This is a genomic window from Arthrobacter sp. TJ-58 (assembly GCF_058269295.1).
In genome coordinates this window covers 113,530-162,341 of sequence record NZ_JBZCNM010000005.1, presented here as the reverse complement: position 1 = coordinate 162,341, position 48,812 = coordinate 113,530, and the positions used below count along the sequence as shown (strand labels likewise).

43 protein-coding genes and 1 pseudogene (1 of these 44 running past the window's edge) are annotated in these 48,812 nt (G+C 64.7%); 24 read left to right on the top strand and 20 right to left on the bottom strand.

The genetic code is table 11. From position 1 onward, the window contains the following. Positions 1-362 precede the first annotated feature (362 nt). From AC4D2W_RS15230 to AC4D2W_RS15200, 7 genes are all read right to left on the bottom strand, one after another. On the bottom strand, positions 363-1,526 hold the full coding sequence (locus tag AC4D2W_RS15230; RefSeq protein ID WP_490927762.1) for an ABC transporter substrate-binding protein: 1,164 nt from the start codon (positions 1,524-1,526) through the stop codon (positions 363-365). A gap of 64 nt (positions 1,527-1,590) precedes the next feature. Then, the gene (locus tag AC4D2W_RS15225) at positions 1,591-2,418 is read right to left on the bottom strand and encodes an ABC transporter permease (protein ID WP_490927761.1); all 828 of its coding nucleotides are present in this window, start codon (positions 2,416-2,418) and stop codon (positions 1,591-1,593) included. Continuing rightward, on the bottom strand, positions 2,415-3,230 hold the full coding sequence (locus AC4D2W_RS15220; RefSeq protein WP_490927760.1) for an ABC transporter ATP-binding protein: 816 nt from the start codon (positions 3,228-3,230) through the stop codon (positions 2,415-2,417). The genes AC4D2W_RS15225 and AC4D2W_RS15220 overlap by 4 nt, the downstream gene beginning before the upstream one ends. Continuing rightward, entirely contained in the window at positions 3,227-4,108 is an 882-nt protein-coding gene (locus AC4D2W_RS15215) for an ABC transporter permease (RefSeq protein ID WP_490927759.1), read from the bottom strand. The genes AC4D2W_RS15220 and AC4D2W_RS15215 overlap by 4 nt, the downstream gene beginning before the upstream one ends. A 7-nt stretch (positions 4,109-4,115) precedes the next feature. Further along, positions 4,116-5,132, bottom strand: a complete 1,017-nt coding sequence (locus tag AC4D2W_RS15210) for a TIGR03842 family LLM class F420-dependent oxidoreductase (protein ID WP_490927758.1) — start codon at positions 5,130-5,132, stop codon at positions 4,116-4,118. A gap of 12 nt (positions 5,133-5,144) precedes the next feature. After that, positions 5,145-6,566, bottom strand: a complete 1,422-nt coding sequence (hydA, locus tag AC4D2W_RS15205) for a dihydropyrimidinase (protein ID WP_490927757.1) — start codon at positions 6,564-6,566, stop codon at positions 5,145-5,147. 62 nt (positions 6,567-6,628) lie between these two features. Beyond that, positions 6,629-7,477, bottom strand: coding sequence for a nitrilase-related carbon-nitrogen hydrolase (locus AC4D2W_RS15200; protein ID WP_490927756.1), 849 nt, complete (start codon positions 7,475-7,477; stop codon positions 6,629-6,631). A gap of 398 nt (positions 7,478-7,875) precedes the next feature. Here AC4D2W_RS15200 and AC4D2W_RS15195 point away from each other — a divergent pair, with 398 nt between their 5' ends. Genes AC4D2W_RS15195 through AC4D2W_RS15185 form a run of 3 tightly spaced genes read left to right on the top strand, consistent with a single transcriptional unit; the run spans position 7,876 to position 10,789 of the window. Beyond that, entirely contained in the window at positions 7,876-8,901 is a 1,026-nt protein-coding gene (locus AC4D2W_RS15195; RefSeq protein ID WP_490927755.1) for a putative F420-0 ABC transporter substrate-binding protein, read from the top strand. Positions 8,902-8,960: 59 nt separating this feature from the next. Further along, complete coding sequence (locus AC4D2W_RS15190) at positions 8,961-9,938, top strand: putative F420-0 ABC transporter permease subunit (RefSeq protein WP_490927754.1); 978 nt, start codon at positions 8,961-8,963, stop codon at positions 9,936-9,938. After that, a complete protein-coding gene (locus tag AC4D2W_RS15185) occupies positions 9,935-10,789 on the top strand; it encodes an ABC transporter ATP-binding protein (protein ID WP_490927753.1) in 855 nt (284 codons plus the stop codon). The genes AC4D2W_RS15190 and AC4D2W_RS15185 overlap by 4 nt, the downstream gene beginning before the upstream one ends. Here AC4D2W_RS15185 and cofE read toward each other — a convergent pair. Together cofE and AC4D2W_RS15175 are read right to left on the bottom strand one after the other, a co-directional pair. Then, positions 10,786-11,664 carry a coenzyme F420-0:L-glutamate ligase gene (cofE, locus tag AC4D2W_RS15180; RefSeq protein WP_490927752.1) on the bottom strand — a complete coding sequence of 293 codons (879 nt, stop codon included), beginning with the start codon at positions 11,662-11,664 and terminating at the stop codon, positions 10,786-10,788. The two genes, AC4D2W_RS15185 and cofE, sit on opposite strands and share 4 nt — an antisense overlap. Before the next feature lie 5 nt (positions 11,665-11,669). Continuing rightward, the gene (locus AC4D2W_RS15175) at positions 11,670-12,674 is read right to left on the bottom strand and encodes a TIGR03557 family F420-dependent LLM class oxidoreductase (RefSeq protein WP_490927751.1); all 1,005 of its coding nucleotides are present in this window, start codon (positions 12,672-12,674) and stop codon (positions 11,670-11,672) included. Between the two features lie 247 nt (positions 12,675-12,921). On the opposite strand from AC4D2W_RS15175, the gene AC4D2W_RS15170 reads away from it, so the two are divergent. After that, on the top strand, positions 12,922-14,757 hold the full coding sequence (locus AC4D2W_RS15170; RefSeq protein ID WP_490927750.1) for a glycoside hydrolase family 15 protein: 1,836 nt from the start codon (positions 12,922-12,924) through the stop codon (positions 14,755-14,757). A 26-nt stretch (positions 14,758-14,783) separates the two neighbouring features. Here the strand turns inward: AC4D2W_RS15170 and AC4D2W_RS15165 are convergent, their stop codons facing one another. Then, positions 14,784-15,689 carry a GmrSD restriction endonuclease domain-containing protein gene (locus AC4D2W_RS15165; protein ID WP_490927749.1) on the bottom strand — a complete coding sequence of 302 codons (906 nt, stop codon included), beginning with the start codon at positions 15,687-15,689 and terminating at the stop codon, positions 14,784-14,786. 210 nt (positions 15,690-15,899) lie between these two features. Between AC4D2W_RS15165 and AC4D2W_RS15160 the strand changes: the two genes are divergently transcribed. The 9 genes from AC4D2W_RS15160 (at position 15,900) to AC4D2W_RS15120 (ending at position 29,171) form a co-directional block, all read left to right on the top strand. Further along, a complete protein-coding gene (locus AC4D2W_RS15160) occupies positions 15,900-17,927 on the top strand; it encodes a S8 family serine peptidase (RefSeq protein ID WP_490927748.1) in 2,028 nt (675 codons plus the stop codon). Positions 17,928-18,069: 142 nt separating this feature from the next. Beyond that, complete coding sequence (gene ppk2 / locus AC4D2W_RS15155) at positions 18,070-19,110, top strand: polyphosphate kinase 2 (protein WP_490927747.1); 1,041 nt, start codon at positions 18,070-18,072, stop codon at positions 19,108-19,110. Positions 19,111-19,432: 322 nt separating this feature from the next. After that, a complete protein-coding gene (locus AC4D2W_RS15150) occupies positions 19,433-21,211 on the top strand; it encodes an HNH endonuclease signature motif containing protein (RefSeq protein ID WP_490927746.1) in 1,779 nt (592 codons plus the stop codon). 566 nt (positions 21,212-21,777) lie between these two features. Further along, complete coding sequence (locus AC4D2W_RS15145; RefSeq protein ID WP_490927745.1) at positions 21,778-22,251, top strand: hypothetical protein; 474 nt, start codon at positions 21,778-21,780, stop codon at positions 22,249-22,251. A 224-nt stretch (positions 22,252-22,475) separates the two neighbouring features. Next, entirely contained in the window at positions 22,476-25,844 is a 3,369-nt protein-coding gene (locus AC4D2W_RS15140; protein ID WP_490927744.1) for a DEAD/DEAH box helicase, read from the top strand. A 578-nt stretch (positions 25,845-26,422) separates the two neighbouring features. Beyond that, positions 26,423-26,875: a MarR family winged helix-turn-helix transcriptional regulator gene (locus tag AC4D2W_RS15135; RefSeq protein WP_490927743.1), complete on the top strand. Its 453-nt coding sequence runs from the start codon at positions 26,423-26,425 to the stop codon at positions 26,873-26,875. Between the two features lie 136 nt (positions 26,876-27,011). After that, positions 27,012-27,881, top strand: a complete 870-nt coding sequence (locus AC4D2W_RS15130; protein ID WP_490927742.1) for a hypothetical protein — start codon at positions 27,012-27,014, stop codon at positions 27,879-27,881. Beyond that, positions 27,878-28,621, top strand: coding sequence for a DUF4166 domain-containing protein (locus tag AC4D2W_RS15125; protein WP_490927741.1), 744 nt, complete (start codon positions 27,878-27,880; stop codon positions 28,619-28,621). Before AC4D2W_RS15130 ends, AC4D2W_RS15125 begins: the two co-directional genes overlap by 4 nt. Before the next feature lie 64 nt (positions 28,622-28,685). Beyond that, positions 28,686-29,171, top strand: a complete 486-nt coding sequence (locus AC4D2W_RS15120; RefSeq protein ID WP_490927740.1) for an FBP domain-containing protein — start codon at positions 28,686-28,688, stop codon at positions 29,169-29,171. On the opposite strand, the gene AC4D2W_RS15115 is transcribed toward AC4D2W_RS15120, so the two are convergent. Continuing rightward, positions 29,172-30,182, bottom strand: a complete 1,011-nt coding sequence (locus tag AC4D2W_RS15115; protein WP_490927739.1) for an NAD(P)-dependent oxidoreductase — start codon at positions 30,180-30,182, stop codon at positions 29,172-29,174. A gap of 102 nt (positions 30,183-30,284) precedes the next feature. Further along, on the bottom strand, positions 30,285-30,929 hold the full coding sequence (locus AC4D2W_RS15110) for a CE1759 family FMN reductase (protein WP_490927738.1): 645 nt from the start codon (positions 30,927-30,929) through the stop codon (positions 30,285-30,287). A gap of 390 nt (positions 30,930-31,319) precedes the next feature. On the opposite strand from AC4D2W_RS15110, the gene uriH reads away from it, so the two are divergent. From uriH to AC4D2W_RS15095, 3 genes are read left to right on the top strand one after another with little or no spacing between them, the layout of a single operon-like run. Next, positions 31,320-32,267 (top strand): uridine-preferring nucleoside hydrolase UriH, encoded by a 948-nt coding sequence (uriH, locus tag AC4D2W_RS15105; RefSeq protein WP_490927737.1) that lies wholly within the window; start codon positions 31,320-31,322, stop codon positions 32,265-32,267. Next, positions 32,264-33,694: a uridine transporter UriT gene (uriT, locus tag AC4D2W_RS15100; RefSeq protein WP_490927736.1), complete on the top strand. Its 1,431-nt coding sequence runs from the start codon at positions 32,264-32,266 to the stop codon at positions 33,692-33,694. The genes uriH and uriT overlap by 4 nt, the downstream gene beginning before the upstream one ends. A gap of 42 nt (positions 33,695-33,736) precedes the next feature. Then, on the top strand, positions 33,737-34,651 hold the full coding sequence (locus tag AC4D2W_RS15095) for a ribokinase (protein WP_490927735.1): 915 nt from the start codon (positions 33,737-33,739) through the stop codon (positions 34,649-34,651). Between the two features lie 101 nt (positions 34,652-34,752). Here the strand turns inward: AC4D2W_RS15095 and AC4D2W_RS15090 are convergent, their stop codons facing one another. Beyond that, positions 34,753-36,423 (bottom strand): FAD-binding dehydrogenase, encoded by a 1,671-nt coding sequence (locus tag AC4D2W_RS15090; protein WP_490927734.1) that lies wholly within the window; start codon positions 36,421-36,423, stop codon positions 34,753-34,755. 225 nt (positions 36,424-36,648) lie between these two features. On the opposite strand from AC4D2W_RS15090, the gene AC4D2W_RS15085 reads away from it, so the two are divergent. Next, the gene (locus AC4D2W_RS15085) at positions 36,649-36,798 is read left to right on the top strand and encodes a hypothetical protein (protein ID WP_490927733.1); all 150 of its coding nucleotides are present in this window, start codon (positions 36,649-36,651) and stop codon (positions 36,796-36,798) included. An 87-nt stretch (positions 36,799-36,885) separates the two neighbouring features. Here the strand turns inward: AC4D2W_RS15085 and AC4D2W_RS15080 are convergent, their stop codons facing one another. Together AC4D2W_RS15080 and AC4D2W_RS15075 are read right to left on the bottom strand one after the other, a co-directional pair. After that, positions 36,886-37,122: a YegP family protein gene (locus tag AC4D2W_RS15080; protein WP_490927732.1), complete on the bottom strand. Its 237-nt coding sequence runs from the start codon at positions 37,120-37,122 to the stop codon at positions 36,886-36,888. 103 nt (positions 37,123-37,225) lie between these two features. Then, on the bottom strand, positions 37,226-38,218 hold the full coding sequence (locus AC4D2W_RS15075; RefSeq protein WP_490927731.1) for an asparaginase: 993 nt from the start codon (positions 38,216-38,218) through the stop codon (positions 37,226-37,228). A gap of 199 nt (positions 38,219-38,417) precedes the next feature. Here AC4D2W_RS15075 and AC4D2W_RS15070 point away from each other — a divergent pair, with 199 nt between their 5' ends. From AC4D2W_RS15070 to AC4D2W_RS15040, 7 genes and pseudogenes are all read left to right on the top strand, one after another. Continuing rightward, a complete protein-coding gene (locus AC4D2W_RS15070; protein WP_490927730.1) occupies positions 38,418-38,642 on the top strand; it encodes a hypothetical protein in 225 nt (74 codons plus the stop codon). Between the two features lie 45 nt (positions 38,643-38,687). Beyond that, positions 38,688-39,128, top strand: a complete 441-nt coding sequence (locus AC4D2W_RS15065; protein ID WP_490927729.1) for a very short patch repair endonuclease — start codon at positions 38,688-38,690, stop codon at positions 39,126-39,128. 47 nt (positions 39,129-39,175) lie between these two features. Next, positions 39,176-39,868 (top strand): HAD family hydrolase, encoded by a 693-nt coding sequence (locus tag AC4D2W_RS15060; RefSeq protein WP_490927728.1) that lies wholly within the window; start codon positions 39,176-39,178, stop codon positions 39,866-39,868. A 361-nt stretch (positions 39,869-40,229) separates the two neighbouring features. Beyond that, positions 40,230-41,333, top strand: a complete 1,104-nt coding sequence (locus tag AC4D2W_RS15055; protein ID WP_490927727.1) for a Gfo/Idh/MocA family protein — start codon at positions 40,230-40,232, stop codon at positions 41,331-41,333. Continuing rightward, a complete protein-coding gene (locus AC4D2W_RS15050; protein ID WP_490927726.1) occupies positions 41,333-42,319 on the top strand; it encodes a DUF6807 domain-containing protein in 987 nt (328 codons plus the stop codon). The genes AC4D2W_RS15055 and AC4D2W_RS15050 overlap by 1 nt, the downstream gene beginning before the upstream one ends. Before the next feature lie 116 nt (positions 42,320-42,435). Further along, positions 42,436-43,134: pseudogene (locus tag AC4D2W_RS15045) on the top strand (cupin domain-containing protein); the annotation flags it as partial. 16 nt (positions 43,135-43,150) lie between these two features. Then, positions 43,151-43,420, top strand: a complete 270-nt coding sequence (locus tag AC4D2W_RS15040; RefSeq protein ID WP_490927725.1) for a hypothetical protein — start codon at positions 43,151-43,153, stop codon at positions 43,418-43,420. Here the strand turns inward: AC4D2W_RS15040 and AC4D2W_RS15035 are convergent. The 5 genes from AC4D2W_RS15035 to AC4D2W_RS15015 form a co-directional block, all read right to left on the bottom strand. After that, the gene (locus AC4D2W_RS15035; RefSeq protein ID WP_490927764.1) at positions 43,417-45,798 is read right to left on the bottom strand and encodes a Tex family protein; all 2,382 of its coding nucleotides are present in this window, start codon (positions 45,796-45,798) and stop codon (positions 43,417-43,419) included. The two genes, AC4D2W_RS15040 and AC4D2W_RS15035, sit on opposite strands and share 4 nt — an antisense overlap. A 161-nt stretch (positions 45,799-45,959) precedes the next feature. Beyond that, positions 45,960-46,217, bottom strand: a complete 258-nt coding sequence (locus AC4D2W_RS15030; RefSeq protein ID WP_490927724.1) for a helix-turn-helix domain-containing protein — start codon at positions 46,215-46,217, stop codon at positions 45,960-45,962. Continuing rightward, positions 46,217-46,714 (bottom strand): DUF2975 domain-containing protein, encoded by a 498-nt coding sequence (locus AC4D2W_RS15025; RefSeq protein WP_490927723.1) that lies wholly within the window; start codon positions 46,712-46,714, stop codon positions 46,217-46,219. Before AC4D2W_RS15025 ends, AC4D2W_RS15030 begins: the two co-directional genes overlap by 1 nt. Before the next feature lie 91 nt (positions 46,715-46,805). Next, a complete protein-coding gene (locus tag AC4D2W_RS15020; RefSeq protein WP_490927722.1) occupies positions 46,806-48,554 on the bottom strand; it encodes a 3-ketosteroid-delta-1-dehydrogenase in 1,749 nt (582 codons plus the stop codon). A gap of 144 nt (positions 48,555-48,698) precedes the next feature. Beyond that, a protein-coding gene (locus AC4D2W_RS15015; RefSeq protein ID WP_490927721.1) for a DUF503 domain-containing protein crosses the window boundary here: on the bottom strand, positions 48,699-48,812 show its final stretch. It continues 183 nt past the right edge of the window; the window shows 114 of its 297 coding nt (coding positions 184-297); the start codon falls outside the window, past its right edge; the stop codon is at positions 48,699-48,701.

Sequence of the window (48,812 nt, the reverse complement as noted above, 5' to 3'; positions counted from 1 at the left end):
ACAACAGATGCATCCGAAATACTCGGAAAAACAATTAATGTTTTTCTTTTCTCTTCGCTGCAGTGTTTCTTTATTCTATTTCATCCGGACCGTGTTTGGCAATTCGGGATAATTCCCGGTTACCGTTTCATCCGGCCGGACGAACCCGCGCAAAAGCCCCGGCTTTCCGTGTCGGTGCACTGGGCACAGGCAGGATCACCAGAATGTTTTTGGTGGGGTTTGGCCGCCATGCTCGGGATGTTTTGCAACTCCCGGCCGCGGCGACTTAGAAGACTCTACACGGGGTTGGGGACCGGCGCAAATCGACTTTCAAGGGCTGGAGGCGGCCGGCGGTTTAGGCTGCCGGCCGCCGTCGTCGGGGCTTAGTTTCCGCCCTCGGCCAGGGAAACTTCCACGGGCTGGTAATCCGCGCCCTTGGTGTCCACGCCCTCTTCCTCCAGCTCGGCGAGCGCCTTCTGAACGTACTCATTGGTGTACGCGGTCTCCGGCGGTTCGGTGGTCAGGATGGTCGCTCCGGTTTCATTCTGTGTACCCATGGCGATGTCCACCGTGTTCTTCCATGCTGCCTCGTCAATCATGCCTACGCCGTTGGTGGAGGGGAAGATGAGCTTGTTGGTCTCGTTCGTCATCCACAGCTGGTGGCTTTGACCCAGGGTGGATCCTGCCTCGGTCACGATGCGGGCCGCATCCTCGGGATTGTCCTTCGCATAGATCCAGCCCTTGATCGCTGCCTTGATGAACGCGGTGGTGGTCTCCTGGTACTCGGAATCATCGGCCAGCCGGTCCGCGTCCGCCCAGATCGCGTCCTGCAGCATCGCGGATCCCTCGTCATTCCAGTCAATAACGCTCAGGTCCTCGGGCTGGTACAGCTCCCCCGTGTCCGGATTGACGGTCTCCAGCACCTGGGCATATTCGTTGTAGGTCATGGCCTGCGCTGCATCGATGTCCCCGGACAGGAAGCCGTTCATGTCGAAGGCCTGCTGGATCAGCTCGATATCCCCCGGTTCTACCCCTGCATCCTTCATCCCGGCGAAAAGCTCCCATTCGTTGCCGTAGCCCCAGGAGCCCACTTTCTTTCCGGCGAGGTCTTCCGGCCCGTCAATCCCGGAATCTGCCATCGCCACCTGCAAAGTGGCGCTGCGTTCAAAGATCTGCGCCACGTCGGTGATGTTGGCGCCCTGCTCGATCGATCCCAGGACCTTGGGCACCCAGGAAATTGCATAGTCCACGTCCCCGGACGCGAGCACGTCCTGCGGCACGATGTCCGCTCCGCCTTCCACAATCTCCACGTCCAGGCCCTCGTCTTCAAAGAACCCCTGATCCAGTGCCGCGTAATAGCCGGCAAACTGCGCCTGCGCGAACCACTGCAGCTGCAGCTTGACCGGGGTCAGCCCCTCGGCTTCCCCGCCGTCGTCCGCCGCCCCGCTGCCCGAGGCGCAGCCGGCCAGGACCAGTACTGCAGCGGTTCCGGCCGCTGCGGCCGTGCGGATGCGTTTTCCATGTGCCGTTTCTCTTCCATGTGCCATTTCATTGCCTCCAGTGGGTGAGCGGGTGAGCGGAACGACGAACGGCAGCGTGCGCCGAATGGAGCTAGTGCCGGGAACTGTATTTCTCCAGCGCTGCGGTTGCGCCGAAGAACAGCAGGCCGACGACGACGGCGCCCAGCACGTAGGCCCAGGCCAGCGTGTAGTTGCTGCCGGCAGCGGCGGAGGTGATGGATTTGCCCAGCCCGCCCACCGGACCGCCGAAGTACTCGGCAATCAGCGCCGAAATCACTGCCAGCGAAGAGGCGATCCGCAGCCCGGTGAACATATAGGGCACTGCACTGGGCAGCGTCACTGCGCGGGTGACCTGCCAGCGGCCCACAGCATAGGAACGCATCAGGTCCCGGTGCACCGGAAGGACCTGCCGGAATCCGCGCAGTGAATTCACGTACACCGGCACAAACACGGCGATCCCCGCAACGATCTGCCGCGGCGCTTCCTCCCCGGCACCGAACATTGTGTACAGCACCGGAGCCACTGCCACGATCGGCACCACGGACAGAGCCGTCACCGTGGGGCCGGCCAGCCGGTCAAAGACCGGGAGGAAGGCGGCGACGACGGCGGCCAGCACACCGATGATTGCGCCGGCCACCAGGCCCGCCAGGGCGTTGGTTCCGGTGACGAGCGAGGCCGAGGCAATGTTGCCGAGGTTTGCGGCGAATTCAGCGGCGATGGCAAACGGGCCCGGCAGGACGAACGGCGGAACCGCGAACAGGCTCACCGCGCCCTGCCACAGCAGGACCGCCGCGGCACCCAGCAGCAGCGGCAGCGCGGCCTGCTTCCCGCCGTCGAACGCCCTGCCCAGCAGTGCCGGTGACGTGGCCCCCGCAGCGGCCGGCGCTGTTGGAAGCGTTGCGGGCTCCACCGCCGTCACCGTGTCTCCACTCCGCGCAGCTGGGCCACTTCGGTGCCGTGCAGGGATTCCCGCACCGCGGTGATGGCCGCATAGAAGGCGGTTTCTTCACGCAGGTTCTCACCGCGCTCCTCCGCGGCTCCCAGCCGGATCGGCAGCACGTCCTTGATCCGTCCCGGCCGGGCGGACATCACGAACACCCGGTCGGACAGGAACACCGCCTCCGGAATGGAGTGGGTGACAAAAACGACGGCGGCTCCCGTTTCCGCGCAGATCCGCACCAGCTCGTTCTGCATCCGTTCGCGCGTCATTTCATCCAGTGCACCGAACGGCTCATCCATCAGCAGCAGCCGCGGGCTTTCGGCCAGGGACCGGGCGATTGCCACGCGCTGCTGCATCCCGCCGGAGAGCTGGTCCGGAAAGGAATCGGCAAACTCGGCCAGACCCACCATGTCCAGCAGCTCGTCGACGCGGTGACGGCGGGCGGGCGCCGCGGCCCCGTGAAGCTGAAGCGGCAGTTCGATATTCGCCCGGACGCTCCGCCACGGCAGCAGCCCGGCCTGCTGGAAAGCGATCCCGTAAGCCTGTTCCTTCCGGGCCTGCCGGGCGGTGCGGCCAAACACGCTGACGGTTCCGCTGGTGGGCTCATCGAGATCCGCGATCAAACGCAGCAGCGTGGACTTGCCGCAGCCCGAGGGCCCGATCAGGGAGACGAATTCCCCCGGCGCCACGCTCAGACTCGCAGCTTCCAACGCTGTGACCGCCCCGCGGTTCGTGGAAAACACCCGGTGAACGTCCCGGACTTCCACCGCCGGTTCAACTGGTCCGCTCATGATGCTTGTTCTCCTCTGCGGTAGCGGTGCAGGAACAGTCCCAGGACTGTGGTGGCAGTGACGGCAGCCAGCCCCAGCAGGACTGCCCCAAAAATGGGGGCCCAGGGTTTGCCCGGATCTCCCCCGGCGGCGGCCGCATATTCCACGATCATCCGGCCGATCCCGCCCTTCAGCCCGATCGATACTTCCGCCACCACGGCGCCGATGACGGCGTTTGCTGCGGCAAGGCGCAGGGCGGGAAGCAGGAACGGGACACTGGCGGGAAGCCGGAGGAACAGGAAGCTGCGCCACCAGCCCACGGAATAGCTGTGCATCAAATCAAGGTGGCTGGCTGCCGGAGAGGAAAATCCGCGCAGGGCACCGATCGCCACCGGGAAGAAGGCCAGATAGGAGGCGATGACCGCCACCGACATCCAGTTCTCCCAGGTGAAGGAACCCACTTCCAGCTGGGATCCCCAGCGCCGCACCAGCGGAGCTATGGCAATCAGCGGCACGGTCTGGCTCAGGATGATCCACGGCAGCAGGGCCGATCCGGCGGAACGGAACCGCTGCATCACCATGGCCAGACCGGTGCCCACCACTACCCCGATCAGCCAGCCCAGCGCCGCGATTCCCAGGGTGAACGCCGCCGCCTGCAGCACGGCAGACCACAGGGGCGGCGCCCCCGCAGCTGAGGTGGCCGGTTCAGCCAGCCGCGCCAGCATGGTCCACAGGTGCGGCATGGCCAGGTCAGAGGTCCGCGGCAGCAGCGGCAGCCCGGCCAGGTTCACGCCGTTTTCGGGCCCGGCAAACTTGTACCCTTCCCACAGCAGCACCGGGGCCAGGATCCCGCCGGCGGCCCACCCGATCCGGGCCGCCGGCCCCGCCGCCGAGCTCATGCGCTGCTCATGCGGTTGCGCTCACGTGCTCGCGCAGCGCCGGGATGATGCTCTCGCCGTACACCCGCAGGGTTTCCTCCTTGTTGTCATGCTGGAGGTAGCCGGCAAACTGCGTGACCCCCAGCGCCTTGAGCTTTTCCAGCTTTTCCATGTGCTGCTCGGCGGTGCCCATGAGGCAGAACCGGTCCACAATCTCGTCCGGAACAAACGCGGTGTGGGTGTTTCCGGCCCGTCCGTGCTCGTTGTAGTCGTAGCCCTCCCGCCCGGCAATGTAATCGGTCAGCGCCTGTGGCACTGCGGCGTCGGCACCGTATTTGGACACAATGTCCGCCACATGGTTGCCCACCATTCCGCCAAACCAGCGGCACTGGTCCCGCATGTGCTCCCAGTCGTCCCCTATATACATGGGCGCCGCCACACAGAACTTGATGGCCATCGGATCCCGTCCGGCAGCGGCCGCCGCGGAGCGCACGGTGTTGATCATCCATTCGGCAATGTCCAGATCTGCCAGCTGCAGGATGAAACCGTCCCCTACTTCGCCCGTGAGCTTGAGCGCCAGCGGCCCGTAGGCGGCCACCCACATTTCCAGCTCCGAACCGGTGCTCCACGGAAACTGGATGGTCCGGCCGTTGTATTCCACCGAACGGGAATTCGCCAGCTCGCGGATCACATGGATAGCCTCGCGGAGCGTTTTCAGCGTGGTGGGCGATCCGCCGCTCACCCGCAGCGCGGAGTCGCCGCGGCCGATGCCGCACACCGTCCGGTTGCCGTACATGGAGTTCAGCGTGGCGTAGGTGGAAGCGGTCACCGTCCAGTCCCGGGTGGCCGGGTTGGTCACCATCGGGCCCACTTTGATGTTCTGGGTCTGCGCCAGGATCTGGCTGTAAATGACATACGGCTCCTGCCACAGGATGTGCGAGTCAAACGTCCAGACGTAATCGAATCCGTATTCCTCGGCCCTTTTCGCGAGCGCCACGGCTCGGGCGGCGGGCGGATTGCATTGCAGTACTGCGCCAAATTCCATGCTGTTCCGCTCCTAGATCAGGTACTGGCTGGGGGCCCGGCGGACGTACCGGCCGTGGCCCTTGGAACCGAGGTACTCGTTGTCATTGATGAGGATCCGTCCGCGGGACAGCACCGTGTCCACGTGCCCGTCAATCTCATAGCCCTCCCAGGCGGAGTAATCCATGTTCATGTGATGGGTTTTCTCCATTCCAATCGAGGTGTGGCCGTTGGGATCGTAGATGACGACGTCGGCATCGGCTCCGGGGGCGATCACGCCCTTGGCGCCGTACATGCCAAACATGCGCGCCGGCGTCGTACTCGTGATCTCCACCCAGCGTTCCAGCGAGATTTTCCCGTCCACCACGCCCTGGTACATGAGGTCCATGCGGTGCTCCACGGAGCCGATGCCATTGGGAATCTTCGAGAAGTCTCCCTGGCCCAGGTCCTTTTGCCCCTTCATGCAGAACGGACAGTGATCGGTGGCCACCATCTGGATGTCGTTGGTGCGCAATGACTGCCACATGTGGTCCTGATGGTGTTCGTGCTTGGAGCGCAGCGGGGTGGAACACACCCATTTGGCTCCCTCGAACCCGTCGGCGCCGAGCTGGTCCTCCATGTTCAGGTACAGGTACTGCGGACAGGTTTCCCCGAACACGTTCTGGCCGTTGTCCCGGGCGGCCGCCAGCTGCTCAACGGCCTGCTTCGCTGAAACGTGCACCACATACAGAGGAGCGTTGGTGAGGTTGGCCAGCATGATGGCCCGGTGCGTGGCCTCTTCCTCCATCTGCCAGGCCCGCGCCACCCCGTGGTAGTAGGGATCGGTTTTGCCCTGCGCCAGCAGTTCAGTGACCATGGCGTCAATGGCCGGTCCGTTCTCGGCGTGCATCATGGTCATCAGGCCGGTTTCGGCTCCCACCCGCATGGCCTTGTAGATCTGCGCGTCATCGCTGTAGAAGACACCCGGATAGGCCATGAACAGCTTGTAGCTGGACACACCCTCATCAATGAGCCCCTCCATGGCCTTGAGGGAATCATCATTGACGTCCCCCACAATCTGGTGGAATCCGTAGTCGACGGCGCACTCCCCCGCCGCCTTCTCATGCCAGGCCGCCAGGCCGTCCATCACCCGCTCGCCGTAGCGCTGGATCGCGAAGTCCACGATCGTCGTCGTGCCTCCCCAGGCTGCGGCGCGGGTGCCGGTTTCAAAGGTGTCGGAGGCTTCGGTGCCGCCGAACGGCATCTGCATGTGGGTGTGCGCATCAATGCCGCCGGGAATGACATATTTGCCGCTGGCATCCAGGACCGTGTCCACGGAGCCGGCAAGGTCATGGCCCAGCAGGGTGGATCCGGGGGCGAGTACCGCCGCGATCTTTTCCCCGTCGATGAGGACGTCCGCTTCGCTGCGGCCGGTGGAGGTGACAACTGTTCCTCCGGTGATCAGTGTTGTACTCAAAACAACTCCCTTATAGAACTAAAACTTCTTTCCTGCGAAGAACCGGCCGATGGAACCGGCCGTTACGGGTTGGTGATGGGCGTGTAGGCGTCCGGCCGGCGGTCTCGGTAGAACTGCCAGTTGTTGCGGGCGGTGCGGACCAGGTCCATGTCCAGGTCGCGGATCATCAGTTCCTCGTCGTGGCGGTTCCCCAGCTCTCCCACGTAGTTGCCCTGGGGGTCGGCAATGTAGGAGGTGCCGTAAAAGTCCACCGCTTCCTCGCCGAATTCATTGGTTTCGCTGCCTACCCGGTTGGGGACCACCACGTAATAGCCGTTGGCGGCAGCAGCGGTGGGCTGCTCGAGTTCCCAGAGCCGGTTGGAGAGCCCCGGCTTGGAGGCGTTCGGATTGAAGACAAGCTGGGCACCGTTCAGCCCCAGGACGCGCCAGCCCTCCGGGAAATGCCGGTCATAGCAGATGGTCACGCCTACGGTGCCGACGGCGGTCTCGAACACCGGCCAGCCCATGTTTCCCGGCCGGAAGTAGAACTTCTCCCAGAACTTTTCCACATGCGGAATGTGGTTCTTGCGGTATTTGCCCAGATAGGTTCCGTCAGCATCAATAACCGCTGCGGTGTTGTAGTAGACACCCGGCTGTTCTTCTTCATAGACGGGCAGGATGATCACCATGTTGTGCTCGGCGGCGAGCTTGGAGAACCGTTCCGTCAGGGGGCCCGGAACTTTCTGCGCATAGTCGTAGTACTTGCTGTCCTGCACGATTCCGAAGTACGGACCGTGAAAGAGTTCCTGGAAACAAATGATCTGGGCGCCCTCGGCAGCTGCCTTGCGGACGAACTCCTCGTGCTTGGCAACCATGGATTCTTCATCCCCGGTCCAGGTGGTCTGGGTCAGGGCGGTGCGGACGATTGTCATTGTGCCTCCTTGTAGCGGCAGGTGCGCCGCAGTTCCGATCGGCCGTTTCACGGGCCGTTCCCAGTCTTTGGGCTGAATATTTCCCCAACATTTCCGCGGCGTTAAAAATCGCCTTTTCCGCGGTGTGGATTCATCCTTCGCTCCTGATCGGGAACTGGCAAGGGTTTTGAGATGTTGTTTTGAAACCGTTGCGTACCGATTCGGTCTTATATCGCCCTGAAATGGCTCTGAATTGGCCCGTGATTCCCCGGGAATATCCGGAGAAAGAGAAGGAACGTAACGGAAACAAAGAGATGCTAGCGTTTAGTCGAAAGATCACCGGCCGGAAATGGCCGGTAGCACTGGTCTGGATTTGGACCATAGATCCCTCCGCTCTTCCGCCCCACTGACGAGGAACTATGAACCGATCCCTTTTGCCTGCCCTTTCCCTGCTTCTGGCCGCCGCACTGGCCGGCTGTTCCGCGGCCTCCGATTCCGCGGCCCCGGCCGATGCCGCCGGCAGTTCCGAATCCGGCACTCCCGGAGTGAGCAGCACCGCGGATGCCCCGGCGTCGTCGTACCCGATTTCCGTGTCCAACTGCGGCACCACCGTGACCCTCACCGCGCCGCCCGAACGCATTGTGACCATCAAATCCACCTCGCTGGAGACGGTCCTGGCCCTGGGCCTGGGCAGCAAAGTGGTGGGGACGGCTTTCCTGGACGGACCGGTTCCGGAATCCATGGCGGCAGCGGCCGAAGAGCTGCCGTCCCTGTCCGATGCCGCCCCGTCACAGGAAGTGGTGCTGGAGAGTGAACCGGATTTCATTTACGCAGGCTGGGAATCCAACCTGAGCGCCGACGCTGCCGGGGAGCGCGGTTTCCTGGCCTCACTGGGCATCAGCAGCTACGTGTCTCCCGCGGCCTGCCGCGCAGAAGGGGCCCCGGGCAAGCTGACCTTTGAATCTGTTTTTGACGGCATCACCGAAGCCGGCGCACTTCTGGGCGCACCGGATGCCGCCGCGGAGCTGATTGCTGATCAGCGTGAGGTGCTGGCCGGCGTCGAACCCGCCGGTGACGGGCGCACCGCCTTCTGGTTTTCCTCCGGCCGCGACACCCCCTACGCCGGTGCCGGCCTGGGCGCTCCGCAGATGATGATGGAGGAGCTGGGGCTGAAGAACATTGCCGCCGATGTGCAGGAATCCTGGGCATCGCTGAGCTGGGAGACCGTGGTGGCGGCCAACCCTGATGTGATTGTGCTCGTGGACGCGGACCGGAATACGGCCGAATCCAAAAAGGAGCTCCTGAAGTCCAATCCGGCGACGGCGGGCATGGACGCCGTCATCAACAACCGCTACCTGATCCTTCCCTTCGCGGCGGGAGAGGCCGGTGTCCGCAATGCTGAAGCAGTGGCGGACCTCGCCGACCAGCTCTCGACGCTTCCGTGACCACAGTCCGTCTCCGACCATCATCTCGTCGCCGGTTCCGCACAGGACCGGCGACGGCGGTGCTGGCCGCTGCCCTGGTCTTTTCCGTGGCCGCCGCGGCAACTGTTGGTCCGGCGGATATCAGCGTGGCGGACGCGTTCCGGTCCATCCTGTCCCATCTCGGCCTCGGCACCAGCCCGCTGTCCGCTTTGCAGGACGGGATTATCTGGGAGCTGCGGCTCCCGCGCGTCCTGACCGCCGGAGCGGTGGGGGCCGGATTGGCTGTCAGCGGAGCAGTGATGCAGGCACTGACCCGCAACGCGCTGGCTGATCCGTATCTGCTGGGTTTGTCCTCGGGCGCTTCCCTGGGCGCGGTCTGCGTGGTGCTGCTGGGGGCCCAGCTGCTGCTGCCGCTGGCGGCGTTCATCGGCGCGCTGGCTGCTCTGGCCGCCACCCTGCTGCTGGCCAGGCTGGCCGGCGGCCTCACGCCCTCCCGGACAGTCCTGGCCGGAGTCGCGGTCTCTTCCCTGGGCAGCGCCCTGACCAGCCTGGTGATCTTTTGGACGGCCACGGGGGATTCATACCGGAACATCCTGGGCTGGCTGCTCGGTTCCCTCAGCGGCACCACGTGGTCCAGTGCGGGAATCGCCGCCGGAGCCCTGGTGCTGGTGGGCCTTCCCTTGCTGGCCACGGCCCGCCTGCTGGACGGGTTCGCGTTCGGGGACGACGCCGCCTCCGCCCTGGGCATCAACGTTCCGGCCGTGCGCTGGAGCATGCTCGCCGCCACGGCGCTGCTGACCGGAGCCATGGTGTCCGTCAGCGGATCGATCGGCTTCATTGGACTTGTGTTCCCGCACGTGGTCCGGCTGATTGCCGGGCCGGGGCACCGTGCCCTGCTGCCGCTGTCGGCGCTGCTCGGCGCCGTCTTCCTGATCTGGGCGGACACCGCGGCCCGCGCCGCGTTTGAGCCCCGGGAACTTCCCGTCGGCGTGGTGACTGCCGTTATTGGTGCGCCGGTGTTTGCCTACGTGCTGGCCCGGCGGAAGGGCGGAGCATGAGCCCGGTGGCGGAGGGAAGGGCAGGGTCAAGGGCTGATCTGGTGCGCGAGGCGTCCCTGCAGGCTGCCGGCGTGGAAGTGCAGCTTGGCGGAAAGCTGGTGGTGGACGGCGTGGACTGCACGGTTCCGGCAGGTGCCCTGTCAGCGCTGGTGGGTCCCAACGGTGCCGGAAAGTCCACGCTGCTGCGAGCGCTCGCCGGGGTCATCCCGGTGCGCGCCGGAACCGTGCTGTGGGAGGGGCGGGACCTGCTGCACCGGCCGAGGCGCGAACGTGCCCGCATTGCTGCCCTGGCCGAGCAGGAGTCCGGCACAGACTCCCCGCTGACCGTGCGGGACGTGGTGGCGCTGGGAACCATGCCGCACCGGCCGCTGCTGGGATTCGGCACCAGCGAGGATGAGTCCGAGGTGCTGGCGGCGCTGGACACCGCGGGTGTTCCTGATCTGGCGGACCGGATGTTTTCCGAACTCTCCGGCGGGCAGCGGCAGCGGGTGCAGCTGGCCCGCGCGCTGGCGCAGCGCCCGCAGCTCCTGCTGCTGGATGAACCCACCAACCACCTCGATCCGTACGCCCAGCTGACCACCCTGCATCTGCTTCGGGAGCTGGCCGGCCGGGGCATCGCCGTCGTCGCCGCCCTTCACGACCTCACCCACGCCGCTGCGCACTGCGACCACGTCATTGTCCTCTCCGGGGGCACGGTGGTGGCCGCCGGCGATCCGCGCACCGTGCTCACCGCCGAACTGATCCGCGAGGTCTACGCAGTGCAGGCGCATGTGCTGGTGCATCCCGGAACGGGACGTCCGCTGATCGCCCTGTCCCTGCCGGTGGAAACGGTGGAAACGGTGGAAACCTAGTTTGCTCCTTCGGCCTCCTGCCGGAACCCGCCGGCTGCAGGATTAAGGGTTTCATCGCCGGCAGCCGGGTTCAGCCAGGCCGGAACCGGCAGCCCGGCGTCGCGGCAGGCTGCGGTGTAACCTTCCCGCCAGGCTTCGGCGCTGCCGAGACGGAACATGTCCGTGTCCGCGGCGCGAACCAGCGCCCGTGCGCCCTCATCGGCGCCCGCGGGCGGTTCGGAACGCACCAGTTCCGGCAGGCCCCGCAGCACCGCCACCGGGCACTGGCTGGTTTTGCCCTTCACGAGGTCCGCGGCTGCGGCGATTTCGTCCGCCACCGCGGTGATGGTCGCCTTCATCTGCTGGCCGAAGCTGTCGGCCGTTCCGCGCAGATCCATCAGGACATCCATGCCTGCGGCACCGATGGCGGCGTCGGTCTGTCCCTCCCGCCAGGCGCGGCCCAAGGTGTCGGTGATCAGGACGCCGACGTCGAATCCCAGTTCCCGGCGCAGCGCGGCACACAGCGCGCGGGCCGAGGCGTCCGGATCCGCCGGAAGCAGCAGGACCGTTCCGTCGGGGGTGTTGCTGTTGTCCACTCCGGCTGCGGCGGCCACGATGCCCAGTTTGTTCTCCACAATCCGGGTTACGCCGCCGGGATGAACCTTGCTGGCCACCACCCGGACGGTTTCATCGGTGATTGCCTGTTCACGGTCCCCGGCGGCGATCTGGCGTCCCTCGGCCTTGGAGACAATCTTTGACGTAACCGCCAGGATGTCCCCGGGCTGCAGTTCAGTGCCGGGAGCCGACCCGGCGGCGGCCAGGATGACCGCCGCCAGATCGGTGCCGGGCGTAATTTCGCCGATGCCGGGAAGGGTGAAAAGCGTGATGCCGCGCATGGAGGTCAGCGCTTCAGTGCGGGCAGGACGCTGCTGCCAAAGACATCAATCCATTCGCGCTGGTTCCGCCCCACGTTGTGCAGGTAGATGCGGTCGAAGCCCAGGTCCACGAACTTCTGGATGTAGGCGCGGTGGATGTCCGGATCGCTGGAAATGATCATCCGGCCCTCGAAGTCTTCGGGGCGGACCAGCTTGGCCATCTGCTCCAGCTCGAACGGTGAACGGATGTCTCCCTTGGGGAACTTCATGCCGCCGTTGGGCCATTCCACCATGGCATTGGTGAGGGCTTCTTCCTCGGTCTCTGCCCAGCTCATATGCAGCTGCAGGACTTTGGGCATAGTGTCCGGATCCTTGCCGGCCTCGCGGGCACCGGCGTCGAACCGTTCAAAGAGCATGCCGATCTTCTCCAGCGGAGCGCCCACCGTGATGAGTCCGTCCGCGTGGCGTCCGGCGCGCTTGGCCGTCACCGGGCCGGCGGTGGCCACCAGGATTTCCGGGGCGACTTCCGGCATGGTCCACAGGCGCGTGGATTCCATCTTGTAGAACTCACCCTTGTGGCGCACGTCCTTGCCGGCCAGTGAGTTCGTGAAGAGCTTGGTGATGATCTCGATCGCTTCGAACATGCGGTTGATGCGTTCGGGTGCTTCCGGCCAGTACTGCCCGGTGATGTGCTCGTTCAGCGCTTCTCCGGAGCCCAGGCCCAGCCAGTGCCGGCCCGGATACATGGCCGCCAGCGTGGCCGAAGCCTGCGCCACCATGGCCGGATGCCAGCGGAAAGTGGGAGCTGTGACGCCCGGGCCAATGTCGCCCCTGGTGCGTTCCCCCAAAGCGGACAGGACGTTCCAGACAAAAGCGGACTGGCCCTGGGCGGGAACCCACGGCTGGAAATGATCCGCGGCCATGACGCCGGAAAATCCCCTGCTTTCGGCGTATTCAGCAAGTGCCACCGCTTCCGTGGGGTGGAACTGCTCCAGCATTGCTGCATATCCGATGGTTAATGAAGAAGTCATATTCCGATCCTGACAGCGAGACATTTCGAAAAGGAAAACAATTGTTTCCAGTGCAATAAGGCAACGGATTCCGGATCTGCCGGAACGTTGAAGCCATCCTAACGGCCGTGTCCGGTTTGCAGCCGGCAGGACCGCAGCCGATTTTCAGCACCCCTTTTTCAGCACCCCTTTTTCAGCACCCCTTTTTCAGCAACCCTAGGATGGAAGGACCGGACCTGCTTTACAGGCATGCCAGAGGAAGGCCGCAATGACTGCCAAGAACTCTCCGCCGTCACACGCTGACGCTCCGACATCAAACACGGCTGGCCCTAAGACCCGCACCAACGGATATGCGGACCTGCGCTCCTACGCGGCGATCGGGGACGGACGCACGGTCGCGCTGGTGGCCCTGGACGGTTCGGTGGACTGGTACCCCACCCCCGATCTGGATTCGGTTCCCTCGTTCGCGGCGCTGCTGGATGCCGACGACGGCGGCCGGATTGAGCTGCGTCCGGAGGAGGACTTCACGGTGGAGCGGGCCTACGTGGACGGATCCAACGTCCTGGCAACCACCTTCAGTACCTCCTCCGGAACCGTCCGGGTGACCGATTCCCTCAATACCGGCGTTGCCGGGCGCCTGCCCTGGGGCGAGCTGGCCCGGCGGGTGGAGGGTGTGGCCGGCATGGTGCGGATGCGCTGGGCCGTGATACCCGGCAACTGTTTCGGTACCGCATCGCCCTGGGTGGAAGAGACGGCCCACGGACCGGTGCTTCATGCCCAGCAGACCACCATCGGCGTCCGCGGACTTCATCACGGCAGCGAGGAGGTCTCGGACCGCAGCATTGCCGGATCCTTCACCACCTCCCCCGGTTCCCGGCACCTGGTGGCTGTTGTCTCCACCTATGACGAGCCGCTGGCACTGCCGGATGCGCAGACCGTTGATGCCGGCGTCGACCGCACCATCGCCAACTGGCAGAGCTGGATGCGGGAGTTTACCTATGACGGGCCGTGGTCCGAAGCTGTACAGCGCAGTGCGCTGGCGCTGAAGCTGCTGATCCACAGTCCGTCCGGCGCTGTGGCCGCTGCCGCCACGACCTCGCTGCCGGAGAGCCTGAACGGCGGGAAGAACTGGGACTACCGCTACGCGTGGGTTCGGGACACGGCGTACACCCTCAATGCCCTGATCCGGTTCGGCCTGCGCGAGGAGGTCCATGCCGCCGTCGCCGGGATGCTGAAGAACATCCGCAGCCAGGGGAAGGACTTGCAGGTGTTCACGGCTCTGAACGGAGACCGGGCTGAAGGAGCCCAGGAGCTGGACCTGCCCGGCTGGCGCGGGATCGGGCCGGTGGTCCGCGGCAACAATGCGGCGTCCCAGCTGCAGATGGGCGTCTTTGGCGACCTGTTCAATATTGTTCAGCTCTATGTCGACGCCGGCCATGTCCTGGATACGGGCACCGGGCGGCTGCTGGCCGATCTGGCGGACCTCGCCTGCGACACGTGGCAAAAGCGCGACGCCGGGATGTGGGAACTGTACGACGAGCAGCACTACACCACATCCAAGCTGGGCTGCTGGCATGCCCTCAGCTGCGCCTCACACCTGGCGGATTTGGGACAGATACCCGGTCCCGGAAAGCGGTGGCGGGCGGAGAAAGAGCGGATTGCGGAGTGGGTCCGGAACAACTGCTGGTCCGAGGAACGCGGAAGCTACGTCTGGTATCCGGGATCAGACAAGTTGGATGCCTCCATCCTCCTGCACGCAATCAGCGGCTTCGACCGCGGGGAGCGGATGAGTTCCACCCTCGATGCGCTGCGGAAAGAACTGGGCCGCGGGCCCCTGCTCTACCGTTACAGCGGTGCCGAAAAGGAGGAGGGCACCTTCGTGGCGTGCGCGTTTTGGATGGTCTCCGCTCTGACCCATGTCGGCCGGCGGGAAGAAGCGGTGGACCTCATGGACCAGCTGGTTCCGCTGGCGAATGACGTCGGCCTCTTCACCGAGATGATCGCCGAGGCGGACCATGCGTTCCTGGGCAACTTCCCGCAGGGGCTCTCCCATCTTGCGCTGATCACCGCGGCGCTCACTCTCCAGGACAGCGAGGGCCGGTAGGGCCGGTTCGGCGGGGTGCCTTCCGGCTAGGAGGTGCAGCCCTCACCGTCTCCGTCGCCGTCGAACTTGGGGTCCCAGCCCGCGTCACCGGAACGGATGGGCGCCGCTCCGGCAGCCTTCACCGCCGCACAGTTCGCGTAGACCGGAGCGCTTTCGGGCACCGCCCTTTCAGGCGCCGCCGGGGCAGCATCCGCGGCTGCTGCGGCGCTCGCGCCCGCATCGGGAACCGGCTGGTCCGGGCAGGTGGAGAGCACACCGGCAATCGCTTCGTGCTCAGGCGGGGTGACCCACAGCTGGTAGCGGGACTTGACCGCAACCTGGCGGGCCACGTACTCGCAGCGGAAGGCTTTATTCGGCGGCAGCCAGCTGGCGGCGTCGGCATCCGACTTTGAACCGTTCGCCGGACCGTCCGCGGCCATGAGGTTCAGCGGATCGTTGGCGAGCTGGCGCCGTTCCTCAGCGGAGAGCTGCTGGGCTCCTTTTTGCCAGGCGTCGGACAGCGCCACAATGTGGTCAATCTGGACGGCAGTGCTGGTTTCATTGCCGCGCGTGAAGTTGATGGTCGTGCCGGTGTAGGGATCGGCGAAGGTGCCGGAGGCCACCACGCATTCCTTGGAGCCGTCCTTGAAGATGACGGCGGTGAGGTCCCGGGCCAGGATGTCGTTGCGGGTGTCGCATCCGTTGTGGTCCACGTCCGCCCAGGACGGGCCAAACTGGTCCCGGTCATAGCCGGTCTTGGGGGCACGTCCCTTGACCGGAAGGGTTTCCAGCTGCTCCAGCGCGGACCCTGCTGCCACCTCCTGGGCCGACGATTGCCCGGGTCCTGTTCCGGAATCAGGGCCGGACTCCGTCAGCGGAGTGCAGGAAACGGAACCGAACAACAATGCGGGCAGTGCGGCGAGGGACAGAACCTTGGTGCGTAGAGAATTCATCAATATTCATTATGAATGAAGAATTCCGGCACATTTTCCCCGGCTCCCCGCTGCGGGACTCCCGCGCAAACTGACACTTTGGTTTGGCACTGCAGGTACTTCGGGGAGTTCGTCATTCCACGGGATAGAGTCAGCATGCGCGGCAAAAGCCGCCGTCTATTTACCCGCTGAACGTTGCTCAGCCGGTCTCCGTTTGAACAGGAACACTTTTTGGCGAAGATTCTTGGTGCCCGTGTCCGGGTCCGCACCGCAGCCGGTGCAGCTGTCCTCTTTCTGACGGGCGGCATGCTGATGGCCTCGCCGGCCGCCGCGCTCAGCCAGACTGACCAGCCGCCGTCCGCCGACTTCGGGCAGCAGGCGGGAACCAACCGCTTCGTCGTGAAGTTTGCCGACCGCGCCGCACCCTCCGCTGCTGACCGGGCCGAGTCCTATGTGGAAGCCGGCGTTCCCCTGGGCGCTGCCGTGACCGAGCTGCGCCAGACCGCGGCCGGAGCAACCGTAGTGGCAGTGGACCGGACGCTCAGCGCAGAGGAAACCGCCGACGTCGTCCGCATCCTGGCCGCCAATCCGGACGTCGAGTTTGTGGAACCAGATGTCCTCCTGCAGCCGGCTGCAGCGGCTCCGAACGATCCCCTGTATCCGCAGCAGTGGAGCCTTACGGGCGCCGGCGGCGGAGCCAACGCGGCGGCGGCGTGGGCTGCCTCCACCGGCGCAGGCCAGGTGGTGGCCGTGGTGGATACCGGCATCACCTCGCACACTGACCTCCAGGGGCAGCTGCTGCCCGGGGCGGACGTCATCTCCGACCTGGAAGTGGCCGGGGACGGCGACGGGCGCGACGCCGACCCGCAGGACGAGGGTGACTGGTATCCCGACGGCGGATGCGGCCGGACGGTGGGCAGCCCGTCGACCTGGCACGGCACGCATGTCTCCGGAATTATTGCCGCCAGCACGAACAACGGCGCAGGCATCAGCGGCATGGCCCCCGGAGCCCGGATCCTCCCGGTGCGGGCACTGGGCACCTGCGGCGGTTACATGTCCGATATTTCCGACGGCATCATCTGGGCGGCCGGCGGCGAGCTGCCTGACCTGGCCGTGAACCCCACCCCTGCTCGGGTCATCAACCTGAGCCTGGGCGGGGTGAGCACCTGCTCCCAATCGATGCAGGACGCGATCAACTTCGCCGTAAGCCGGAACGCCGTCGTAGTGGCGGCAGCCGGCAATGACGGCATTTCCGCCGGCCGGAGCCAGCCGGCAAACTGCGGAAACGTCGTCGTAGTGGGGGCCACTGACCGGAACGGGTCCCGCGCGGATTACTCGAATTATGGCCCGCAGCTGGACCTCATGGCTCCGGGCGGAAGCACTTTTGAGCGCGAATCCGACGGCATCCTTTCCACGCTGAACAGCGGCGCTTCGGTCCCTGCTGCCGAAAGCTACGAGTTCTATCAGGGAACATCCATGGCTGCTCCGCATGTGGCCGGAGCAGCGGCCCTTCTGCTGGCCGCAAATCCTGGACTGACTCCCGCTCAGGTGGAAGCAGCGCTCAAGGAAACGGCCCGGACCCTGCCGGGAACCTGTAAACCCTACTGCGGTCCGAAGCTGCTGGACGCTGCTGCTGCGGTGTCCATGGTCGCTGCGCAGGCGCCGCCCTTCACTGATGTGCCGCACGGCATGTTGTTCTCCGCGGAAATGAATTGGATGGCGTCCGCGGGCATCTCCACCGGCTGGGTCGAGGCCAATGGAACGCGGACGTACCGACCTCTGCGGCCCGTCAACCGCGATGCGATGGCTGCGTTCATGTACCGGCTGGCAGGCAGCCCGGACTTCACGCCGCCGCAGGTGTCACCGTTCGCGGATGTCGCGCCGAACAACCTTTTCTACAAAGAAATCACCTGGCTGGCGGAAGAAAACATCTCCACCGGGTGGGCGGAGCGGAACGGTTCCCGAACCTATCGGCCCCTGCAACCGGTTAACCGTGACGCCATGGCCGCTTTTATGTACCGCTTTGCTGAAGTGCGGGGCAACCAGAGTCCGGCAGAAACTCCCCTTGCGAATGCTCCGTTTACGGACGTGGCTCAAAACAATCAGTTCTACAAGGAGATTTCCTGGCTGGCGTCTGCAGGTATCTCCACCGGCTGGCAGGCGGGGAACGGTACCAGCGCCTTCCATCCCCTCAGCCCGGTGAACCGCGATGCGATGGCGGCGTTCATGTACCGTTTCTCCGCGAAGTTCGGCGCGTAATCCGCCGTCGCACGTCAATATCGATGGGGAAGATTCTATTCTCCGGACTGCTGCCGCCCCGAGGCCCCGGGGCGGCAGCTCTTCCCTGCCTTCCTGCGGCGACGTAGATTCGTTAATCACCGTCCGCGTGCAGGAGATATTTATGGCTACGAACAAGACCACCGTCACCGCCACCGCCACCGTAGAAGACAAAAAGCTGCCCGAGAAGTCGGAAGAGCGGGAGGTTTCCAAGGCGTCCGAGTTCGATTCCTCCGATCAGGACAAGCAGGTGGCGCTGACGCCGGATTACGCCGGCGAACTCGATGAGCTGCGCGAGCTGAAAATCAAAAGCAAGAAAATCACTGAAAGTGTCGACGGCGAAGCCTGGCGGCACAATTACCCGTATGACAAGAAGCTCAGCCGGCGCAGTTACGAGAAACAAAAACGCGCCCTGCAGATAGAGCTTCTGAAGATGCAGCTCTGGGTGAAGGAAAGCGGCCAGAAAATGCTCCTCATCTTTGAGGGCCGTGACGCCGCCGGCAAGGGCGGGGCGATCAAGCGGTTCAATGAGCATCTGAATCCCCGTGGTGCCCGGATAGTGGCGCTTGAGAAGCCCACCGACACAGAGCGCACCCAGTGGTACTTCCAGCGCTATGTGGCAAGGCTTCCCAGCGGCGGAGAAATCGTCATGATGGACCGGTCCTGGTACAACCGGGCCGGTGTGGAACGTGTCATGGGATATTGCACTCCTGCCCAGTATCTGGAGTTCATGCGCGAAGTGCCCGAACTCGAGCGCATGCTGGTGAATTCAGGAGTGCTGCTCAACAAACTGTGGTTTTCCGTGGGACGGGCGGAGCAGGCCGCACGGTTTGCGGCCCGTGAAACAGACCCCGTGAAGCAGTGGAAGCTCTCCCCCACGGACCTTGCCAGTCTGGACAAATGGGATGACTACACCGAAGCCAAAGAGGCCATGTTCTTTTATACGGATACCGGTGATGCGCCATGGACTGTGGTGAAGTCCAATGACAAAAAGCGGGCCAGGCTGGAAGCCATGCGGTTTGTGCTGCACAGCGTGAACTATCCGAATAAGGACACTTCGGTTGCACATGCGCCCGATCCGCTGATTGTTGGGTCGGCAGCCAGCCACTTCGAAGAAGATGAAGAGCCCAGCGGCCGCTTCCCTGTGGTCAAGCCGAACGGATAAAGGCAGGCCTGTTCTGGCGGCAGGGGTGTCCCGAAGTCAGTGGCAGTTCTGGCAGAGTGGCAGTTCTGGCAGAGTGGCAGAGTGGCAGAGTGGCAGTCCATATGGCTGTCGGGAGTGCCGAAAAAGACGGGTATTCGGCCCGTACTGGCAGGGCTGATTTTGGGTCTTTCGGAGCTGTTTTCGGGTCGGGAATGTCAGTGGCGGATGAAAACCTGAGGACATGGATCAGCACGGATCTTCTTCAGGGAACGCTTCGGCCGGCGCGGGTGGAAGTGGCGGTGGTGCTTGTGCAGGTGATGTTTGCACAGGTGACAGGACGGCTATGGTGCGCAGCCTGTCCGTGTACGCGGCCGAGCCCGGCACCGGTGGAGCCCGTTCAGTTCCGGCACCGGATGCTCAAGAAGTCGCGGCGTTCACCGGCACGGACTATTCCGGCTACGGGGACGGGTTCACCGGGAGCCTGGCTCTGCAAGGTGTTGAAGTCTTTGACCAGGATGAAGCCGGTGCCGTCCTGGCCCGTTTGGACCACCTTGTCCGGTGGGCTCAGGCTCAGCAGGCCCGGGTCCTGAACCGGTTGGAGGGGATCTTCCGGAACGGCTTTCTGCCGGAAAGAGGCTTGCAGGAGTCGGGGGCAGAGGATGCAGGCATGCCGGAAGGCTGGGCACTGGATCCGGGTTTGGCTTTCAGTCTCGCGGCGGAGGAAGCAGCAGCAATCCTGCACCTGCCTACCGGGACCGCGAAGATGCTCATGGTGGACGCCGGAACCCTTTGTGATACCCATACGGCCACCCTGCAGCGCCTGGAAGCGGGAACCCTCGGTTACGGGCAGGTGCAGACCGTGCTGGAGCAGTCCCAGAACATTCCTGCCCCTGACCTGCCGGGGTTCGAAATGGATCTGCTGACGGCGGCCGGGCAGCATGACGGGGGTCTGACTCTGGCGCAGTTCCGGGTCAAAGCCCGCCGGCTGCGCGAAACCCGGTATCCGGAGACCATTGCGGTCCGGCACAAAAGCGCGTTCGGCACCCGCCGGGTGTGTTTACAGCCGGACACTGACGGAATGTCCTGGCTCTCAGCGTTTCTTCCGGCGCAGAAAGCGCAGGCGATCTATACGCAGCTCAGTGTTGCGGCTCGGGGCGAGCAGGCTGCCGGGGATCCCCGTCCGGTGGATCAGTTGCGTGCCGATATCCTTGCTGACCTGCTGACCAGCGGCGGCAAATCCGGAGACCCGTGCGGTAACGCTGAGGGTGACGGCGTGTGGGTCCGGGGCGAGAACGAGACCGCTGACAGTTCGAATAGTGCTGACAGTGTTGAAAGTACTGGCAGCGGAGTCGGTGATCGGCTCGGCCGGGGCTCCAACCACTCTGACAGTGAAGGCGTAGGCGGAGGCGGTGAAAGGGGGAGTGCAGGTGTCGGCGGAGGGGACCGTCCCATTAGGCGCGGTTCCGGTGCCCGGACCGAGATTCTGGTCCTGATCACCGCCGAAACCCTCCTCGGAGCCGATGAGGATCCTGCGGAACTGCACGGTTACGGGCCGATCAGCGCCGAAACAGCCCGCAGACTCGCACGCCAGGCGGCCCGGTGGACTCCGGTGGAACGCGATCCGCACACCGAAGAGATCCTGCGGGTCGGCCGCCGACGCAAAGTACCGGCCGGGCTCCAGCGTTGGCTGCGGGCACGGGACGGCACCTGCCGGTTCCCGGGCTGCCGGACCAATGCTCTGATTTCCGAGATCGACCACACCAGACCCTGGTCCCATGGCGGGACAACGGATCATGACAACCTCGAACACCTGTGCCGACGCCACCACATGTTCAAAACCCAAGGTTTCTGGAAAGCCAGACAGCACTCACCCGGCATTATCGAATGGACCTCACCGGGCGGCCGGACCTACCGCACCGAACCGCATCTTCACCTTGCCTCGGGTTCGGGCACGGATTCCGCTTCTCCACCCATCGGCATGCCAGGGGTTGTCACGGACAGTCCAGGTGCTGCCCCAGAGGCTGCCTCAGGTGCTGCCTCAGATCCGCCGTCGTCGCCGCTTTGGGGTTCGTCCGCGGACACTGGGCCTTACGACTACGGCGACACTCCCCCGCCCTTCTGAGGCGCAGTCTGTCCCGGAATTCCTCCCGGATCTAATGTTTTCGTGTGGCAGTTATTCATGCTGAGCAACAGTCTGCCCCCTCCAATATCCTTCCCAGGAGGAGGAGCCCTGGTTGGCGGTGGATCGCTGTTTCAGTTTTGGCCCTCGCTGCGGGCCCAGCCGTTTCCGCATGTACTCAAGACACCTCCCAAGAGTCCGGATCATCCGGGCAACCCGCCCCAACGGCAACTGCAATTCCAGCTCCACCCCCGTCTCCGTCCTCAACTCCACCCTCTCCCCCGGGGCTTACGGTGACCCTCGATGAACGCAGGCTTAACATAGGTGAGGGCATCATCAGCATGTTGGTGACCAACAACGGTCCGGGACCGGTGGACATTACTGCGGCAGAGCTCAGCACCCCTCTTTACGCAGACACCAGCAGGTGGATGCCAGGGCCTTCGGGACACAGCATTCTCAGAGCGGGCACGACAGTCGCCCTGCCAGCCCCGCTGACCGCAGCCCCCAACTGCGACGAAAGTCCGGAGCTGCAGACAACACCGCCAGCGGAGGCCACTGTTCTCTTGACCGTGAGCGGACAGCAACAGAACTATGCGGCACCCGATCCGTATGCTGCACTGGAGCGGCTTCAGCAACAGGACTGCTTGGAGCAGGCGGTCCTCGACGTAGCTGCGCTGGAGCTGTCCCCGGACGTCGCCGTCTCACCGGACGGAGGCACCGCCGTCGTACGCCTTTCGATTGTCCCGACCGGAAACAGCGGCAGCATTACCCTCAAAAGCTTCGGCGGGACCACTCTTTTGGCGGAGGATCCCCGGCAGCCGTGGCCGCGGAACATCTCGGTGAACGGCTCCGATGGTCCTACTGTCGTGGAGCTGTCGGTGCTGCCGGCGCGATGCGACGCACACGCCCTGGCTGAAGATAAGACGGGCACCAAACTGCCTATAGACATCGAAACACACGCCGGACAAGGGCAGGTACGGCTTGTCCCCGACCCCAAATTCACCGGTTCCGTCTATTCGTTCGTGCAGTCGGCCTGTTCCTAAACCGGTGGTGCGGCAAGTCGGCAGCCGCAAGCGAGTCCCGCCGGGACTAAGGAAAGACAAAGAAGAAGGACGCAGACCACGCCATTGTGATCTGCGTTATCCATGATGCTAGCGAGAATCGGTGCAGTTTGCAGGGACCGCCCCGGAGGCATCCGGCACCTTCACATTGGAGCTGCCAACCGGCCGGTCGTGGAAGTGTCCGGGGTGCGTGAGACGATAAAAACATGCCTTCCTCACCGCCTCTGATCGACGTCACGGACATCATCCGGGTAGTCGGCGGAGCAGCTTTCCAACGCGGCCAAACCTATGCCAAGGGCGGCGCGGTAGTGGAGCTGGAATGGGAGCCCCAGGGTGAAGTGCTCCGCGCCAAAGTCCGCGGACACTCCTCCGTTCCGTACCGGACCATGCTCCAGCTGGGGGAAAAACGGCAGGGCGATTACCGGTTGCTGGACAACCACTGCAGCTGCCCGGTTGGGTTCGACTGCAAGCATGTGGCTGCTGTCGCACTGCAGAGCAACACCGATCATCTCGTAGCCAGGCAGGAATTCATCCGTCCCGGCGCTTCCGGCAGAGCCGCAGTGCCGGCCTGGCAGGAGTCACTGCAGACCCTGATTGATGCGGACCTCCACGCGCTCACGGGTTCCGGTGCCGCCTCCGCCACACCCTTGGCACTGCAGTTTGAGATCCGCACATCCGACGCCGGAATCAGCGCCAGGTGGGGAGCCCCCGCTCCGCGCAGCGCCCACCGAAACACCTCCTTCCGTTTGGGTGTCCGGCCCGTCATCCGCAACACCAAGGGCAACTGGGTCAAGAACAATCTCGCCTGGAGCAACATCGCCTATCAAACCCACGGGTTGAAGCTGAATCCGGAACAGCACCGTTGGTTTTCCCAGTTTCCCGCTCTGCACCGATCCAACGGTGTGAGCTATTTCGGCCAAAATGACTCCTGGCTCTATCTGGACGATTTCTCCAACCCCCTGCTGTGGCAGCTGCTCGAAGAAGCCCGGCGCATCGGCGTGCAGTTTGTCGGCACCAAAAAGGACACCGTTATCCAGCTGGGCAAGCGGGCAGCGCTGTCCCTCGACGTCCGTGCCGCCGAGGTCCGTGCTGCTGAGCCCAGTGCTGCCGAATCCGGTGCCGCGGACACCGGGGCCGTTCCCCTCCAGCTCCTTCCGGTCCTGGAGATCGACGGCGAGGTGTACCCCACCGATGCCGCCGGCCTGATCGCGGGCCACGGAATCTATGTTCGCAGCCCGGAAAATGTCATCACGCTGGCACCCACCGCACGCCCGCTGACCGATCAGGACAAGGGCCTGCTCCTGAACAGCGCGCCGGTAATGATCCCCGAAGAAGACGCTCCGGTGTTCCTGGAGAAGTTCTACCCCAAACTGCGCCAGGTGCTGCCCGTGACGAGCAGCGACCAGTCGGTGGAATTCCCCGAAATCTCTCCTCCCCTGCTGGTGCTCAGTGCTTCCTTCCAGCCGGATGATTCATTGTTCCTGGACTGGGAATGGGAGTACCGGCACGGGGATGAGCTCACCCGGATCGCCCTGGGCACAAGGCCGGACCCTGCATCGGGTTACCGGGACGTGGCTGCAGAAGCGGACCTGTTGACCGCCGTCGGCAAGGTCCTGGGTTCAGTGCCGCGCAGCCGCTCCTACCAGGGCATCGACACTGCGGAATTCACCGAGTACCTGCTGCCCAAGATCGAAAAGGTCGACGGCGTGAGGGTGGACATCCTTGGCGAACGACCCGCCTACCGTGAACTCACGAGTGTGCCCGAACTCAAGATCACCACGGTGGAAACAGAGCGCCGGGACTGGTTTGACCTCGGCATCATGATCACGGTGGAGGGCCGGCTTGTGCCCTTCGCGGATGTGTTCAAGGCGCTGTCACAGGGCAAAACGAAGATTCTGCTTCCCGACCGCACCTATCTTTCGCTCGACCGGCCGGAGTTCGCCCAGCTCCATGCCCTCCTGGAAGAAGCCGAAGGCCTGCAGGAGTGGGAAACGGGTGAAATGACCATCAGCCGTTACCAGGCCGGCCTCTGGTCGGAGCTGGAGGAGCTGGCGGAGGAGACCGAACAGGCCTCAGCCTGGCGTGCTTCGGTCACCGGGCTGCTGGAACTGGACTCGGTGGCACAGGTGCCGCTGCCGGCCGGGTTGAAGGCTGACCTCCGTCCCTACCAGGCTGAAGGGTTCAACTGGCTCGCCTTCCTGTGGCAACACGGGCTCGGCGGCATCCTCGCGGATGACATGGGGCTGGGTAAAACGCTGCAGACGCTGGCTTTGCTGGCCCACGCGCGTGAGCAGGCGGCAAACGACGACGCCGGCTCCGGCGGCGATCCCGCACCGCGGCGGCCGTTCCTGGTGGTGGCGCCTACTTCCGTGGTGCCCAACTGGCTCTCCGAGGCTGCACGCTTCACTCCGGGTCTGCGCGCTGTCGCCATCCCCGACACCACCGCCAAGTCCAAGGTGGCGCTGGCCAAGCTGACTGAGGACGCGGACATAGTCGTCACGTCCTATGCGGTGTTCCGGCTGGACTTTGCTTCCTACCGGGCCCTCGAATGGGACGGGCTCATCTTGGACGAGGCGCAGTTCGTGAAGAACCGAACCACCCGGGCCCATCAGTGCGCGCGGGATCTCAACACTCCGTTCAAACTGGCCATTACCGGCACCCCGATGGAAAACAACCTGCTGGAGTTGTGGAGCCTCTTTGCCATTGTGGCGCCGGGACTCTTCCCCTCGGCCCGAAAGTTCATCGAGGAATACCAGCGTCCGATCGAACGCGGCGAGGACCATAAACTCCTGGCCCGGCTGCGGCGCCGTATCCGGCCGCTGCTGATGCGCCGCACCAAGGAAGCTGTAGCCAAGGATCTGCCGGAGAAGCAGGAGCAGGTGCTGGAGGTGGAACTGAGCCCCAAGCACCGCAAAATCTACGAGATGCATCTGCAGCGCGAACGTCAAAAGCTGATGGGCCTGATCAAGGATCTGGACCGGAACCGGATGATCGTCTTCCGGTCGCTGACCCTGCTGAGAATGCTGAGCCTTGATGCCTCCCTGGTTGATGACGAGTACGCCGGAGTGTCCTCGGCCAAGCTTGATGCCCTCTTCGAGCAGTTGGAGGATGTCACCACCGAAGGCCACCGTGCGCTGATCTTCAGTCAGTTCACCTCGTTCCTGAAAAAGGCCGCAGCACGTCTGGATGCCGCCGGAATCCCCTACGCCTATCTGGACGGTTCCACCCGCAACCGCGGGGAAGTCATCGCTTCCTTCAAGGACGGGAAAGCCCCCGTATTCCTGATCAGCCTCAAGGCCGGCGGTTTCGGGCTGAACCTCACGGAGGCGGACTATGTATTCCTGCTGGATCCGTGGTGGAACCCCGCAGCGGAGTCGCAGGCAGTGGACCGCACCCACCGCATCGGCCAGACCCGCAACGTAATGGTCTACCGCATGGTTGCGCGCGGAACCATTGAAGAAAAAGTGATGGCGCTCAAGGAGCAGAAAGCCAAGCTTTTCAGCTCTGTAATGGACGACGACGCCGTCTTCAGCTCCGCGCTCACCGCGGACGACATTCGGGCGTTGCTGGACTAGTGCTCGTCCGGGGGCCGGCTCGAATCAGGCCTGAATCTGACTCAGGGACCGAGGTCTGAATCTGGTCCGGGCCGCAGCTGCCGCAACTCACGGCAGCCAGCTATGAATTTTGGCACATGACCCCGCACACAACGGCTTCCTGTCCCGCGCCGTTCCGCGGAACCGCAGACCGCAACGGGCTGACATCTCCGTCAGCCTGCCGACAGGGAAAAGTATTCTGAAGGCACCAGCCGGTGTCGCACGCTGGCTGTCCTGTGTTGTCACCAGGAAAGGGATATGAACACTCAGGATTCAACCCTCGTCCGGCCCGGGGAAGCTAGCGCCAAGGATGAAGATGAACTTGTGCATGTTTTCTGCACTCCCTGCAAGCGCCGGGCGATGCACCACGCTAAGCGCCCCGTTCCCTTCTGCGGAAAGACCATGCCCAACCGTCCCCTCCGGGACGACGATGGACGCCTTCCCGTCTGCGTAGTCTGCCTTGATCTCGCCCGGTCGGCCCCCTGCCCCCGCTGCGGAATGCGCGCCCAACTCTGAAATCAGCCATTCCGCCAACACAGATTGATTTGTACAGTGGGGTGATGGCTACTGACGAACGCCCCATCGGATTCTGGCTCAAACTTGTGGACCAGCTGGTTGACGACCAGTTTGGAGCCAGCTTCGAAGAGCACGGTGTCACCAGGCGGCAATGGCAGATGATGAATCTCCTGACGGACAGCCCTGCCACTGAAAAGCAACTTTCGGATGCCTTGAAGCCCTTCTTTCCCGTGGTGGAGGGCAGCATCACGTCAGCGGAGCTGATTGAGGAATTGCGTGAAAGCGGCTGGGTGGATCTCACCGAAGGCCAGTACCAGCTCACGGATCTCGGCCGCCGAAGCTTGGAGAACCTGCGCGGCGCCGTCGAGCGCATCCGTGAACAGCTGACGGAAAACGTTTCCGAGGAAGAGTACAGCGCCCTGGTGGCCGTGCTGCAGCGCATGGCGACCAACCTCGGCTGGGACGGATCCACAGAACAGCCCCCGGTTTCAGCCTGACAGTGCTCCTGCCGGCACCACGGGCGAACTTCCACCGCCGAATCTCCACATCCAAACCGCCACATCCAAACCGCCACATCCAAACCTCCACCGCCTGATAGCAAGACCGGCCGGCGCCGTGCATTAGGCTTCCCGCATGGGGAAACAGGGACAGCAGATTTATGTGGAAATTCCGGTGCGGGCCAGTCTCGACAGGCTCTGGCAACTCAGCCAGGATCCTGATCTGCATCCCCGATGGGACCTGCGCTTCACCGCCATCCGTCCCGTTGCTCCTGCGGCTGCCCCAGGGACTGCCCCTGCGGCGGCAGAAGGAAGCGGTCAGGACGGGACGCAGCACTTTAGCTACGAATTCGCCCTCCCGTTCCACACCATCCGCGGCACGGGCACATCGCTGGGGACGCGGGTATCCGGAAGCGGACACACTACGTCCGTCTTGAAGTTCGCCACTTCGGATGTCCTTTCACCGATTAAATCCGGGGCCGGATACTGGCGCTATGTGCCCGACGACGGCGGTGTCAGGTTCATCACCGGCTACAACTATCAGCCGGGCTGGGGAGGGTTGGGGAAGCTCCTGGATGCCCGGGTCATCCGGCCCGCACTGGGCTGGGCCACCGCCGTCAGCTTTGATCGGCTGCGGTTGTGGGCCGAGAATGACACGAACCCGGCAACGGCCCGCAATGCCTGGCTGGCTGACGGGGTTGCCCGCGCCATCGGAATTGGCCTTGCTCTCCTGTTGTTCAGGGCCCCGGCCGGAACCGACACCGGAACCAACACCGGAGTCCAGCTCGGAGTCCAGCCCCTAAGGCAACCCGGAAGCCCAGGCGGAATCAGAAGCCGGCCTCGACGCCTCAGCACGACGCTGCCGGCGGCCACGCTTACCATTGCTGCACTAGCCTGTCCCGCAGCCAAGAGCGTGCCGCGGGCCGCACGCTGCAGCAGGTCAACAACCGACCGAACGGTCTCCGGGGCTCCCTCTGCCCTGGCGGATCTGCAGGAACCGGCATGAGCCCGGACATCAGCCCGCTGGGGGCCGACAGTCCTGTTCCTCCCGCCGGTGTGAGCCCGGGTTCCATCTTCCGGCAGGCGCTCGGCCCCGAATTCGACCGGTTGCATCCCATGCTGCAGCGCCGTTTTGGTGTGGACCCTGAAGCCGGCTATGCCTGCATTGGGCACGGTGTTTTTGCCGAGGTCCGGCGTGGCGCCTGGTGGACGGTTCCTTTCCTGAGAGTCGGCGCCTTCCGCAACATCCTCTTTCCAGATTCGGGAACCAACGTCCCCTTCACCATCGAGAACTACCCATATGTGGACGGCTTCGGCCGGCCGACGGTCACCTTCGCCCGCACCCTTGAAGTCCGTCCCGGAAAGCCCCGGCGCTTCGACGCCACGATGATCTTCAGCCCCGGGCGCGGCGGCGTCGTCGACTATTTGGGAACCCACCAGCATTTGGCGACCGATCTCCAGCTGGCGGTGCGCGAGGACGGCTCGCTGCACCTGCGCTCCACCGAACTCCGGTTCTCTGAAGGCAAACTCCGTTTCACGGTTCCCCGGTTGTTCAGCGGGAGTGCGGACCTGTACGAGTCCTGGAACGAGGACCGTCAGCGGTTCAGTATCCAGCTGCAGGTGCGCAACCCGATCTTCGGTTTCCTCTTTGGCTACCGCGGGGAGTTCAGCTGTGAGTTCCCTGCAGTGACGGCAGCTGATGTACCGGCCCGTCTCAAACCCCGCCGGGAGGAAATCCGGGAATAGCCGGGGCTTAAAATGGGAACCGCTTTGCCCACCTATCGATGAAAGCAGTCCTTGCATGCAACCAATGACGGAATCTGCCATCCGCCGGTCCTTCATTAATGCCAGCCGGTCCGAGACGGCGGCGCTGCGCCTTCCGCAGGACCTTGAATCGATCGACTGGGAAAATCTGGACCAGCTGGGCTGGCGTGATCACAAGATGCCTAAACGCGGTTATCTGCTGGCTCCTTTTGAAGGGTCCGTAGTCGGCGTCCTGCTGCGCGCCCCTGATACTGCTGCGCCGAGGAACCGCCGTGTCCTCTGTGCCCTGTGCGAGGACATTTATTCCGAGGACGAGGTCTTCCTCTTCGTAACCAAGCGCGCAGGGGCACCGGGCCGGAACGGCAACACCGTGGGCACCCTCATCCACTCGGACTTCACCTGCTCCCGCAATGTCCGGGCCGAGGTCAAGCCCACCGCCATACACCCCGATCCTGACGTAGTCGTGAAGACGCGAATTGAAGGGCTGCAAGCGCGCACCGAAAAGTTCATCCGTCAGGTGCTCAACCGGTAGTCAGTACCCTGCTTCAACGTCCACTGCGCCGTCCAGCGGTTGTCCGGCAGCGAGCCTGCGTACGTTGTCCCGCACGCGTCCGGCCAGAAGGGGAGCCACCATCGCGGGGGTTTCAGCGGTGTGCGGCGTCACCAGTGCACGCGGCTCCGTCCAGAGCGGATGCCCGTCCGGCAGGGGCTGCGGATCGGTCACATCCAGCGCTGCACCGGCCAGTTTGCCTGCAGCGAGCGCCTGCGCCAGGGCATCCGTGTCCACCAGGGGCCCGCGGGCGATGTTGATCAGGAAGGCGTCTGGCTTCATCAGCTGCAACCGCCGGGCATCCATCAGATGCGCAGTGCCGGGAGTCATGGCCGCGGCAAGAATAACGACGTCGGCGGCCGGCAGTGCCCTATCCAGCCCCGCATCGGTAATGGTGCGTTCGGCGCCCGGAACCGGCCGGTTATGGGCGCGGACCACCGTGACATGCTCCGTGAATAAACTCAGCAGCCGCAGGATTTCCTGTCCGACTCCGCCGGCACCCACCAGGACCACCCGCCGGTTGTGCAGCGACGTCCCCTGTGGCTGCCCCCAGGTGCGGGAGCGCGCATACGCCGGGATATTGCGCATCACGGCAAGAGTGAGGGCCAGTGCAAACTCCCCCACCGGCTGCCGGAAGGCACCCTTGCCGCTGGTCCACTCGATCTTCGAGTGGGTTCTCATGACCTGGTCGTACTGGTCCACGCCGGCAAGGGGAAGCTGCACCCAGCGGATGTTCGCGTGCGCGGCGACGGCGCGTTCAACGTCACCGGGACCAACAACTTCCGCCAGTACCAGCGCGTCGGTGCGGCTTGAAAGGGGTTCGACGACGCCGCCGCCCTCCGAGACGGCCCGCACGAGTTCCGAGGTGGGCGCAGGGAGAATCGCAACCGACGGCGCTGCCGGGCCCGGCTGAAACGGATTGGCCGAAGGCACCGGCTCGGTCCCGTTCTGCGGCGAAGGCGAGGATGACTCAGGGTCAGCATGCTGGGCCATGTTCGGCTCCTGGGCTGGTGAGGTTCCCGGAGACCGGGACGGCTCCTGTCGAGTGTAGTTCGGCACTCACCCGTAATGAAGGCTAGTCGCCCGGCGCCGGGCCTACCCTTGCCGGGTTTGGGCCAGCAACTGCTCGAACGGGAGCGACGCCATGGGATCCCGGCGTGCCGCCGGCTGTTGGTCTCCGAACAGGGCAGCGAGCTCACCCGCAGCGCGGCGAACCCGGGCGTCCAGGGCTGTCACTCCCGGTTGGGCCGTTCCGGCGTCGGCAGACCCGGATCCCCAGTCTTCCGGGGCCGCATACACGGCTGTGGGAGCAACCCGGGCGCGAAGATAACTGAACATGGGACGCAGTGCGAAGTCCAGCACCATGGAGTGCCTTGCGCTGCCGCCGGTAGCCCCGAGGATTACCGGTTTGCCGTCCAGGGAGGTGTTGTCGAGGACATCGAAGAAGGACTTGAACAGTCCGCTCATGGAAGCGGTGAAGACGGGCGTCACGGCCACCAGGGCATCTGAGTCCACCACTTCATTGATGAGTGCTTCCAACTTGGGCGGGGCATAACCGGTCACCATGTTGTTGGCGACGTCCACGGCGTATTCGCGAAGTTCAAAGGTACTGACGGAGGCCGTTGCACCGGATGCCTCCAGTGCCTGCCGGGCGGCAGCAGCCAACTGGTCAGCCAGCATCCTGCTGGACGAGGGAACCCCCAGACCCGCTGTGACGACTACGATTCTGCGATCCGACATACCGACCTCCTAAGTTCATGCTTTTGCATCTACTCTCCAGAACGGTCAGCTGCCGGCAGATATTCCCCGATTCGGACGGGGGCAGGTTAGAGCTTGTCTGCGGAGTACGCAAATCGGCGGGAGGATCTCGGGACCGGCACAGCAACACTCAGAAATGCCGGCCCCAAAACGCCGATATCTTTAATGCAGTGCCCGCCGTTTCCGGGGAAATGCGCTGCTCTCGAACCCTCTTCCGGCCCAGCCGGAACCCGTTCCGCAGTGCACCGCACTCCGCTTACGGCCCAGTCCGCACCGAGCTTTTCCTGCCGCCTGCGGACCGGACTGCCCAGGCAGAGCACTGCACCAAGGGGCCCCGGCCCCCAGCTAGAACCTCAACGAAGCGGAGATGCAATGCCCCACAAAATCATCCTGGACTGCGATCCGGGGCATGATGATGCGGTCGCCCTGCTGCTGGCACACGGCAGCCCTGAAATCGAGCTTTTGGCGGTGACCACCGTCGTCGGAAACCAAACCCTGGAGAAGGTGACCCGCAACGCCCTGGCAATTGCGCGTGTCGCAAATATCACAGGCGTTCCCTTTGCTGCCGGCAGCCCGCGGCCCCTGGTCCGAACCATTGAAAACGCTCCGGACATCCACGGCGAGTCGGGCATGGACGGTCCCGAACTGCCGGAGCCGGCCATTGAACTGGACCCGCGGCACGCCGTCGACCTCATCATCGACACGGTCATGGCCCACGAACCCGGAACCGTCACACTGGTTCCCACCGGCGGCCTGACCAACATTGCGCTGGCAGTCCGCAAGGAACCGCGCATCGCCGAACGCGTGAAGGAAGTTGTCCTGATGGGCGGCGGCTACCACGTGGGCAACTGGTCCGCCGTCGCCGAGTTCAACATCAAGATCGACCCCGAAGCCGCGCACATCGTTTTCAACGAGAAGTGGCCGCTGACCATGGTCGGCCTGGACCTGACGCATCAGGCCCTGGCCACGGACGAGGTGGCCAGCCGCATCGCCGCGGTAGGCACCAAGCCCGCGAAGTTCGTGGGCGAGCTGCTGGAGTTCTTTGGCCACGCCTACAAGGACGCCCAGGGCTTCGACTTCCCGCCCGTCCACGACCCCTGCGCGGTGGCATACGTCATTGACCCCTCCGTGATGACCACCCAGCGGGTTCCGCTGGACGTTGAGCTGACCGGCACCCTGACTCTGGGCATGACGGTGGCGGACTTCCGCGCCCCTGCCCCCGCCGACTGCAACACCTCCGTGGCTGTGGACCTGGACCACCAGAAGTTCTGGGACCTGGTTGTGGATGCCCTGGAACGAATTGGCGAGGTAGACCTGTGAGCGAAACCGCGCAGCGCCGCGTCAATGTCGCCGTCCTGATGACGGCCCTGCTGGCTGCCTGCGTGGCATTCCAGCTGAACGCCTCCATGCTCTCCCCCGCACTGGTGAAAATCGAGGAGGAACTCAACACCACCTCGGCGGCCGTGGGCCTGACCCAGACCGCGTTCTTCACCTCCGCGGCCCTCTTCTCCCTGTTCCTGCCGCGCCTCGGTGACATCATCGGCCGCAAGAAGGTCCTCGGCGGCATGCTGGTGGTGCTGACCATCGGCTCCGTCGTTGCGGCGCTGGCACCGAGCATCGAAGTGCTGTTCATTGCCCGCCTGATCCAGGGAGTCTCCGGACCCGTGGTGCCCCTGGCTCTGATCATGCTCCGCGTGGAGATCAAAGAGCCCAAGCTCTACGGCACGCTGATGGGCGTGATCACGGCAGTCAACGGCGGCATTGCCGGCGTTGATGCGCTGGCCGGCGGTTATCTGGCCGAAAACCACGGTTTTGCTTCGGTCTTCTGGGCCATGGCTGTGGTTGGTGCTGTCGCCGCAGCCCTGCTGATCTTCCTGGCGCCCGAGTCCACCGCTGAGAAGAAGGAAAAGATGGACTGGGTGGGCGTGGTTCCCCTGGTCATCTCGGTGGGCACCCTGCTCACCGCCTTCAACGAGGCCGGAAAGCTGGCCGACGCCAACTGGCCTCTGGTCATCGGCCTGATCGTCGTTTCCGTCGTCACGTTCGCCGTCTTCTGGAAGGTGGAAAACCGCAGCACCCATCCGCTGGTGGCCACCCATTTGCTCAAGCAGCGGTCCACCTGGGCCCTGCTGCTGACCACCCTGCTGACCATGACCGGTGTCTTTGCCGTCATGAACGGCATCATTCCCGCCCTGGCGCAGGACGGCGTCGTCGGCTTTGGCCTGGGCGCCGAAGACTCCGCCTGGTGGACGCTCACGCCGTACGCCATCGCCGGCCTGGTCATGGGTCCCGTTGCGGGCCGCCTTGCCGCGAGCTGGGGCTACGGCAAGATGCTGCGGATCGGCATGATCGGCTCCGTCATCGCGCTGGCCCTGATGCTCCTGGTGGTCGGCAGCGACTCCAAGCTGGGCCTGCTGGGCGTCTCGGTGCTGGTCGGTATTACGTACGCCGGCATCGGCAACATCATGCTCAACGGTCTGGGCATTGTGCTCTCCCCCAAGGAGAACCCCGGCTTCCTGCCGGGCCTGAACGCCGGTGCGTTCAACCTGGGTGCCGGGCTGAGCTTCGCAGTGATCTACGCTGTGAAGACCGCCACCACCGCGGCAGACGGGTCGGGCACCGAGGGCTATTACGGCGGAATTGTTGCCGGCCTCATCATCCTGGTTTTGGCCCTGGCCACATCCTTCCTGATCCCCAAGCCCGCCGACGCCGAAGTGGGCGCCCACCCGGCGCCCGCCCAGCACTGACACCCGCCTGATCCGCAGTCCGTTTTCAAGGAGAGTTCCCGTATGTCCGCCGGAATAGTTGTAGTTGTAGGGTCGCTGAATGCTGACCTCACCGTCCGCACCGACCGCTTCCCGCAGCCCGGGGAGACCCTCAACGGGTCTGAACTGGTGATTGTTCCTGGCGGAAAGAGCGCCAACCAGGCGGCAGCGGCGGCCATTTTGGGCGCCGAGGTCCGCCTGTTCGGTGCGGTGGGCGCCGACGGCCACGGAGACCTGCTGCTGAAGGCCGCGGGGAATGTCGGTGTTGACGCCTCCCGGGTGCTCCGCCGTGCAGACACGGCAACCGGTACGGCCATGATCGTGGTGGACGCTGCCGGGGAAAACACCATCATCGTCTCCCCCGGCGCTAACGGCACGGTCACCGGAGCCGAGCTGCCGGCCGACCTGTTCGACGGAGCCGCCGTGCTCACTCTGAGCCTGGAGGTTCCGCTCGAAGCCGTCACCGCTGCCGCCCAGGCAGGGCACGACGCCGGAGCCTCCGTCCTGCTGAACCTCTCGCCGTACCAGGAAGTTCCGGCGGAACTGCTGTCACTGACCGATGTGCTGCTGCTCAACGCCCATGAAGCGGCGCTCGTGACTGGCCTGGCCGATCCGGCGTCGGACTGGGAAGCGGTCATCGCTGCCCTCGATGAGCTCGGCGTCCGGCGCACGATCATCACTTTGGGCGGGGACGGTGCCGTCGTGCTGGACGGCGCTGCCTCCGGTGCGGACCGTGTGGTTGTAGTGGCACCCACCCGGGTTGCCGCGGTGGATACCACCGGCTGCGGGGATGCCTTCACGGCGGCCACGGCCGCCCGCCTGGCAGCCGGGGATTCCCTCGCCGACGCCGCAACGTTCGCTGCCCGAGCCGGCGCACTGGCTGCCACCCGCGAGGGTGCCCAGTCGTCCTACTCCGCGCTGCAGGAGCTGGTGGGCTAAGGCTCGATCACCGCATACGACGACGGCGCTTCCCGCTTGGGAGGCGCCGTCGTCGTTTCTGCGGACCCTACCGTGCCGCGGACCCTACCGTGCTGCGGACCTTACCGTGCCGCTGCGCGCCCGGCTGTGCGGCCGCTGAACAGGCAACCGCCCAGAAACGTTCCTTCCAGGGAGCGGTAACCGTGCATCCCGCCGCCGCCAAAGCCCGCGGCTTCCCCGGCAGCAAAGAGGCCGGGAACGGGGTTGCCGTCCAGCCCGAGGACGCGCGAATCGAGATCGGTTTCCAACCCGCCGAGGCTCTTGCGGGTCAGGACGGAAAGCCGGACTGCGATGAGCGGACCATCTTTGGGAGCCAGGATCGGACGCGGAGTCGCCGTGCGGATGAGCCGGTCCCCCAGATAATTCCGTGCGCCCCGGATGGCGGTGACCTGGCTGTCCTTGCTGAAGGGATTGGCGATTTCGCGGTCGCGGGCTTCCAGTTCGCCGCGGACGGCCTCGGCGGACAGCACCGGAGCATCCCCGTTGGTGGAGTCCTTGGCCAGCGCGTTCATCCCCGCCACCAGTTCCTCCACTGAACCGGAGGTGAGAAAATCCTCGCCGTGGTCCAGGAACTTCTGCACCGGCCCGGGCACCCCGGCGGTGGCACGGCCGAGCACCTCCCGCACGGACTTGCCCGTCAGGTCCGGGTTCTGCTCGGACCCGGACAGGGCAAACTCTTTCCGGATAATCGCCTTGTTCAGAAGAAACCAGCTGTAATCGTGGCCGGTGGTGCGCAGATGTTCCAGCGTGCCCAGGGTATCGAAGCCCGGAAACAGCGGCACGGGCAGCCGATGTCCCGCAGCATCCAGCCACAGCGAGGACGGCCCGGGCAGGATCCGGATGCCGTGGTTCGCCCACACCGGGTTCCAGTTCTTGATGCCCTCCACGTAATGCCACATCCGGTCCGGGTTGATGACCCGGCCGCCGGCGGTTTCACCGGCAAGGATTCCCCGGCCGTCCACATGTTCAGGCACCCCGCTGAGCATGGTGGCCGGCGCAGGGCCCATCCGCGCCGGCCACGCCTTCCGCACGAGGGAATGGTCACCGCCAATTCCACCGGTGGTGATAACGACGGCGCCGGCTGAGAACTCGAATTCCCCCGCCGGGGTGCGGCTGGTCGCAGCGCCGCGGGCCGCCGTCGTCGGCTCCAGAACGGTGCCGCGAACCCCGGTGACGCTTCCGTTGCTTAGCGTCAGATCTTCCATCCGGTGGCGGAAGGCCAGACGGACCCGGCCGCGGGCGACGCCGTCGCGCACCTTTGCTTCGAACGGTGCAGTGATGCCCGGTCCGGTGCCCCACGTGATGTGGAACCGGGGCACGGAGTTGCCGGGGCCGGTGGCACCGTAACCGCCGCGTTCCGCCCAGCCGACCACAGGGAAAATCCGGTGGCCCATTTCATGCAGCCACGCGCGCTTTTCCCCGGCTGCGAAGTGAACGTAGGCCTCGGCCCAGCGGCGGGGCCAATGATCTTCCGGCCGGTCAAACCCTGCCGTTCCCAGCCAATCCTGCCAGGCCAAATCCACGGAATCCCGGACCCGCAGCCGCCGCTGCTCGGGTGTATCCACCATGAACAGTCCGCCAAAGGACCACCAGGCCTGGCCGCCGAGGCTAGCCTCGCCCTCCTGCTCCAGCAGAATCACGGTGCGGCCGGCATCAATGAGTTCCGAGGTTGCCACCAGCCCCGCCAGTCCGGCTCCTACAACAATGACGTCCGCATCTGTGGTTGGCTGCATCCGGTTCACGGTACCGGCAGAGGGTGCCTCTGGCTAGGACCGATAGTTCATGGTGACCGCGAGCCGTCCCGAGGCTGCACAGCCCGCTGAACTGGCCACATCCCCCGCTGCATTGGCCACTTGGTCCTTACCCCTTTCTGCCCGAAGCGCTCGTTCCTAGACTTGGGGTTATGGACTGTGCTTTCAGAGAGCTGCCGTCCGCCCCGACCTGACTGGAGAGAAACCATGGCTGAGAAGGAAAACCCCGCATCCGGCGAGGACCAGAACCGCACCCACAACGAGGCTCCTTCCGAAGGAGACACTTCCTCCGACGCCGATACGCAGCGCCAGCACACTCAGGATGCAGCTGAGGGAGACGACGCCGGCAAGAAGTAGGCCGGCAGCAGCAAAAGGCCTGGGATTCCACTACGGAATCCCAGGCCTTCTCAGTTGGTATGACGGCCTAACCGCCGGGCTTTCCTGTCAGGACGCCCTTGCCCTTCCAGTGTTGTGACTGGCCTCGCCCAGTACGTCGGCGTCGTGGCTTTGGTCCACGATCGGGCCGGTGCCTGCAATCTCGCGCAGCAGTTCAATACCGGCAACAGCCGCCTGCTTCGTGGGGAACATCGCTGATACCGCCATCAGGGCGCCGTCACCGGAAATGAGCTTAATCCGGAACGCGCCGTCGTGGGCGTCTACCAGCTTGAAGTAGCCCGACATCTCTTACCTCCTTGTAAGGGGTACATCTGTGCCCTTAATAGTAAGCCAGCTTACCGCTGGCGGAACCATTCGATTCAAAATTCGAGTACCTGCTGCGGCGCGCTCATCCGGACTGCCCGCCCTGCCTCCCGGGGGCGGCCGTGAGGGCGCGGAGAATTTGTTCCGGAGTGGCCGGCTGAGAGGTGAGCAGGGCCGCGAGGATGCGCGCCTGAGCAGGCTTGAGGTCCCCCGACGGAATGGCTCCGGCCCGCACCAGATCAACTCCGCCCCCTGCCCCGTACGTCGGTACCACGGGCCCAAAAGGCACCCGGGAGCTCAGCACCACAAAGCACCCCGCCCGCACAGCATCCTGGACTGCTTCAGCAAACCCGGGGCCGGCATTTCCGAGCCCTGTCCCGGCAAGGACAACGGCGTCGGCGCCGGCGTGGACGGCAGAGGAGAAAAGATCAGGATCCGCGCCGAGCGGACAGTCGACGATGCTGACCCGGGCGGCGTCGAACTTCTCGCCCGGCATGCGCAGCGCTGCGGGCCGCAGCGGCCGGGCTGTCACGTGCAGGCTATCGCCGATGAAGTGTGCCACCTCCGTGCCGCCGGCAAAGGGGTCTGCAGCCGTGGTGCTGGCGACGAAGGAGCCCCGGGCGGAGCGGACGGTCCCCGCAAATGAAATAAGCACGCCGGTGCCGCGCAGTTCCGGAGAGGCAGCGGCCTCCACGGCCTCTTCCAGATTCTGTGGTCCATCCGGAGCAGGACTGTCGGCGGGACGCCTGGAACCGGTAAACACCACGGGTTTGGGTGAGCTGTGGACCAGGTCCAGCAGGAAGGCAGATTCCTCCATGGTGTCCGTTCCGTGGGTGATAACCACGCCGTCCACGGTGGAATCCATCACTGCATTCCGGGCTGCTTGAGCAATGCGGCGAAGGTCCGAGAGCTGCAGCAGGTAGCTTCCGGTGATCATGACGTCCTGCACGGTAACGGTATGCCGCCTGGAGAGCGTACGGATCAAATCCGCGGCGTGATCCGAGGGCACCAGCCCGCCGGGCCCGGTGCTCCGGGACGCGATGGTCCCACCAGTGCCGATGATTCGGATGGAAGCCATAAACCAGCCCTTCGCGTGTTTCGCATCTACCAGCCAACGTAGGCCGCGTCTGCGGGTTGTGGCTAGGGCGCAGCACTGTACCGGCTGCATGGAAGCTGATCCGGGGAATGCTGCGGGCGGGGCCCGTGTTGAACCCAATAGCGCGCCGAGTGATAAGTGACGTGTCGTGAGAAGTAACGCGAAAAGCAAGAAGGGCACCATGCAGACCATTGACCAGAACGTCATCGACTTTGTTCGCCGTTACGGCAGGGTCCAGCCCCAGGATGTGGCCGAGGAGTTCGACCTCGGCGGAGTGCAGACCCTGAACGTCCTCAAGTCGCTGGAAGACATGGGCGCCCTGCGGCTGGTTGAGGGCGGCGACGGCACCTTTGCCGTACCCACGGGACAGTCACTCTGCGATCCCTACACCGGCACCTGCATCTAGCTGTTCCCGGCGGGCGCAGCATCCACCCGTACCTAGACTGGATTCATGGCCGATACCGTCACTGCTGAGCAGCGCAGCCGGAACATGTCCCGGATTCGGAGCAAGAACACCAAACCCGAGCTCCTGGTACGGCGGCTCCTTCACGCAGCCGGCTACCGGTTCCGCCTTCACGGTTCCGCCGGCGGAAAACTGCTCCCGGGAAAGCCCGACCTGGTTTTCGCTGCCCGGCGCAAAGTTATTTTCGTCAACGGCTGTTTCTGGCATCTGCACAGTTGTCGCGCCGGACAGCATGCACCGCAGACCAACGGCGCCTTTTGGGCCGAGAAACGGCAGCGGACTGCGCTTCGCGATGCCGCAGCAGTAGAGTCGCTGGCCCTGGCAGGGTGGGAATCGCTGACGGTGTGGGAGTGCGAACTGAAGGACCGCAGCGCTTTGGAGAATCAACTTGTCAGCTTTTTGGGTCCGCCCCGGTCCGGCGGTCACTAGACTCTAAAACCTCACCTCAATCGCACTCAAGTGAAGGCAGGACCTACATGGCACAGAACAGCACAGCCAAGCGCGGCGTTCTTTTCGACGTCGACGGAACCCTGGTTGATTCCAACTACCTGCACGCTGTCGCCTGGTGGCAGGCGTTCCGCCGGATGGACCACGACGTCCCCATGTCCGCGGTGCACCGCGCCATCGGCATGGGCGGCGACAAACTCGTGGAACATCTGCTGGGTGAAGACAGGAACACGGACGAGGACGAGAAACTCGACGAAACCCACGGTGCCATCTTTTCCACCTGGTGGCCGTCCCTGCGCTCCTTCGACGGCGCCCGCGAGCTCCTGCTCGCCTGTGCAGACCAGGACCTGACCGTGGTGCTGGCCTCTTCGGCGACGGAACCCGAACTGAAAGTCCTGCGCGGCGTGATCGACGCCGATTCGGCGATTGCCGCCGCCACCAGTTCATCCGACGCGGAAGAATCCAAGCCGGCACCGAACATCCTGCAGGCAGCCTTGGACTCCTCCTCCCTTGCAGCTGAAGACACCATCTTTGTCGGCGATTCAGTGTGGGACGTGAAGGCAGCCGCCGATCTGGAGATCCCCACCATCGGGCTGCTCTGCGGCGGCACCAGCGAAGCCGAACTGCGCGAGGCCGGAGCCAAGGAAATCTTCGAAGATCCCCGCGACCTGCTGGATAATCTGTCCGCGTCACTGCTGGGGAAGCTCATCAGCCGCAGCTGACCCCTGGCAATCAGGGAACCAGCTCCACCAAACAGAACAGAAGAGCCAGACGAAGGGCCGGGGAAATGTTTTCCCCGGCCCTCCGTTCTGTCCGCCCGGTTATCGACCCGTTCTGCTCGCCGGGGAAGGGCTGTTCCGCCCCCCAGCTGCCCTCCGGGAGCGGCTGCCCGAGGCGGATGCCGGACACGGACACGGACTCCGAGTGATTGACATCACCTCTTATCTGTACGAGGGTAAGCCGCAGCGGAAGCGCTTTCCGAACCTGCCGGCAAGCTCCGGCCCGGAGGCAACCGCTGGTCGGGAAGCAACGATGCACCCCGCCCGCTCCGCCAATCCTTCGCACCCTCTGGAGCTTTCGCAGATGACACGTTCCCCCTTCCGAACCGCCATCATCGGTACCGGCGGCATCGCCCACGCACATGCCCAAAGCATGTCGACCCTCAGCGACAGGGCCCAGGTGGTTGCCGCCGTGGACATCGATCCGGGCCGCTTGTCCGAGTTCTGCGACAAATGGAACATTCCCCGCCGCTATTCCTCTCTGACGGAACTGCTGGCAGCCGAGGAATTGGACCTGGTCCACCTGTGCACGCCGCCGGGGTTCCATAAGGAGCAGGCTGTTGAAGCGCTGCGCAGCAACGTGAATGTCCTGTCCGAAAAGCCTCCGGCCCTGACGCTGGCGGATATGGATGAGATCGCCGATGCGGAGGCCGCTTCGGAGGGCTTCTTCGCCACGGTTTTCCAGCACCGCTTCGGATCCGGCGCGGAAAACCTCAAACGCCTCATGGGTCAGGACGAGCTTGGCCGCCCCCTGGCCGCAATCTGCAATACGCTCTGGTACCGGCCGGACAGCTACTTTGACCTGCCGTGGCGGGGGCAATGGCTCGTGGAGGGCGGCGGACCCACCATGGGCCACGGCATCCACCAGTTCGATCTCCTGCTTTCCATTTTGGGGAACTGGAGCGAGGTTACGGCCGTCGCTGCACGACAGGCCCTTCCCACCAATACCGAGGACTTCTCCGCCGCGATCGTCAGCTTCGAGAACGGGACCGTCGCCACCATTATCAACAGCCTCCTGGCGCCGAAGGAAACCAGCTACCTGCGCTTCGACTTCAGCGGTGCCACCGTCGAGCTGGAGCACCTGTACGGCTATTCGGATGACAGCTGGCAACTCACCCCGGCTCCGGGACGCGAAAATCTTGAGCGGCTGTGGAAAGAGGGACTGACCGGCAGGGCGTCAGGCCATTCGTCCCAATTCGCCGCCATCTTTGATGCCCTTGAGTCCGATGCCGCGCCGCCGGTGGCCAGCGCCGATTCGCGCCGAACCATGGAACTCATCGCCGCCATCTATGCCTCGGCTTTCACCCGCCAGCCCGTCTCCCGGGGCCAGATCGGTCCCGATTCCCCCTTCTACGGTGCCATGGACGGAAACTGTGCTCCGTGGGCCGATGTGAAAGAGAGCCACTAATGCCGCAGCTTCCCTCCCATCCCACCGAACCGGTCAGCGCCGGGCTGTCGCTGGTGCACGAGCATGACCGAAGCCTCCGGGTGAGCTTTAACGGACAGGAGATTTTCCGGTACGTGTACCGTCCGTGGGATGCCCAGTTTGAATCGCCGCGTCCCTATTTTCATCCGCTGACGACCCTGGGCGGCAAGGAAGTCAGCACTTACCGCCCCCATGACCATCTCTGGCACAAGGGAATGGCGTGGTCCCTGCCGAATGTGGGAACCGAGAATTTTTGGGGCGGGCCCACGTACAACCGCGGACGCGGTTACGAGCAGCTGGACAACAACGGCTCCACCCAGCACATCGATTTCGCCTCCCTGGAGGCAACTGCGGAACGCATCACGGTGGTGGAAAACCTGGAGTGGATTACCCAGGCCGGTGAGCTGTGGGTCCGGGAAGAGCGCCGGTTTGCGGTGGACGTGCTCGACGGCGAACCCGACGAGCGGGCCTGGACGCTGACCTATTCCACCTCTTTCACCAATGTGTCCGGATCCGACATCGTGATGGGCAGCCCCACCACCAAGGGCCGGGAGAATGCCGGCTACGGCGGACTTTTCTGGCGCGGACCCCGCTCCTTTACCGGCGGCTCCGTCTACATCCCGGGCAGGAAAGGCGGCGACGACCTTAACGGAATCCGTTCCCCCTGGATGGCCTTCAGCGGCCGGCACGACGGCGAGGGCGGGGCTTCCACGCTGGTCTTCGTCGATTCGCCCCACAATTCCTATCCCGGAGCCGAGAACACCGAATGGTTTGTCCGCACCGGAATCTTCGCGGTCGTGAGCCCGTCCCCCTACTACTCCACGGAACTCACGTTCGAGCCGGAGCAGCGCCTGTCCTACGAGTACGCCGTGGTGATCGCGGACCGGGACCGGGGCGTGGAGGGGTCGGAGCAGCTGGCCGAGGCCAGCCTGCGGCTGCTCGGATCCTCTACCCCGGCCGGCCGCTGATGCTTCCCGTCACCGGGGGCGGAGCCGCCGGATTCCCGGGCGGCACCGGGGTCACCCGGATCAACGTCTACACCTGGGATGCAGCGGACGGGCAATGCGGCGGCAGTCCCCACTTACACACCGCCACCACAGAAAGTTATGTTGTGGTGGCCGGCCGCGGACGGGTGCAGACCCTCAGCTCCACCGGGTTTGACGAGCATCCCCTGGCGCCGGGCACCGTGCTGTGGTTTACCCCGGGCACGGTCCACCGGCTCATCAACGACGACGGCGCCCTGGAAATTGTGGCCGTCATGGGTAATTCCGGGCTGCCGGAAAACGGTGACGCCGTCATGACTTTCCCCGAACGCTATCTGAACGATCCGGACACATACCGCAAGGCAGCCGCCCTCCCCTCCGAGGGCACAGCGGCAGCCAGAGAGGCTGCCGTCATTGCCCGCCGGGACCTGGCGATGGAAGGATTCCTTGCCCTTCGCTCCCGCGTCGAAACCGAAGGACCGCAGGCCCTGGAACACCTCTACCGGCAGGCGGCCGCACTCGTTCGGGACAAAGTGGCAACGTGGACGGCCCTCGTCCGCAACGGTCCGCTGGCTCAGGCCCAGCAGAGCCTGGAGCAGCTGGAGCGGCTGGCACAGGGCGACGGCGCCCATCTGACCCGCGCCGTCGTGCGCTCCGCCGCACCCATCTCCTCCGATCCCGTGTACGGGATGTGCGGCCGGCTCCAAACCTGGAATCTTCTGCCCGCACTCGAGGAAACCGGGAACGCGGCAGGCGCGGATCACCACAAGGACCCGGTGGTAGTCTCCAAAAACCAGTGAGGAAGAAAGGCACTCAATGACCACCGAACCCGCAGGACCCGCCAACACCGATGAGGATCCCCTGGGTCCCAGCACGCCCCAGCCCGAACCGACGGGCGGCCCCCGCCGGCCGGGCGAGGACGCCCAGCCGGAACAGAAGGCCGCCAACATCCGCGAAGCTCAGGGCACCTCCCCCGCAGGAACGGTTCCGGCCGGCCACTCCGGCAAGGACTCCGACGATCCCGCTGCCGCGGGCGGCACGGCCCCGGAAGAAGCCCTGTCCGAACCCGAGTCCTCGGACGGCTAAACCAGCCCGGCCCGGCGCAGCGCTTCGGCCATCGGCCCCTGCGGCTGCGCGGGAACCGGCGGACGACGGCGCCCGCTGTCGGGAACGGGCGATCCCGCCTTGCCGCTGCGCTGCGGAGCTGACCCCTTACCGCCGCCGGTCTTTGCCGCTGCTGTCCTGCCGGCCGCCTTGCCTCCGTTTGCCGGACGGCCGTTAGGTGTCCTCTCCCGCGGAGCCCGGGGGCCGGCGGCAGCGGCGTCGTCGTCCAGGCGAAGTGTCAGTGAGATCCGTTTACGGTCCGGGTCGGCTTCCAGCACCTTGACCTTGACCACCTGTCCGGACTTCACGACGTCGTGCGGGTCCGAGATGAAGGTGGAGGACATGGCCGAAATATGGACCAGTCCGTCCTGGTGCACCCCCACATCAACGAAAGCCCCGAAGGCGGCCACATTCGTGACCACGCCATCCAGCACCATCCCCGGCTGGAGGTCGGAAATCTTCTCCACACCCTCTGAGAAGGTCGCGGTGCGGAATTCCGGCCGGGGGTCACGTCCGGGTTTGCGCAGTTCGGCCACGATGTCCAGAATCGTGGGCAGACCCACCGAATCATCCACAAATACGGACGGCTCCAGGTGATCCAGCGGCGCACCGGCCGGGCTCATCCGCGCACCGGCCGCAGCAAGAATTTTGCGGGCAATGCCGTAGGACTCCGGATGCACACTGGAGGCGTCCAACGGCTCGCTCCCCGCGGTAACGCGCAGGAACCCTGCACACTGTTCAAAGGCCTTCGCGCCCAGCCTGGGCACCTTCTTCAAATCGGCACGGCGGGCAAAGGGTCCGTTCTCGTTGCGGTAGGCCACAATGTTTTCGCTCAGCAGCGGCCCAACGCCGGCCACGCGGGTCAGCAGCGCCGGCGATGCGGTGTTGACATCAACTCCCACGGCGGTGACGCAGTCTTCAATCACCGCGTTCAGGGAACGCTCCAGCTTGGCGGCGCTGACATCGTGCTGGTACTGGCCAACACCGATCGATTTGGGGTCGATCTTCACCAGTTCCGCCAGCGGGTCCTGCAGCCGCCGGGCAATCGACACGGCTCCGCGCAGTGACACGTCCATTCCCGGCAGTTCCGCCGAGGCAAGGGCGGACGCGGAGTAGACGGAGGCTCCGGCTTCGGAGACCACCAGCTTCTGCAGGCCTGCGTCGGGCAGCAGCCGGATAAGTTCGGTGGCCAGCTTGTCGGTTTCGCGCGAGGCAGTGCCGTTGCCGATGGCAATCAGCTCCACATGGTGCTGCTTAACCAGCTCCGCGAGCCGGGACAGCGCCTCATCCCATTTGCGGGCGGGGGCATGCGGATAGATGGTATCGGTGGCCACTGACTGGCCGGTGCCGTCCACCACCGCAACCTTCACACCGGTGCGCAGCCCGGGATCCAGCCCCAGGGTGGGCCGATTCCCGGCCGGGGCTGCCAGCAGGACATCACGGAGATTAGCGGCAAAGACGCGCACTGCTTCGGTTTCAGCGGAAGTGAAGAGGCGAACGCGAAGATCGGCAGAGAGCTTGGCCAGGATCCGCCGCCACGCGAGCTGTGCAGTCTGCAGAAGCCAGGCATCCGCCGGCCGGCCGCGGTCACTCACGCCCAGGTGAGCGGCCACTGCCCGTTCGTACTTCTGCCGGGCTGTGGCCAGGGCTGCGGCGTCAGCCGGGTCAGCCTCCGCCAATTCAAGGTCCAGGATGCCTTCCTTTTCCCCGCGCAGCAGCGCCAGCACCCGGTGTGAGGGCATGCTCGACGGCGAGCCGGTGAACGCGAAGTAGTCGGCGAATTTCTGGCCTTCGATTTCCTTGCCGGGCTTGACCTGCGAGCGCAGCTTGCCCTGCTTCCAGAGCCGCTCGCGCTGCTCGGTGAGCAGGTCAGCGTCCTGGCCCGCCCTTTCCACCAGGATGGCCCGCGCTCCGGCGAGTGCTTCCGCCCCGTCCGGGACGGCGTCGTTCACATATCCGGCGGCGGCCCGTTCCGGATCCAGCGAAGGGTTGGCCAGCAGCGCCTCCGCCAACGGTTCCAGCCCGGCTTCCCGTGCCATCTGCGCCTTGGTGCGCCGCTTGGTTTTGTACGGCAGGTAAATATCCTCGAGCCGGGACTTGGTGTCCGCTGCGGCGATGGCCGCGGCCAGCTGCGGGGTCAGCTTGCCCTGGCTCTCGATGGCTTCCCGGACGGACTGCCGCCGGTCCTCCAGCTCCCGCAGGTACCGCAGCCGCTCGTCGAGTTCGCGCAGCTGCGCATCATCGAGAGTTCCCGTGACCTCCTTGCGGTACCGGGCGATGAAGGGGACGGTGGCGCCGCTGTCCAGAAGGTCGACGGCGGCACGCACCTGCCACGGGGCCACATCCAGCTCCGCGGCGATCTGTGCGCAGACCCGGCCGGTGACCTGCTCGGCGGCCGTGCCGGCTTTGCCGCCCTCCTGCCGGGCGGGACGGGTTGGGGAGGAAGCTGCCGGGTTCTTGGGGTGTACCGAAGGAAGACTCACCCGCCCAATTGTTCCCTACGGGCCGCAGGATCAGTCAACTATTGCCGGTTCACGGGCCGGGGCGCGGCAAGCTCATCAACCGGTGTCTCCTCGTCCGGCTCCCACCGCAGCAGGTCACCGGGCTGGCAGTCCAGCACTTCGCACAGGGCGGCCAGCGTGGTGAAGCGCACGGCCTTGGCCCGGCCGTTCTTCAGGACGGCGAGGTTGGCGGGGGTGATTCCGATGCGCTCTGCCAGGACACCCACCGGAATTTTCCGTTTGGCCACCATGACGTCGATGTCCACGATGATGGGCATCAGATCACCTCCCCGAGTTCGCTGCGCAACTGAGTTGCCTCCACATCCGTGGCGACAGCACGGGCCAGCAGCATCCGCAGCACCAGGACGATCAATGCTCCTCCGGCGACGGCCAGCCCCGCTCCGCCGATGAGCAGGACGACGCCGGGCGCCACGCCCTCTCCCGGAGCAAGCACAGCTCCCAGTCCGAACAGGAGCAGGGAACCCGCACTGACGGCACCGATCACCCCGTCCACATAGCGGAAGGCGGCCGGAGAAAACACTGTTCCCCTGCGCACCATGGTCAACAGGCACCAGACGCAGACCAGGATGACCTGCACCGCGATGAGGCCCAGGACAATGATGACGACGACGGGAACCCGGACGGCGTCTGCGCCCGGGCCCGCTTGCGTCAGGTCAGTGGCCAGCAGGGGCACCATGACGGTCTGCACAAACAGCGTGCCGGCAAGTACTGCCGCCAGGACAACGCGCAGCGCCAGGATCGTTAACCTGCTCATGACGTTTCCCCTCGTCGATTGATGAACACCGATTGATTGTCAGTACAAATCTATCGACTATCGAGAGGAGGGACAAGCCCCCTGCGGAAGGTTAGCCCGCCGCCGGTGTTGCTCCCGCTCCCTCCCGGTTCCCTTCCGCAGCTCCGGCCGAACGCTCCGCAGCATCCCGGGCCACAATGTAGCCGTAGACCAGCCCCTGGCCGATGGTTGCCCCCGCACCCGGATAGCTCTTGCCGAAAACGTTGGCAGCGGTGTTTCCGATGGCATACAGGCCGTCAACGGCTGAGCCGTCTTCGGTCAGGACTCGTCCGCGCGCATCAGCGGTGAGACCGCCGCACGTACCCAGGTCGCTGAGAACAACCTTGACGGCGTAGAACACCTTGCCGGAAAGGGGACGCAGGTTGGGGTTGGGCCGAACCGTGGGATCGCCGTAGTACCGGTCGTAAGCGCTCGATCCGCGGTGGAAGTCCTCATCGACACCGGCTCCGGCCAGTTCATTGAAGCGGGCGGCTGTTGCCGCAAAAGCTTCCTCCGGCACGCCGATTTTCCGTGCCAGCTCACCCAGGCTGTCGGCCTTGGCCGCAATGCCTTCCTCATACCACTTCTCCGGCAGCGACATCCGGGGAAACAGGCTCCCGGCGAGGATGTAGCTGTTCCGGTATTCCTGGTCGAACACCATCCACATGGTGCCCACCGGGTTGCCCTGGCGTTCACGTTCCAGCACGCGCTGGCCAAAGGACATGTAGTCCTGGGCCTCGTTCACAAAACGGGATCCGCTGCCGTCCACAATGAAGGATCCGGGCAGGGAGCGCTCCGCGAGCATGACCATCGGCGATCCGCCGGGCACAGGGGCAACGGCCGGGAACCACCAGGACTGGTCCATCAGTGCCGTGCCGGCACCGACAGAAACAGCAGCCTTAATGGCGTCACCGGTGTTTCCTTCACTGCCGAAACTCCAGTTTTCCAGCATTTCCGACTGATGCTTGTGGCGCATGGCCATGTCATGATCAAATCCGCCAGCTGCGAGGACCACGCCCTGCCGTGCGGTCACCGTAACCTCGCGGCTGTCCTGCTGCAGCACCGCTCCCGTCACCCGGCCATCTTCGGTGACGAGCCGCACCAGGGAGGTTTCGGTCCAGACGGGAATGCCGGCTGCCAGCACTCCGGCGTACAACCCGGCGGCGAGCGCCTGACCGCCGGCCACGTAGTCCCGCTTCAATGCCAGGCCGCCAACTCCCTGGAAGATCCGGGTGACTGCGGTGCTAAACCCCTGGACCGGTGCTTTGGAGATCAGGTTGAGCGCACGGTAATCCTTGCCGGTGATGGCCATCGGCAAAGATGACTCCATGGTGCCGCCGCGAAGCCGGCCGCGTTCCTCACCGAGGACATTTGCGTCGAAAGGCTTGCACTCACAGCTGCGGCCCGCAGCGGATCCGCCCGGCTGCTCCGGATGGTAATCCGAATACTCTTCATCCCACATGAATTTCATGGGCGTGGTGCGCTGCAGCATTTCCACCGTGGCGGTTCCGTTGTCCAGGAAGGCCTGCCAACGTTCTGCGGAGGAAGTGCCGGCGACGACGGCGTCGACATACGCTGTGGCCCGAGCGGGTGTGTCAGTTGCTCCGGCGGCATTGAGGACCGGGTTGTTGGGAATCCAGAATGCTCCACCGGAACGGGCCGTGGACCCGCCCACTGTGGCGGTCTTTTCCACGATCAGAACCGAGGAGCCCTGTTCTGCGGCCGCCAAACCCGCAGCCATTCCGGTACCTGAGCCGATGATCAACAGATCCACCGTCGTGTCCTGTGCCGTGAATTTCCTCGCTGGTACGGATTGCGCCATTGCTATCTCCCTAGGTTCTCAGTCGTGAAACGTGTCAGCACACCGCGAAACTTCGTTGTACCGCTGTTTGTGCACCCTAACCCGGATGCTAAGTGAAACCCAGTATCAGGATGGGCGTGGTGCATAACGGGATGCGCTCTCCGGTTACCAGTCCTCGGAGCTGAACAGCCGCCGTCGGGCACTGAGCAGTTCGATTTCCGGCCGTCCGGCCACCAGGCGTTCGACGGCGTCGAGGACCTCCACCGCATGGGCACTGTC

Bases quoted from the DNA above. Each gene is read 5' to 3' on its own strand.
- AC4D2W_RS15140 (WP_490927744.1), top strand. From the start codon at position 22,476: ATGCCTTCCTCACCGCCTCTGATCGACGTCACGGACATCATCCGGGTA.
- AC4D2W_RS15095 (WP_490927735.1), top strand. From the start codon at position 33,737: ATGTCCGCCGGAATAGTTGTAGTTGTAGGGTCGCTGAATGCTGACCTC.
- AC4D2W_RS15125 (WP_490927741.1), top strand. From the start codon at position 27,878: ATGAGCCCGGACATCAGCCCGCTGGGGGCCGACAGTCCTGTTCCTCCC.
- AC4D2W_RS15175 (WP_490927751.1), bottom strand. From the start codon at position 12,674: ATGACTTCTTCATTAACCATCGGATATGCAGCAATGCTGGAGCAGTTC.
- AC4D2W_RS15170 (WP_490927750.1), top strand. From the start codon at position 12,922: ATGACTGCCAAGAACTCTCCGCCGTCACACGCTGACGCTCCGACATCA.
- AC4D2W_RS15135 (WP_490927743.1), top strand. From the start codon at position 26,423: ATGGCTACTGACGAACGCCCCATCGGATTCTGGCTCAAACTTGTGGAC.
- AC4D2W_RS15085 (WP_490927733.1), top strand. From the start codon at position 36,649: ATGGCTGAGAAGGAAAACCCCGCATCCGGCGAGGACCAGAACCGCACC.
- AC4D2W_RS15130 (WP_490927742.1), top strand. From the start codon at position 27,012: ATGGGGAAACAGGGACAGCAGATTTATGTGGAAATTCCGGTGCGGGCC.
- AC4D2W_RS15080 (WP_490927732.1), bottom strand. From the start codon at position 37,122: ATGTCGGGCTACTTCAAGCTGGTAGACGCCCACGACGGCGCGTTCCGG.
- AC4D2W_RS15030 (WP_490927724.1), bottom strand. From the start codon at position 46,217: ATGCCCATCATCGTGGACATCGACGTCATGGTGGCCAAACGGAAAATT.
- AC4D2W_RS15120 (WP_490927740.1), top strand. From the start codon at position 28,686: ATGACGGAATCTGCCATCCGCCGGTCCTTCATTAATGCCAGCCGGTCC.
- AC4D2W_RS15200 (WP_490927756.1), bottom strand. From the start codon at position 7,477: ATGACAATCGTCCGCACCGCCCTGACCCAGACCACCTGGACCGGGGAT.
- AC4D2W_RS15050 (WP_490927726.1), top strand. From the start codon at position 41,333: ATGCCGCAGCTTCCCTCCCATCCCACCGAACCGGTCAGCGCCGGGCTG.
- AC4D2W_RS15220 (WP_490927760.1), bottom strand. From the start codon at position 3,230: ATGAGCGGACCAGTTGAACCGGCGGTGGAAGTCCGGGACGTTCACCGG.
- AC4D2W_RS15195 (WP_490927755.1), top strand. From the start codon at position 7,876: ATGAACCGATCCCTTTTGCCTGCCCTTTCCCTGCTTCTGGCCGCCGCA.
- AC4D2W_RS15040 (WP_490927725.1), top strand. From the start codon at position 43,151: ATGACCACCGAACCCGCAGGACCCGCCAACACCGATGAGGATCCCCTG.
- AC4D2W_RS15060 (WP_490927728.1), top strand. From the start codon at position 39,176: ATGGCACAGAACAGCACAGCCAAGCGCGGCGTTCTTTTCGACGTCGAC.
- AC4D2W_RS15165 (WP_490927749.1), bottom strand. From the start codon at position 15,689: ATGAATTCTCTACGCACCAAGGTTCTGTCCCTCGCCGCACTGCCCGCA.
- AC4D2W_RS15075 (WP_490927731.1), bottom strand. From the start codon at position 38,218: ATGGCTTCCATCCGAATCATCGGCACTGGTGGGACCATCGCGTCCCGG.
- AC4D2W_RS15090 (WP_490927734.1), bottom strand. From the start codon at position 36,423: ATGCAGCCAACCACAGATGCGGACGTCATTGTTGTAGGAGCCGGACTG.
- AC4D2W_RS15150 (WP_490927746.1), top strand. From the start codon at position 19,433: ATGGTGCGCAGCCTGTCCGTGTACGCGGCCGAGCCCGGCACCGGTGGA.
- AC4D2W_RS15110 (WP_490927738.1), bottom strand. From the start codon at position 30,929: ATGTCGGATCGCAGAATCGTAGTCGTCACAGCGGGTCTGGGGGTTCCC.
- AC4D2W_RS15230 (WP_490927762.1), bottom strand. From the start codon at position 1,526: ATGGCACATGGAAGAGAAACGGCACATGGAAAACGCATCCGCACGGCC.
- uriH (WP_490927737.1), top strand. From the start codon at position 31,320: ATGCCCCACAAAATCATCCTGGACTGCGATCCGGGGCATGATGATGCG.
- AC4D2W_RS15115 (WP_490927739.1), bottom strand. From the start codon at position 30,182: ATGGCCCAGCATGCTGACCCTGAGTCATCCTCGCCTTCGCCGCAGAAC.
- AC4D2W_RS15070 (WP_490927730.1), top strand. From the start codon at position 38,418: ATGCAGACCATTGACCAGAACGTCATCGACTTTGTTCGCCGTTACGGC.
- AC4D2W_RS15055 (WP_490927727.1), top strand. From the start codon at position 40,230: ATGACACGTTCCCCCTTCCGAACCGCCATCATCGGTACCGGCGGCATC.
- AC4D2W_RS15020 (WP_490927722.1), bottom strand. From the start codon at position 48,554: ATGGCGCAATCCGTACCAGCGAGGAAATTCACGGCACAGGACACGACG.
- AC4D2W_RS15185 (WP_490927753.1), top strand. From the start codon at position 9,935: ATGAGCCCGGTGGCGGAGGGAAGGGCAGGGTCAAGGGCTGATCTGGTG.
- AC4D2W_RS15210 (WP_490927758.1), bottom strand. From the start codon at position 5,132: ATGGAATTTGGCGCAGTACTGCAATGCAATCCGCCCGCCGCCCGAGCC.
- AC4D2W_RS15025 (WP_490927723.1), bottom strand. From the start codon at position 46,714: ATGAGCAGGTTAACGATCCTGGCGCTGCGCGTTGTCCTGGCGGCAGTA.
- AC4D2W_RS15065 (WP_490927729.1), top strand. From the start codon at position 38,688: ATGGCCGATACCGTCACTGCTGAGCAGCGCAGCCGGAACATGTCCCGG.
- AC4D2W_RS15215 (WP_490927759.1), bottom strand. From the start codon at position 4,108: ATGAGCTCGGCGGCGGGGCCGGCGGCCCGGATCGGGTGGGCCGCCGGC.
- cofE (WP_490927752.1), bottom strand. From the start codon at position 11,664: ATGCGCGGCATCACGCTTTTCACCCTTCCCGGCATCGGCGAAATTACG.
- ppk2 (WP_490927747.1), top strand. From the start codon at position 18,070: ATGGCTACGAACAAGACCACCGTCACCGCCACCGCCACCGTAGAAGAC.